This is a genomic window from Nitratireductor sp. WH36-1, from assembly GCF_058725515.1.
Window position 1 is genome coordinate 572,669 of record NZ_JBZXDP010000002.1, and the last position, 54,335, is coordinate 627,003.

General features: G+C 62.1%; 58 protein-coding genes, 2 pseudogenes and 1 riboswitch (1 of these 61 cut by a window edge). Of the genes and pseudogenes, 40 read left to right on the forward strand and 20 right to left on the reverse strand.

Translation table 11 applies throughout. The annotated features are described in order from the left end of the window. The 3 genes in view from ugpA to AC4PTT_RS21785 are tightly spaced (at most 16 nt apart) and all read left to right on the forward strand, a layout consistent with a single transcriptional unit that may run on beyond the window. On the forward strand, positions 1-765 hold the 3' portion of the coding sequence (gene ugpA / locus AC4PTT_RS21775; protein ID WP_206546477.1) for a sn-glycerol-3-phosphate ABC transporter permease UgpA. Its footprint begins 117 nt before the window's first position; 765 of the gene's 882 nt are visible here — the last part of the coding sequence; the start codon falls outside the window, past its left edge; it ends in the stop codon at positions 763-765. 12 nt (positions 766-777) lie between these two features. After that, positions 778-1,614, forward strand: a complete 837-nt coding sequence (gene ugpE / locus AC4PTT_RS21780; protein ID WP_113157070.1) for a sn-glycerol-3-phosphate ABC transporter permease UgpE — start codon at positions 778-780, stop codon at positions 1,612-1,614. Positions 1,615-1,630: 16 nt separating this feature from the next. After that, positions 1,631-2,704, forward strand: coding sequence for a sn-glycerol-3-phosphate import ATP-binding protein UgpC (locus AC4PTT_RS21785; protein ID WP_206548939.1), 1,074 nt, complete (start codon positions 1,631-1,633; stop codon positions 2,702-2,704). Positions 2,705-2,768: 64 nt separating this feature from the next. On the opposite strand, the gene AC4PTT_RS21790 is transcribed toward AC4PTT_RS21785, so the two are convergent. From AC4PTT_RS21790 to AC4PTT_RS21810, 5 genes are all read right to left on the reverse strand, one after another. Then, the gene (locus AC4PTT_RS21790) at positions 2,769-3,254 is read right to left on the reverse strand and encodes a hypothetical protein (protein ID WP_299935543.1); all 486 of its coding nucleotides are present in this window, start codon (positions 3,252-3,254) and stop codon (positions 2,769-2,771) included. Between the two features lie 69 nt (positions 3,255-3,323). Beyond that, positions 3,324-4,382 (reverse strand): D-TA family PLP-dependent enzyme, encoded by a 1,059-nt coding sequence (locus AC4PTT_RS21795; protein WP_492162720.1) that lies wholly within the window; start codon positions 4,380-4,382, stop codon positions 3,324-3,326. 4 nt (positions 4,383-4,386) lie between these two features. After that, complete coding sequence (locus AC4PTT_RS21800; RefSeq protein WP_113157066.1) at positions 4,387-5,298, reverse strand: MurR/RpiR family transcriptional regulator; 912 nt, start codon at positions 5,296-5,298, stop codon at positions 4,387-4,389. 2 nt (positions 5,299-5,300) lie between these two features. Further along, positions 5,301-6,371: an ABC transporter ATP-binding protein gene (locus AC4PTT_RS21805; RefSeq protein ID WP_492162721.1), complete on the reverse strand. Its 1,071-nt coding sequence runs from the start codon at positions 6,369-6,371 to the stop codon at positions 5,301-5,303. Between the two features lie 11 nt (positions 6,372-6,382). Further along, positions 6,383-7,141, reverse strand: a complete 759-nt coding sequence (locus AC4PTT_RS21810) for an SDR family NAD(P)-dependent oxidoreductase (protein ID WP_206995813.1) — start codon at positions 7,139-7,141, stop codon at positions 6,383-6,385. Positions 7,142-7,431: 290 nt separating this feature from the next. Between AC4PTT_RS21810 and AC4PTT_RS21815 the strand changes: the two genes are divergently transcribed. The 6 genes from AC4PTT_RS21815 (at position 7,432) to AC4PTT_RS21840 (ending at position 12,914) form a co-directional block, all read left to right on the forward strand. Beyond that, positions 7,432-8,664 (forward strand): ABC transporter substrate-binding protein, encoded by a 1,233-nt coding sequence (locus AC4PTT_RS21815; RefSeq protein ID WP_492162722.1) that lies wholly within the window; start codon positions 7,432-7,434, stop codon positions 8,662-8,664. Positions 8,665-8,759: 95 nt separating this feature from the next. Continuing rightward, positions 8,760-9,635, forward strand: coding sequence for a carbohydrate ABC transporter permease (locus AC4PTT_RS21820; protein ID WP_113157062.1), 876 nt, complete (start codon positions 8,760-8,762; stop codon positions 9,633-9,635). Next, positions 9,632-10,456, forward strand: a complete 825-nt coding sequence (locus tag AC4PTT_RS21825; protein ID WP_206995810.1) for a carbohydrate ABC transporter permease — start codon at positions 9,632-9,634, stop codon at positions 10,454-10,456. Before AC4PTT_RS21820 ends, AC4PTT_RS21825 begins: the two co-directional genes overlap by 4 nt. 21 nt (positions 10,457-10,477) lie before the next feature. Further along, a complete protein-coding gene (locus tag AC4PTT_RS21830) occupies positions 10,478-10,843 on the forward strand; it encodes a RidA family protein (protein ID WP_206546473.1) in 366 nt (121 codons plus the stop codon). 25 nt (positions 10,844-10,868) lie between these two features. Continuing rightward, positions 10,869-12,335, forward strand: coding sequence for a M81 family metallopeptidase (locus tag AC4PTT_RS21835; protein WP_492162723.1), 1,467 nt, complete (start codon positions 10,869-10,871; stop codon positions 12,333-12,335). Between the two features lie 114 nt (positions 12,336-12,449). Further along, positions 12,450-12,914, forward strand: coding sequence for a pseudoazurin (locus AC4PTT_RS21840; protein ID WP_113157058.1), 465 nt, complete (start codon positions 12,450-12,452; stop codon positions 12,912-12,914). Positions 12,915-12,953: 39 nt separating this feature from the next. On the opposite strand, the gene AC4PTT_RS21845 is transcribed toward AC4PTT_RS21840, so the two are convergent. Genes AC4PTT_RS21845 through AC4PTT_RS21855 form a run of 3 tightly spaced genes read right to left on the reverse strand, consistent with a single transcriptional unit; the run spans position 12,954 to position 14,365 of the window. Further along, positions 12,954-13,418 carry an RrF2 family transcriptional regulator gene (locus AC4PTT_RS21845; protein ID WP_206546470.1) on the reverse strand — a complete coding sequence of 155 codons (465 nt, stop codon included), beginning with the start codon at positions 13,416-13,418 and terminating at the stop codon, positions 12,954-12,956. Between the two features lie 4 nt (positions 13,419-13,422). Then, entirely contained in the window at positions 13,423-13,905 is a 483-nt protein-coding gene (locus tag AC4PTT_RS21850) for a DUF4149 domain-containing protein (protein WP_492162724.1), read from the reverse strand. Further along, positions 13,898-14,365, reverse strand: a complete 468-nt coding sequence (locus AC4PTT_RS21855) for a group III truncated hemoglobin (RefSeq protein ID WP_206548946.1) — start codon at positions 14,363-14,365, stop codon at positions 13,898-13,900. Before AC4PTT_RS21855 ends, AC4PTT_RS21850 begins: the two co-directional genes overlap by 8 nt. A gap of 204 nt (positions 14,366-14,569) precedes the next feature. Between AC4PTT_RS21855 and AC4PTT_RS21860 the strand changes: the two genes are divergently transcribed. The 10 genes from AC4PTT_RS21860 to AC4PTT_RS21905 all read left to right on the forward strand — a co-directional run bounded on the left by AC4PTT_RS21860 (position 14,570) and on the right by AC4PTT_RS21905 (position 25,214). Continuing rightward, a complete protein-coding gene (locus AC4PTT_RS21860; protein ID WP_492162725.1) occupies positions 14,570-15,001 on the forward strand; it encodes a ParB N-terminal domain-containing protein in 432 nt (143 codons plus the stop codon). Next, on the forward strand, positions 14,998-16,440 hold the full coding sequence (locus AC4PTT_RS21865) for a Y4yA family PLP-dependent enzyme (protein WP_492162726.1): 1,443 nt from the start codon (positions 14,998-15,000) through the stop codon (positions 16,438-16,440). Before AC4PTT_RS21860 ends, AC4PTT_RS21865 begins: the two co-directional genes overlap by 4 nt. Continuing rightward, positions 16,373-17,383 carry a cysteine synthase family protein gene (locus AC4PTT_RS21870; RefSeq protein ID WP_113157054.1) on the forward strand — a complete coding sequence of 337 codons (1,011 nt, stop codon included), beginning with the start codon at positions 16,373-16,375 and terminating at the stop codon, positions 17,381-17,383. The genes AC4PTT_RS21865 and AC4PTT_RS21870 overlap by 68 nt, the downstream gene beginning before the upstream one ends. Continuing rightward, positions 17,380-18,519, forward strand: a complete 1,140-nt coding sequence (locus AC4PTT_RS21875; RefSeq protein WP_492162727.1) for an NAD/NADP octopine/nopaline dehydrogenase family protein — start codon at positions 17,380-17,382, stop codon at positions 18,517-18,519. The genes AC4PTT_RS21870 and AC4PTT_RS21875 overlap by 4 nt, the downstream gene beginning before the upstream one ends. Further along, entirely contained in the window at positions 18,519-20,408 is a 1,890-nt protein-coding gene (locus AC4PTT_RS21880; protein WP_492162728.1) for an IucA/IucC family protein, read from the forward strand. Before AC4PTT_RS21875 ends, AC4PTT_RS21880 begins: the two co-directional genes overlap by 1 nt. Continuing rightward, positions 20,405-21,625 (forward strand): MFS transporter, encoded by a 1,221-nt coding sequence (locus AC4PTT_RS21885; protein WP_492162729.1) that lies wholly within the window; start codon positions 20,405-20,407, stop codon positions 21,623-21,625. The genes AC4PTT_RS21880 and AC4PTT_RS21885 overlap by 4 nt, the downstream gene beginning before the upstream one ends. Then, positions 21,618-22,793 carry an ABC transporter substrate-binding protein gene (locus AC4PTT_RS21890; protein WP_492162730.1) on the forward strand — a complete coding sequence of 392 codons (1,176 nt, stop codon included), beginning with the start codon at positions 21,618-21,620 and terminating at the stop codon, positions 22,791-22,793. Before AC4PTT_RS21885 ends, AC4PTT_RS21890 begins: the two co-directional genes overlap by 8 nt. Beyond that, positions 22,790-23,857, forward strand: a complete 1,068-nt coding sequence (locus AC4PTT_RS21895; protein ID WP_206546462.1) for a FecCD family ABC transporter permease — start codon at positions 22,790-22,792, stop codon at positions 23,855-23,857. Before AC4PTT_RS21890 ends, AC4PTT_RS21895 begins: the two co-directional genes overlap by 4 nt. After that, positions 23,851-24,603 (forward strand): ABC transporter ATP-binding protein, encoded by a 753-nt coding sequence (locus AC4PTT_RS21900; protein WP_113157050.1) that lies wholly within the window; start codon positions 23,851-23,853, stop codon positions 24,601-24,603. Before AC4PTT_RS21895 ends, AC4PTT_RS21900 begins: the two co-directional genes overlap by 7 nt. Before the next feature lie 143 nt (positions 24,604-24,746). After that, positions 24,747-25,214 (forward strand): VOC family protein, encoded by a 468-nt coding sequence (locus tag AC4PTT_RS21905; protein WP_492162731.1) that lies wholly within the window; start codon positions 24,747-24,749, stop codon positions 25,212-25,214. Positions 25,215-25,287: 73 nt separating this feature from the next. Here AC4PTT_RS21905 and AC4PTT_RS21910 read toward each other — a convergent pair whose 3' ends face one another. Continuing rightward, the gene (locus tag AC4PTT_RS21910; RefSeq protein ID WP_492162732.1) at positions 25,288-25,680 is read right to left on the reverse strand and encodes a VOC family protein; all 393 of its coding nucleotides are present in this window, start codon (positions 25,678-25,680) and stop codon (positions 25,288-25,290) included. Positions 25,681-25,970: 290 nt separating this feature from the next. Here AC4PTT_RS21910 and AC4PTT_RS21915 point away from each other — a divergent pair, with 290 nt between their 5' ends. Next, the gene (locus AC4PTT_RS21915; RefSeq protein WP_492162733.1) at positions 25,971-27,662 is read left to right on the forward strand and encodes an ATP-binding cassette domain-containing protein; all 1,692 of its coding nucleotides are present in this window, start codon (positions 25,971-25,973) and stop codon (positions 27,660-27,662) included. 92 nt (positions 27,663-27,754) lie between these two features. On the opposite strand, the gene AC4PTT_RS21920 is transcribed toward AC4PTT_RS21915, so the two are convergent. After that, positions 27,755-27,970 (reverse strand): hypothetical protein, encoded by a 216-nt coding sequence (locus AC4PTT_RS21920; protein ID WP_492162734.1) that lies wholly within the window; start codon positions 27,968-27,970, stop codon positions 27,755-27,757. 232 nt (positions 27,971-28,202) lie between these two features. On the opposite strand from AC4PTT_RS21920, the gene AC4PTT_RS21925 reads away from it, so the two are divergent. Continuing rightward, positions 28,203-28,442, forward strand: a complete 240-nt coding sequence (locus AC4PTT_RS21925) for a YMGG-like glycine zipper-containing protein (RefSeq protein ID WP_113157161.1) — start codon at positions 28,203-28,205, stop codon at positions 28,440-28,442. A gap of 822 nt (positions 28,443-29,264) precedes the next feature. Here AC4PTT_RS21925 and AC4PTT_RS21930 read toward each other — a convergent pair. Next, a pseudogene (locus AC4PTT_RS21930) lies at positions 29,265-29,819 on the reverse strand (TetR/AcrR family transcriptional regulator); the annotation flags it as partial. A gap of 280 nt (positions 29,820-30,099) precedes the next feature. On the opposite strand from AC4PTT_RS21930, the gene AC4PTT_RS21935 reads away from it, so the two are divergent. Further along, complete coding sequence (locus tag AC4PTT_RS21935) at positions 30,100-30,489, forward strand: VOC family protein (protein WP_492162735.1); 390 nt, start codon at positions 30,100-30,102, stop codon at positions 30,487-30,489. 7 nt (positions 30,490-30,496) lie between these two features. Further along, entirely contained in the window at positions 30,497-30,820 is a 324-nt protein-coding gene (locus AC4PTT_RS21940; protein ID WP_283801065.1) for a DUF1801 domain-containing protein, read from the forward strand. On the opposite strand, the gene AC4PTT_RS21945 is transcribed toward AC4PTT_RS21940, so the two are convergent. Continuing rightward, entirely contained in the window at positions 30,794-31,126 is a 333-nt protein-coding gene (locus AC4PTT_RS21945; RefSeq protein WP_492162924.1) for a helix-turn-helix domain-containing protein, read from the reverse strand. The genes AC4PTT_RS21940 and AC4PTT_RS21945 overlap by 27 nt on opposite strands. On the opposite strand from AC4PTT_RS21945, the gene AC4PTT_RS21950 reads away from it, so the two are divergent. Next, positions 31,049-31,240, forward strand: a complete 192-nt coding sequence (locus AC4PTT_RS21950; protein ID WP_492162927.1) for a hypothetical protein — start codon at positions 31,049-31,051, stop codon at positions 31,238-31,240. The two genes, AC4PTT_RS21945 and AC4PTT_RS21950, sit on opposite strands and share 78 nt — an antisense overlap. 349 nt (positions 31,241-31,589) lie before the next feature. Here the strand turns inward: AC4PTT_RS21950 and AC4PTT_RS21955 are convergent. From AC4PTT_RS21955 to AC4PTT_RS21965, 3 genes and pseudogenes are all read right to left on the reverse strand, one after another. After that, positions 31,590-31,724 (reverse strand): annotated as a pseudogene (locus AC4PTT_RS21955) (helix-turn-helix domain-containing protein); the annotation flags it as partial. A gap of 111 nt (positions 31,725-31,835) precedes the next feature. Beyond that, positions 31,836-32,195, reverse strand: coding sequence for a DUF5368 domain-containing protein (locus tag AC4PTT_RS21960; RefSeq protein ID WP_206553087.1), 360 nt, complete (start codon positions 32,193-32,195; stop codon positions 31,836-31,838). A gap of 12 nt (positions 32,196-32,207) precedes the next feature. Continuing rightward, positions 32,208-33,500, reverse strand: a complete 1,293-nt coding sequence (locus AC4PTT_RS21965) for an NAD(P)/FAD-dependent oxidoreductase (RefSeq protein WP_206553088.1) — start codon at positions 33,498-33,500, stop codon at positions 32,208-32,210. Positions 33,501-33,744: 244 nt separating this feature from the next. Here AC4PTT_RS21965 and AC4PTT_RS21970 point away from each other — a divergent pair, with 244 nt between their 5' ends. From AC4PTT_RS21970 to AC4PTT_RS21980, 3 genes are all read left to right on the forward strand, one after another. After that, positions 33,745-34,194 carry a pyridoxamine 5'-phosphate oxidase family protein gene (locus AC4PTT_RS21970; protein WP_113157042.1) on the forward strand — a complete coding sequence of 150 codons (450 nt, stop codon included), beginning with the start codon at positions 33,745-33,747 and terminating at the stop codon, positions 34,192-34,194. A gap of 96 nt (positions 34,195-34,290) precedes the next feature. Beyond that, positions 34,291-35,127: a universal stress protein gene (locus tag AC4PTT_RS21975; RefSeq protein WP_297559075.1), complete on the forward strand. Its 837-nt coding sequence runs from the start codon at positions 34,291-34,293 to the stop codon at positions 35,125-35,127. Between the two features lie 71 nt (positions 35,128-35,198). Beyond that, complete coding sequence (locus AC4PTT_RS21980; RefSeq protein WP_113157040.1) at positions 35,199-35,504, forward strand: XRE family transcriptional regulator; 306 nt, start codon at positions 35,199-35,201, stop codon at positions 35,502-35,504. Positions 35,505-35,513: 9 nt separating this feature from the next. On the opposite strand, the gene AC4PTT_RS21985 is transcribed toward AC4PTT_RS21980, so the two are convergent. Next, positions 35,514-36,422: a LysR substrate-binding domain-containing protein gene (locus tag AC4PTT_RS21985; RefSeq protein ID WP_113157039.1), complete on the reverse strand. Its 909-nt coding sequence runs from the start codon at positions 36,420-36,422 to the stop codon at positions 35,514-35,516. A gap of 138 nt (positions 36,423-36,560) precedes the next feature. On the opposite strand from AC4PTT_RS21985, the gene AC4PTT_RS21990 reads away from it, so the two are divergent. The 11 genes from AC4PTT_RS21990 (at position 36,561) to purU (ending at position 47,478) form a co-directional block, all read left to right on the forward strand. After that, a complete protein-coding gene (locus AC4PTT_RS21990) occupies positions 36,561-37,538 on the forward strand; it encodes a Bug family tripartite tricarboxylate transporter substrate binding protein (protein ID WP_113157038.1) in 978 nt (325 codons plus the stop codon). 28 nt (positions 37,539-37,566) lie between these two features. Further along, positions 37,567-38,079, forward strand: a complete 513-nt coding sequence (locus AC4PTT_RS21995; RefSeq protein WP_206546451.1) for a tripartite tricarboxylate transporter TctB family protein — start codon at positions 37,567-37,569, stop codon at positions 38,077-38,079. Between the two features lie 25 nt (positions 38,080-38,104). Then, a complete protein-coding gene (locus AC4PTT_RS22000) occupies positions 38,105-39,598 on the forward strand; it encodes a tripartite tricarboxylate transporter permease (RefSeq protein ID WP_113157037.1) in 1,494 nt (497 codons plus the stop codon). A 16-nt stretch (positions 39,599-39,614) separates the two neighbouring features. Further along, entirely contained in the window at positions 39,615-40,781 is a 1,167-nt protein-coding gene (argE, locus tag AC4PTT_RS22005; RefSeq protein WP_492162736.1) for an acetylornithine deacetylase, read from the forward strand. Positions 40,782-41,154: 373 nt separating this feature from the next. Further along, positions 41,155-41,279, forward strand: a riboswitch (TPP riboswitch). A gap of 113 nt (positions 41,280-41,392) precedes the next feature. Continuing rightward, complete coding sequence (gene thiC / locus AC4PTT_RS22010; RefSeq protein ID WP_492162737.1) at positions 41,393-43,210, forward strand: phosphomethylpyrimidine synthase ThiC; 1,818 nt, start codon at positions 41,393-41,395, stop codon at positions 43,208-43,210. A gap of 3 nt (positions 43,211-43,213) precedes the next feature. Continuing rightward, entirely contained in the window at positions 43,214-44,188 is a 975-nt protein-coding gene (gene thiO, locus AC4PTT_RS22015) for a glycine oxidase ThiO (protein ID WP_492162738.1), read from the forward strand. Beyond that, a complete protein-coding gene (gene thiS, locus AC4PTT_RS22020; RefSeq protein WP_206546446.1) occupies positions 44,172-44,369 on the forward strand; it encodes a sulfur carrier protein ThiS in 198 nt (65 codons plus the stop codon). The genes thiO and thiS overlap by 17 nt, the downstream gene beginning before the upstream one ends. Position 44,370: 1 nt before the next feature. After that, the gene (locus AC4PTT_RS22025; RefSeq protein ID WP_206553091.1) at positions 44,371-45,144 is read left to right on the forward strand and encodes a thiazole synthase; all 774 of its coding nucleotides are present in this window, start codon (positions 44,371-44,373) and stop codon (positions 45,142-45,144) included. Beyond that, positions 45,141-45,746, forward strand: coding sequence for a thiamine phosphate synthase (locus AC4PTT_RS22030; RefSeq protein WP_492162739.1), 606 nt, complete (start codon positions 45,141-45,143; stop codon positions 45,744-45,746). The genes AC4PTT_RS22025 and AC4PTT_RS22030 overlap by 4 nt, the downstream gene beginning before the upstream one ends. Then, positions 45,737-46,486 (forward strand): hydroxymethylpyrimidine/phosphomethylpyrimidine kinase, encoded by a 750-nt coding sequence (locus AC4PTT_RS22035; RefSeq protein WP_492162740.1) that lies wholly within the window; start codon positions 45,737-45,739, stop codon positions 46,484-46,486. Before AC4PTT_RS22030 ends, AC4PTT_RS22035 begins: the two co-directional genes overlap by 10 nt. A gap of 137 nt (positions 46,487-46,623) precedes the next feature. Then, positions 46,624-47,478, forward strand: coding sequence for a formyltetrahydrofolate deformylase (purU, locus tag AC4PTT_RS22040; RefSeq protein ID WP_206553094.1), 855 nt, complete (start codon positions 46,624-46,626; stop codon positions 47,476-47,478). Positions 47,479-48,172: 694 nt separating this feature from the next. Here the strand turns inward: purU and AC4PTT_RS22045 are convergent. The 4 genes from AC4PTT_RS22045 to AC4PTT_RS22060 are packed head-to-tail and all read right to left on the reverse strand — an operon-like array spanning position 48,173 to position 51,835. Next, positions 48,173-49,681, reverse strand: coding sequence for a tripartite tricarboxylate transporter permease (locus AC4PTT_RS22045; RefSeq protein WP_206546442.1), 1,509 nt, complete (start codon positions 49,679-49,681; stop codon positions 48,173-48,175). 4 nt (positions 49,682-49,685) lie between these two features. Beyond that, positions 49,686-50,117, reverse strand: a complete 432-nt coding sequence (locus tag AC4PTT_RS22050) for a tripartite tricarboxylate transporter TctB family protein (RefSeq protein ID WP_162742448.1) — start codon at positions 50,115-50,117, stop codon at positions 49,686-49,688. Continuing rightward, a complete protein-coding gene (locus tag AC4PTT_RS22055; RefSeq protein WP_206553095.1) occupies positions 50,114-51,082 on the reverse strand; it encodes a Bug family tripartite tricarboxylate transporter substrate binding protein in 969 nt (322 codons plus the stop codon). Before AC4PTT_RS22055 ends, AC4PTT_RS22050 begins: the two co-directional genes overlap by 4 nt. 60 nt (positions 51,083-51,142) lie before the next feature. Further along, complete coding sequence (locus AC4PTT_RS22060; RefSeq protein ID WP_206546440.1) at positions 51,143-51,835, reverse strand: GntR family transcriptional regulator; 693 nt, start codon at positions 51,833-51,835, stop codon at positions 51,143-51,145. 150 nt (positions 51,836-51,985) lie between these two features. Here AC4PTT_RS22060 and AC4PTT_RS22065 point away from each other — a divergent pair, with 150 nt between their 5' ends. Further along, positions 51,986-52,951, forward strand: a complete 966-nt coding sequence (locus AC4PTT_RS22065) for a hydroxymethylglutaryl-CoA lyase (RefSeq protein ID WP_206995914.1) — start codon at positions 51,986-51,988, stop codon at positions 52,949-52,951. A gap of 13 nt (positions 52,952-52,964) precedes the next feature. Continuing rightward, on the forward strand, positions 52,965-54,155 hold the full coding sequence (locus AC4PTT_RS22070; RefSeq protein WP_492162741.1) for a CaiB/BaiF CoA transferase family protein: 1,191 nt from the start codon (positions 52,965-52,967) through the stop codon (positions 54,153-54,155). The last annotated feature ends 180 nt before the right edge of the window (positions 54,156-54,335 follow it).

Consider the following 54,335-nt stretch of genomic DNA (forward strand, 5'->3'; position numbering starts at 1 on the left):
CTGCTTCTGCCTGATCCGTTTGGTCTGGGCGCGCAGTTCGTCTGGTTCTCGAACTTCGAATATCTCTTCAGCGACCCGTATTATCTCAAGTCGTTCATCACGACGGCGGTCTTCACCTTCTTCGTGACGGTGGTTTCCATGTCGGTCGCGCTGCTTTTCGCCGTTATGGCCGATCAGGTCATTAAAGGCGCGGGGACCTACAAGACGCTGTTGATCTGGCCCTATGCCGTCGCGCCTGCCGTTGCCGGCGTGATGTGGCTGTTCATGTTCCAGCCCTCCATCGGCGTCATCGCGTTCTACATGAAGGCCATGGGCATCGACTGGAACCCGGTTCTCAATGGCGGTCAGGCCATGTCGCTTGTCATCCTCGCTGCCGCGTGGAAGCAGATCAGCTACAATTTCCTGTTTTTCCTGGCCGGTCTGCAGGCCATTCCGAAGAGCCTGATCGAGGCTGCCGCCATCGACGGCGCGGGCAAGTGGCACCGCTTCCGCACGATCATCTTCCCGCTTCTGTCGCCCACCACCTTCTTCCTGCTGGTGGTCAACATCGTCTATGCCTTCTTCGAGACGTTCGGCATCATTCACACGATGACGGCAGGCGGCCCCGGTCAGTCGACCACCATTCTCGTCTACAAGGTCTATTCCGACGGTTTCGTCGGGCAGGACCTCGGCTCCTCCGCCGCCCAGTCCGTCATCCTGATGGTTGTCGTGGGCATTCTGACCGTCATCCAGTTCCGCTTCATCGAGCGGCGCGTGCATTACTGAGGAGGGCGGATCATGGTCGAAAAACGGGGTTTTGGAACCATTCTGATGCATGCGGTGCTGATCATCGGCATCGCCATCGTCTGCTTCCCGATCTATCTCACCTTCGTCGGCTCGACGCTGACGCATTTTGATATCATCCGCCCGCCCATGCCATTGCTGCCCGGGCCGCATCTCATCGACAATTACAGCGAGGCGCTGGCTTCGGGCGTGACCGCGCCTGTCGGGCGCATGCTGTTCAACTCGTTCATCATGGCCATGGGCATTGCGATCGGCAAAATCGCGATCTCCATCCTGTCGGCCTATGCAATCGTCTATTTCCGCTTCCCCTTCCGCATGCTCGCCTTCTGGGCGATCTTCATGACGCTCATGCTGCCGGTGGAAGTGCGTATCGTGCCGACCTATGAGGTCGTGGCCTCGCTTGGCCTGCTCAATTCCTATACCGGCCTGATCCTGCCGCTCATCGCCTCGGCAACCGCCACCTTCCTCTTCCGCCAGTTCTTCATGACCGTGCCGGACGAGCTGGTGGAGGCTGCGCGCGTCGATGGCGCGGGGCCGCTGCGCTTCTTCAAGGACATCCTGCTGCCGCTCTCGGTGACCAACATCGCAGCGCTGTTCGTGATCCTCTTCATCTACGGTTGGAACCAGTTCCTCTGGCCATTGCTCATCACCACAAAGCCGGAGATGAACACCATCGTGATGGGTCTGAAGCAGATGATGCCGACCGCCGATGACTACGGCAACTGGCCCGTGACCATGGCAGCCGCCATGCTGGCCGTTCTGCCGCCGGTGGCTGTGGTGATCTTCATGCAGCGCCTGTTCGTCAAAGGCCTCGTCGAGACAGAAAAATAGAAGGACCGAAATCGGCATGGCGACGATTTCCATTCGCGATATCCGCAAATCCTACGCAAAGACCGAGGTCATTCACGGCGTAAGCCTCGATGTGGCCGATGGCGAGTTCATCGTCATTGTCGGCCCCTCCGGTTGCGGCAAGTCCACGCTTCTGCGCATGGTCGCAGGCCTTGAGCGCATCACCAGCGGCACGATGGAAATCGACGGCCGGCTGGTCAACGATCTGGAACCGCGCGAGCGCGACATCGCCATGGTGTTCCAGAACTATGCGCTCTATCCGCATATGAGCGTGTTCGACAACATGGCCTATGGCCTGAAGATTGCCGGCAAGACGAAGGACGAGATCCGCCAGCGGGTCGACAAGGCCGCCACCATGCTGCAGCTCGAGCCCTATCTCGACCGCAAGCCGCGCGCCCTTTCGGGCGGTCAGCGCCAGCGTGTCGCCATGGGCCGTGCGCTCGTGCGCAATCCTGCCGTCTTCCTGTTCGACGAGCCGCTTTCCAACCTCGATGCCAAGCTGCGTGTGCAGATGCGTCTCGAGATCAAGCAGATGCAGCGCTCGGTGGGCACCACCGCGCTCTACGTGACGCATGATCAGGTGGAAGCCATGACCCTGGCTGATCGGCTGGTGGTCATGAATGGCGGCATTGCCGAGCAGATCGACACGCCGATGAATGTCTATGAACGTCCGGCCACGCGCTTTGTCGCCGGCTTCATCGGTTCGCCGGCCATGAACATTCTGCAGGGCAGCGTCTCGGGCTCGGATTTTGAGCTGGAAGGCGGCGGCAAGCTGGCGCTCGACGCCCAGCCCGCAGAAGCTGGCCGGCCGGTTCTCTTCGGCGTGCGCCCGGAGCATCTGCAGCTTGTTTCGGCGGATGAGGCCACGCTCAACCTGTCGGTCACCGCAGTGGAAACGCTTGGTGCGGACACGCTTGCTCACGGCAAACTGTCCGGCGCAAATGGCGCGGGCGGCGAACTGATCGCCCGGCTGTCCGGCAGCGCGCAGGTCGCCCCCGGCGACACGCTGCCGCTTGCCATCCAGAAGGGCATGACGCATCTCTTCGATGCCGAGACCGGCAAGCGCCTCTGACAAAAAGCGCCGCCGGGCGAGAGGCCCGACGGCGCTTGAAAAAATTAGCGCAAGTTTCTGAAAATCAGGCGCAAAGCGGGTTCGGCATATAGCCGACAAAGCCGGTGATCTTCCAGCGCCCGTCGATCTTCGAGCAGAAATAGAGCGTCTGCCAGTTCAGCCGGTCGACGGTGCCGTCGGCCTTGGCAACCATGCCGTTGAACTTCTTGTGCAGCACCGCGCGGTCGCCATTGATGTCGATGTCGCGCATATTGGTAACACGGAACAGGGCTTCGCGCAGCGGCTCGGCAAACGCAGTGGCCGCCGTCTCCTTGCCCTGACGCAGCCACTCGTCGCGATAGGTCTCGACGTTGGGAAACTGAAGCCGCCAGGAATCCGCATCGCTCAGAAAATGCGCGTGCATGCCAAAGAAGCGGTCTTCGGCAAAATCCCCTTCCACCATCGACCAGTCCTGCGAGAGGAACGCGTCGATATCGCGCCGCACCAGCATCTCCCATAAGTAATGACGGTCGGCGTCGCCTTCGGGAAAGGGATTCTTGTCGTAGTTCATCAGCTCCTCCGTCTTGATGATGGGGTTTGGGGCAGGGTCTAGAGCGTCCCCACTTTTCCTGGAATTGCTCTAGGTCAGGCGGCCACGCGCGGCGACCGGAACGGTCTCGGTGACGATGTCGCCATCGGCAAGGTTCACCTCGTCATAGAGGTTGGACACCGGGCAGACATGGTTGGGAATGATGCGCACTTTCTCGCCGATTTGAGGTTTTTTGGCAGAGCCTGAAAGATCGATGACGCCGTGCTCCTCGCTGAGCCCGGTAATCACCGCATCGGGATATTCCACGATGTGACCATGGCCGGGCACGGGCGCGAGGTCGGCGGCGAGCGCCTTGGAGCCGGCATCGATGACCGCGCGGTTTTCCGTCGGGCGGCTCACCACCGTCGCAAGCACCGTGAACGCGCAGTCTTCCAGCGTGCCATGGCCGAAAGCCACCTGCATCCGGTCTGAATAGATATAGGTTCCGGGCCTGTGCTCGGTCGCGCTCTTCACGCTTCCCGCCTCGTAGAAATCGGGCGAGCCGCCACTGGAAACCGTGTTCGCCCTGAGGCCGTTTTTCTCAAGTGCGGCGATGGCCTCGCTCAGCCATTCTTCCACCTCGGCGAGTTTCCCGCGCGGCGGATAGGTCATCAAGCCTTCGAAGCGCAGGCCAGGTGCTGCGTCGATCTCTTTCGCGAGCGTCACGACCTCTTCCATCGTCTGCACGCCGCAGCGCCCCGCGCCCGTATCGCACTCGATGAGAACCGGAAGGGGATGATCGGGATCGGTGAAATGCGCGGCATAGCCTGCCACCGTCACCGCACTGTCGGCGGTGATCGAGAGGGTGATGCGCCGGTGCAGCGCCAGAAGCCGGTCGAGCTTGCCCGCGCCCAGAATGTTGTAGGGAATGAAGATGTCGGTAATCCCGGCATCGGCCATCACTTCGGCCTCACCGATTTTCTGGCAGGTAATGCCCACTGCGCCGAGGTCGCATTGAAGCTTTGCGAACAACGGCAGTTTGTGCGTCTTGATGTGCGGGCGCAGCTTCAGAGCATGTTCGTCGGCATAGGCCTGGGCACGAACAAGGTTGGCTTTCGCCCTGGCGCGGTCGATGACCACCGCCGGCGTTTCCAGGTCGAGAATGCGCACGGCATCAGTCTCCAATGGGCAGTTCGGGATCGCGGATATTCTGGCTGGCAAGGCTATGGCGCACGCGGCGCAGCGGTTCAAGCACCTTCTTGCCGAGCGTCAGGGCCGTGGCCATGGCGATGATGTCGACGCTCGCCAGCAGCGCATACCGCATGGAGGAAGGTTTGTAGAGATTGCCGTCTTCCTTGAAGGTCAGCGGCAGAAGCGCGTCGCCGGCCTCGGCCAGCGGCGTGTTGGGCGTCGTCACCACGTAGGCCCGCGCGCCATACTGGCGGGCGATGGTCACCGCATCCATGACGGAGGGCGCCTGGCCCGAAACGGAAAACCCGATCACCACCGCTTTCGGCTCCAGAACGGAAGCGCTCATGCGCTGCAACTGCGGATCGGTGTGGGCGGTGACGTGCAGGCCAAGGCGAAAGAGCCGGTTCTGCAATTCCACGGCGGCAAAGGACGAGCTGCCGCCAGTGCCATAGATCAGGATCTGGCTTGCCCGGCTGATGCTGCGGGCCATCGGCTCCAGGTCGATATCGGCCAGCGCCATCGACATGAGGTCGAGCGCGGCATGTGCGCCGGTCGCCACCTTGGCTACCACTTGACCGGAAAGCGGCAGCTCCTCCACCGGTGCGCTCGGCTCACGCAGATAGGCCCCGCCAATGGCGAGCGCCTGCGCAAGGTGAAAACGCATGTCGCGCGTGCCGGGGAAACCGAGCGCCCGCGCCAGCCGCGTGATGGTCGGTTCGCTCACGCCCGCCCGTTCGGCGATCTGCGCAATCGGCGCGTGCGCCGCGAAATGCGGATCGGCCAGAATGCTCTCGACCAGACGAATTTCCGCGCCGCGCCCCCGCTCCAGCCGGTCCTGCAGCCGGGCGATGATATCGACCGTACGTTCCGTGTCGTTGGGCGCGCGTTCGTCCATTTTCAGGCTGCCTTCAGTCGCTGGCCATTGTCGTGGTCGAACAGATGCACGTGCTCGACGGGCACCGCAAGCCGCAATTCCTCACCGGGCCGCGGCAGATCGCGGTCGCGCAGGACGACGCGCACATCCTCGCCCGCAATCGTTCCGAACACATGGATTTCCGGCCCTGTCGGCTCCACCACCGCCACTTTGAGCGCCAGCGGTCCCTGCGGGTCACGCACATAGGATTCAGGCCGGATGCCGATCGTGACCGGGCGTCCGTCGCCCGCGCCGGCGGCGATGGGCAGTTTGCTGCCATCGCCCAGAACGGCAACCGGCGCGCCATCGGCGCTTTCCATCCGCGCCTGAAGGAAGCTCATGGCAGGCGAGCCGATGAAGCCGGCGACAAAGGTGTTTGCGGGGTTGTCATAGAGCTCCAGCGGCGTGCCCACCTGCTCGATATTGCCGCCATTCATGACAACGATCCGGTCGGCCATTGTCATGGCTTCGATCTGGTCGTGGGTCACATAGACGATGGTGGTGCCGAGCTTCTGATGCAGCGCCTTGATCTCGGTGCGCATCTGGATGCGCAGCTTGGCGTCGAGATTGGATAAGGGCTCGTCGAACAGGAACACTTTCGGATCGCGCACGATGGCGCGGCCCATGGCGACGCGCTGGCGCTGACCGCCGGAAAGCTGTCCCGGCTTGCGATCCAGATAGTCGCCAAGATTGAGAATTTCAGCCGCCTTCTTGATGCGGCGCTCCGTTTCGTCCTTGGGCTCGCCGCGCACGCGCGGACCGAAGCTGATATTGTCGCGCACGCTCATATGCGGAAAGAGTGCATAGGACTGGAACACCATAGAGGTGTCCCGCTTCTGTGGCGGGATATCGTTGGCGCGCGCCCCGCCGATCATGAGGTCGCCGGCGCTGATCGCTTCCAGCCCCGCAATCATGCGCAGAAGCGTGGACTTGCCGCAGCCGGACGGCCCGACCAGAACGACAAACTCGCCATCGTCGATGGCCAGAGACAGTTTCTCGATGACTGTCAGAGAGCCGTAGCGTTTGCAGATATCCGTCAGTTTCAACTCAGCCATGAAGGGGCTCCTTAGCCGGCGATCTGTTCGAGAAAGGGCAGGTTCCCGGCGGAAATGCCTGCATCCACGGGAAGCACCGTGCCGGTGATGCCGCTTGAAAGCGGGGAGGCGAGGAAAGCGGCGGCGCGCGCCACCTCCGCAGGCTCCACCATGCGGCGCAGCGGATAAAGCGCTCCGACCTTGCCGAGAATCTCCGGGTCGCGCTCGATGCGATGATCCCACGCCATGGTGCGAACGGAACCAGGCGTGATCGCATTGGCGCGGATCCCGTGCCGGCCTTCTTCCGTGGCGACCGCGCGCATCCAGGCGATCAGCCCCGCCTTGGCAGCCGCATAGGCGGGGTTGCCGTAATGGGAAAGCGCGTTGATCGAGGAGATGAAAACAAAGGCCGCCCCGCCTTCGCGCTGGCGCAGGGCGGGCAGAAACGCCTGCGAAAGACGCGCCGCGCTGCGCAGATTGAGGTTCAGCTCATGGGTCAGCGCTTCGGGCGTGACATCATCCAGCGTTTCGGCGCGTGTCCACCCGGCATTGGAGATGATGGCGGAAGGGACCCCGTTTTCGCAGATCCGTTTTGCAGCCGCCTCGACCGCTTTATCGTCCAGCAGGTCGAAACGCTGCGCCTCGGCAACGCCGTCGAACGATAAGTCAGCCTCATCCAGATCGCACGCGACGACTGAAGCCCCGAAACCCGACAGAACCTCCACCATGGCCCGGCCAATGCCACCGGCCGCGCCTGTTACGACGATTCTCTGGCCACCAAGATCGATCATTGCACTCCCATTCATTCGCTCGTTTCGTCCGCCGCTTTTGTGCTCGTGTTTTTCGTTTCACAGGCAGACGGGGCGTCGGCAGTTACACCAGCCGACATCTAAAGCTTGCCGAAAAATCGTAATTTAGCAACACGATTGTGCGATTTTCCTTGCCAGAAGCGAATTTCTGTAAAAAAATTACATAAAAGATTGCCGCTCACGCCGAGAAGGCAGCCGGGAAAACAGGTCAGGCCGCCGCCTCCCGAACGGGAGATGGAACAGGAACCCAAGAGAGGAACAGGGAGACAGACATGAAAAGGACTGCACTCAGGACAGCCGTTGCCGGCGCTGCTTTGTTAGCCGCGATGGGATGGGCGCATGCAGAGACCGTGCGCGTGACCGTTGCGGAATACAGCTCGAAAACCGGCCCGTATTTCGAGGAAGCCGCAAAAGCCTTTGAGGAAGCCAATCCGGGCTCCGAAATCCAGGTCGAAGTGGTGCCGTGGGATGTGCTTCTGCAAAAGCTGACCACCGATATTTCCGGCGGCGCCAATGCCGATCTCTCGATCATCGGCACGCGCTGGCTGATCGACTTTGTGGATCAGGGCATTGCCGCGCCGCTCGATGATTACATGACACAGGACTTCAAAGATCGCTTCTTCCCGGTCTTCCTTGAGCCTTCGGTGATGCAGGAAAAGACCTATGGGCTGCCGGTCGCCGCATCGGCCCGCGCCATGTATTACAACAAGGACCTGTTCGAGCAGGCCGGCATTACCGAAGTTCCCGACACGTGGGATGAGCTTGCCGAGGCAGCCAAGAAGATCGGCGCGCTGGGCGATGATATTGCCGGCTTCGGACTTCAGGGCAAGGAAATCGAGACGGACGTCTATTTCTACTATGCGTTCTGGGCCTATGGCGGCGAGCTGGTGGAAGAAGACGGCACGTCCGGCCTCGACAGCGACGCCGGCTACAAGGCGGCGGAAATGTACAAGTCGCTGATCGATTCCGGCGCAACGCAGCCGGGCGTCACCTCCTACAATCGTGAGGACGTGCAGAACCTGTTCAAGCAGGGCAAGGTCGGCATGATGATCACCGCGCCGTTCCTTTCCAACCAGATCAAGGAAGAAGCGCCGGATCTCAAATATGGCGTGGCGGCCATTCCGGCCGGTCCCGAGGGTGACCGTGGCACCTATGGCGTGACCGATTCCATCATCATGTTCGAGAATTCCGAGAACAAGGATCTGGCCTGGAAGTTCCTCGACCAGCTGTTCACCACCGAATGGCGCGCCAAGTTCACCTCCGGCGAGGGCTTCCTGCCGGTCAATCCGGAAGTCGCGGCGCAGCCGGCCTTTGCCGACAATGCCGATCTGAAGGAGTTCACCGCGCTTCTGCCGGACGCCCGCTTTGCACCGGTCATCGCCGGCTGGGAGGAGATCGCGGCAACCACGTCGGATGCGGTCCAGACCATCTATCTGGGCAATGGCGAGGCCAAGGCCACGCTTGATGCCGCTGCCGGCGAGATCAACAGCATTCTCGGCAACTGATCACGGCCTGACCGAACCGGCATGCGCGGCCCAGCGCCGCGCATGCCGACTTCCAAGTTTCATCCGGCGATGAGCCGGCAAAACGTGACGGGACCATGATCCGCTCGCCTCTGACCAATCCCTATCTGCTGATCCTGCCGGGGTTCCTGCTCGCCGCGTTCATCATCCTGTGGCCGCTCTACCAGCTCGGCACGATTTCGCTCAATGACGTCAATCGTTTCGGCCAGTTGCGCGGTTTCAACGGTGTCGAAAATTACGTGGCGGTCTTCACCGATCCTGATTTTCTGGGCGCGCTGTGGCGCACCTTCATCTGGACCGGCGCCATCGTCATCGGCACGCTCGTCGTTTCCGTGCCCGTCGCCATGATCCTCAATGAGGATTTTTATGGCCGCGCGATTGCGCGCGTCATCATCATGCTGCCCTGGGCCGTGTCGCTGACCATGACCGCCATTGTCTGGCGCTGGGCGCTGAACGGCGAAAGCGGCATGCTCAATTCCGGCCTTCATGGCCTCGGTCTCATCGACCAGAACATCCAGTGGCTCGCCCGCGCCTCCACCGCCTTTCCGGTGCAGATCATGATCGGCATTCTGGTCACAGTGCCCTTCACCACGACGATCTTTCTGGGCGGCCTCTCCTCCATTCCCGACGATCTTTATGAGGCGGCGAAGCTTGAGGGCGCGTCGCGCTGGCAGACATTCCGCGAGATCACCCTGCCGCTGATGAAGCCGTTCCTGAACATCTCCATCGTGCTGAACATGATCTATGTGTTCAACTCGTTCCCGATCATCTGGGCTACCACGCAGGGCGGCCCCGCGAACTCCACCGACATTCTCGTCACCTATCTCTACAAGCTGGGCTTCCGCTTCGGGAAACTCGGCGAGGCCTCGGCCCTTTCGGTGATGATGTTCGTGCTGCTGCTTGCCTTCACCGTTCTCTATGTCTCGCTGGCCATGCGGAGGGAACGCACATGAGCCCGAAGCTGAAAAAATCCCTCCTCTACTGGGCGCTGCTCTCGCCGCTCATCGTGCTGATCCTGTTCCCGTTCGCCGTGATGTTCATCACCGCGATCAAGCCGGCAAATGAAGTGCTTTCGCCCACCTGGTGGCCGCGCGAGCCGGCATGGCGCAACTTTATCGACATGTGGGCCGTCACCAATTTCGGCAATGCGCTGTGGAACTCGGTCTATGTGTCGGTTCTGTCGACCGTGCTGGCGCTCGCCGTCTCCATTCCCGCAGCCTATGCGATGAGCCGTTTCCGTTTCGCGGGACAGGGCTTCTTCCGCCAGTTCCTTCTGGTCACGCAGATGCTGTCGCCCATCGTGCTGGTGATCGGCCTGTTCCGGCTGGTCGTGTGGCTCGGCCTGCTCGACAATGTGAATTCCATCGTCTTCGTCTATGGCGCGTTCAATGTCGCCTTCACGGTGTGGATGCTGCAGAGCTATTTCTCCACCATCCCGAAGGATCTGGAGGAAGCCGCCTGGATCGAGGGCGCGAGCCCGGCAAAGGCGCTGGTGATGGTGTTCCTGCCGCTTGCCCTTCCGGCCATGACGGTTACCGCCATCTTCTCCTTCATCAATGCGTGGAACGAGTTCGTGATCGCACTCACCATGCTGCGACGGCAGGAGAGCTACACGCTGCCGATCCAGATCTTCTCGCTGGTTGCCGGCCGCTACACGGTCGAATGGCACCATGTCATGGCGGCCACGTTCGTCGCCACAATTCCCGTCGCCATCATCTTTGCCTGGTTGCAGCGCTATCTCGTGCGCGGCCTCGCCATCGGCGCGGTGAAATAGGTCTCAAAACGGAGTTTATCGATGACCAAGCAGTGCTTTGGCACATCCCATGTGCCGCTTTCCCCCGCCGTTCGTGCCGGCGACTTCGTCTACATCTCAGGCCAGGTGCCGGTGGGTGAAGATGGCGTTGTCGTTCAGGGCGGCATCACCGAGCAGACCCAGCAGGTGATGGCCAACGTCAAGGCCGCGCTGGCGCTTGCCGGCTGCACGCTGGACGATGTGGTCAAGACCACCGTCTGGCTGGAAGATGCGCGCGATTTCGGCCCCTTCAACGCCGTCTATGGAAAGCACTTCCCCAAGGATCCGCCGGCGCGCACCACCGTTGAATCGCGGCTGATGCTCGACATCAAGATCGAGGTCGAGGCCGTCGCCTACAAGCCGCTCTGATCCAGACAAACCGGAATCTCATCGCATGCGTGTCTTCACGGCGTCGCTCGCCACCGAAACCAACACCTTTTCGCCCATCCCCACGGATCGCAGGGATTTCGAGATGGCTTTCTACGCCGGACCCGGCGACCATCCCGAAACCCCGACGCTCTGCTCCGCGCCGATTCCGGTTCTGCGGCGGCGGGTGAAGGAGGAGGGGTTCACCCTGATCGAGGGCACCGCCACCTGGGCGGAGCCGGGCGGTTATGTCCGTCTCGATGTCTATGAGGCGCTGCGCGATGAGATTCTCGATCAGCTGCGGGCCGCCATGCCGGTGGACTGCGTGGTGCTCGGCCTGCACGGCGCGATGGTGGCGCGCGGGCTCGACGACTGCGAGGGCGATCTGCTTGCCCGTGTGCGCGAGATCGTCGGCCCCAATGTGATCGTTGCCGCCGAACTCGATCCGCACAGCCATCTGACGGCGAAGCGCGTTGCGGCGGCGGACATTCTCGCCGCCTTTCTGGAGTTTCCGCATACGGATTTTCTCGAGCGCGCCGAGCATGTGGTGGATCTGGCGCTGCGCGCCACGCGCGGCGAAATCCGCCCCGTGATCTCCACCTTCGACTGCCGCATGATCGACGTCTTTCCCACGAGCCGCGAGCCCATGCGCTCCTTCGTGGACCGCATGAAGGCGCTGCAGGGCAGGGGGGACGTTCTTTCGGCCTCGCTGATCCACGGCTTCATGGGCGGCGACGTGCCCGAGCTTGGCACCCAGGTCATGGTCGTCACCGATAATGCGCCGGAGGCCGGTGACGCACTGGCCGAAGAACTGGGGCTGGAGGTGCGCGGCATGCGTGGCGTGACCGCGATGAACAGCCTCTCCATCGAAGACGCCATCGCGAAAGCCGGCGCCGGCGGCAGGAGCGGAAAACCCGTCGTGATCGCGGATATGTGGGACAATCCCGGTGGCGGAACCGCAGGCGACAACACCGCGCTTTTGCATGCGCTTGTTGAAAGCGGCATCACGCGCGCGGGTGTTGCGACCATCTGGGATCCGCAGGCCGTCGGCTTTGCCCATGGCGCAGGCGAGGGCACCATTCTCGACATGCGCATCGGCGGCAAGGCGAATGCGGCCAGTGGCACGCCGTTTGACGGCACATTCGAAATCCGCAGGCTGGCGGAAGAAGGGTGGCAGACCTTCGGCACCAGCCGCGTCACGCTTGGCCCGGCGGCTGTGGTGCGGCTTGTCGGCACCGAGATAGACATCGTGCTCAACACCAACCGCACCCAGACCTTCGAGCCGGATATCTTTTCTAATCTCGGGGTCGATCCGCTGGAAAAGCAGGTGCTTCTCATCAAGTCGACCAACCACTTCCATGCGGGTTTTGCGCCCATCGCGGAAGAGATCATCTACGCGGCGGTGGAAGGGTGCTATCCGAACAATCCGAAGACGGCGGGATACACCAAACTCGCCCGCCCAATCTGGCCGATAGACGAGAACGCATTCCAGTAGAAAACCTGCGCTCAAATGCGGCCTGTTTGACCAATCGCAAAGTGTGCCTCCATGTCGACGGCTAGAAGGAGCCGTCGATATCAAGCGTTCGAAGCCGAACCCAGGAGACCATTCATGAAAGCGATCAAAACTGCCGCCGTGGCACTAGTTGCCGGCCTTGCCCTTGGCATCGTCGCAACGCCCGGCTTCGCCGCCGAGTTTGAGATCAGGATGCTCAACAAGGGCGAGAAGGGCGTGATGGTTTTCGAGCCGGATTTCGTTCGCGCGCAGCCCGGCGACACGATCAATTTCGTCTCGGTCGATCCCGGCCACAATGCCGAGACCATCAAGGGCATGGTTCCTGAAGGCGCCGAAACATTCCGCAGCAAGGTCAGCAAGGATTTCTCGGTGACGCTGACGGAAGAAGGCATTTACGGCGTCAAATGCACCCCGCATTACGGCATGGGGATGGTCGCCCTGGTGGTGGTCGGCGAGCCGGGAAACGCCGACGCTGCGGCGAAGGTCAAGCACCCCGGCAAGGCGAAGAAGCACTTTGCCGAACTGTTTGAAGCGCTGCCGGAAAAACTCGCCGCCAACTGATCCGGGCAGGGCTATGCCGGGCGGGTTTCCTGCCCGGCTTTAATTCAGGGCCGGGGCCGCGGGAGGCTCCAGCGCAAGGCCCAGAAGCCCGGCAAGCGCGGAACGCTCGGCCACGAGATCGGCAAGCGAATAGCGGTCGAACACCGCCAGATATGCATCCAGCGCCTCGGCCACGACGCCCCTCAGGCGGCAGGCCGGGTTCAGTGCGCAGCGCGTCGCGCCACCGCCCATGCAGGCGACCAGCGCGAAACTTTCCTCCATCTCCCGCACGACCGCACCAAGGGTGATTTCCTCCGGCGCACGCGCCAGCGCGATGCCACCGGAGCGGCCGCGCTCCGTGGTCACCACACCCATCTGCGAAAGCCGACGCGCGACTTTCAACAGATGGTTGCGCGACAGATCATAGGCATTCGCCACCTCGCTTACCGTGCAACCGGCATCGCCCCGCAGCGCCAGATAAATCAGCATCCTGAGCGCATAATCCGTCTGCTGCGTCATACGCATGGCGTCACCCCTGCGCTGCGCCGGAAACCCTGTGGGAGCGCACCAGACCGAACAGGGCGCAAAGCGATGCGCCAAGCAGGATGAGCGCTTTAAGGCCCTCGCCGGAAGCGTAGATGAAGTGGTGCATGGAGGCCGGCAGCGGCGAACCGGCGATAACGGCCGCCATGCGCGCGTCAAGCACGGGCAGAAGCCAGAACGATTGCACGGCGAGGATCACCACCAGAAGCGCCGTCGCCAGAAGAAGCACGCGTCGCCGATAGACGAACACCGTCGCCATCATCAGCAGGACGGCCAGCGCCCATTCAACGCGCGAAAAGGCTGCGAAGGTGACATTGCCGATCTCCAGCGCGACGGGCAGCGACATCGAGCCCGCCTGAAATTTCACCGGTGTGGCCAGAAAGGAAACGCCGCACACCATGCCCAGCCAGATGAGGGCGATGAAGCCATAGGCGGCGAGCGCCACGGGGCTGGTTTCGTTCTCACGCATTGCCCGCACTCCTCGCACGCGCCGCATCCGGTCCGAGCGCCGCAGGCAGGCGGAAGAACATGGCCAGCCGCAGGCTCCTTGCAATGCGCTCGGCCCGCTCGACGAAGACTGCCGCGGTGCCCGGCGCGCACAGATCCGCAACCGTCTGCCGGAAGATGCCGAGCCAGATGTCGAAGTCGGATTCCTCGACGGTGGTGAGCTTCACATGCGCCGGCACGGGTCGGCCGTGATAGCTGCCATCCTTCAGGATCACGGCGCACCAGAAGTCCGTCATCTTTTCCAGGTGCGGTTCCCAGTCGTCCTTGATCTCTCCGGCGAAAATCGGGCCGAGACGCGCATCGCTGCGAACACGGCGATAGAATTCCCGCACCAGACGGCCGATGAAAGCGCGGTCCACCGCCGGGTCTTTCAGGGCCTCGTCCGGCTGCGGCCTTGGGCGCGCCGACAATGCATCGCTCATGGCATGCTCCTAAAGTGATATATTTGATGCCACTTTTATCATGAAGGCGCGTCCACTCAACAGACGCGATGTCGCAGCGCCGATCTGCCTGGCAGGCGAGGGGGCGGCGGTCTCAGCCATGGGTTGTGCAGCGCCTCTCATTTAATCTTGACAAAGATACTCATATTAATGATGATTGGGAACGAAAACAGCGGATCACTCGTGATGCAGTATCGTCTCCTTTCGCCAGAAAGCCTGATACCGACCGAAGACGTCGACCCCGACCGGGTTGCCGGGCTTCAGGACGCTATTTTGCGCCATGGCTTCTGGACCGTGCCCATCGCGGTCGAGAGGAACGCCCTGTTCGTGATGGATGGCCATCATCGTCTCGCCGTCGCCCAGCGCCTGCGTCTTGCCGTCGTTCCGGTCGTGTTGCGCGACTATTGCGATGTGAAGGTGGAGAGCTGGCGGCCGGGCATGACGATAACGCCCGCGCGCATCGTCGCGATGGCGCGCAGCGGCCGCAAATTCCCGAGCAAGACCACGCGGCATGTACTCGTGGAGGATCTGCCCGACTGCGCGCTGCCGCTTGGCCATTTGCGTCACCCGGGCATCGCACCGCGTTTCTTCGGGTCAGCGCCCGAGGCGCGCCCGTGACCTTTCATGGCCACAAGCCCAATGCCGGGCTCTCCCCCGTCTTAAGCCCGGAAATCGCAAGATTTCTGGCCGAAGAAAGCACGCTTCCGATGGAGTGGATCGACCGGCACGGCTCCCCGCTCAACCTGATCTGGCCCGGACAGCTGGCGAAGAATCTTGCCGCGATGAAGGCGGTTCTCGCAGAGCATCGCGTCGCCCATGCGGTCTATTATGGCGCCAAGGTCAACAAATCACCGGGCCTGATGGCCACGGCATTGAAAGCCGGTGCCGGGATTGATGTGTCGAGCCTCTATGAGCTTAAGGATGCCCTGTATCTCGGAGCCGATGGGGGAAAGCTCGTGGCAACGGGACCGGCGAAATCCCGGGCGTTTCACGAGGCCCTGATCGATTGTCAGGCCCTGATTTCGGTGGATTCACCGGAAGAACTCGACGATCTGATCGCCCGCCTTCCAGACTGGGAGTGCGTGCAGCCGGTGCTTTTGCGCCTGCAGCCTGCCGGTCATGAAAAGAGCCGTTTCGGAATGCCCGCACCGCGCCTGCGCGCCTGCCTTGCGCGCATTGCCGCCGAAAAGAGACTGCGCTTCGATGGGCTGCACTTTCATATAAGTGGTTATGCCTGGGAAGAGCGCGCAGAAGCATTGCGTGAAGCCGCACCGCTGATCGCCGAAGCCCGCGCCATGGGGCTCGCCCCGCGCATGATCGACATTGGCGGCGGATTGCCGGCGCAATATGTCGATCCGCACGCCTATCGCGCGCATTTGCAGGCGCAGAGGCCTGACGATTATCGAACCGGAAGAGTGCCATCCGCGTTCTATCCCTATGGGGGCGCGCTTTCCGCCGCCGACTGGCTGCGCCATCTGCTCGACGCTCCCATGGGTGATGGCCACAGCGTTGCGGATTATCTGAAGCGCGAAGCGCTGACGCTTGGGCTGGAGCCGGGGCGCGCGCTCGCCGATCAGACGGCGCTGACGCTCTTTCGGATTCTGCGGGTCAAGGCGCTCACCGCCGATGACCATGTCATCTTCGTCGAAGGCAGCAGTTTCAGCGCCTGCGAGACGTGGTTTTCGTCCGAATTTCTGGTCGATCCGATCCTTTTGCCGACGGGTCGCTCCGCACGCTTACTCAGGCCCGTTCGTGCCTACATCGCAGGCCACAGCTGCCTGGATGAAGACGTGCTGTGCAACCGATGGCTCACCTTTCCGGTTGCACCACGCGCCGGAGACATTCTGGTCTGCGCCAACACCGGCGGCTACCAGATGGACCTCCTCGAAAACGAATTTCATCGCCACCCGATGCCGGGCCGCCTTCGCGTGGTTCAGGACTCAAATGGGCAGCCAGCTCTTGTTCCTGACACACTGACGAGAGGCGCACATGCTTTGCAGCACCATTGGCCAGTTGATCGGTTATACGCCGGTCATGACGATCCCTGTGCCGAATAGCGACGCTACGCTGGCACTCAAAATCGAGAAGAACAATCCAGGCGGTTCGATGAAAGACCGCATGGCGCGCAGCATGGTCATTGCCGCACTTGAAGACGGAAGGCTTTCCCCCGGCGGGACGATTGTTGAATCCTCTTCCGGCAATACCGGCATAGGCCTGGCGCTTGCCGCACAGGAGTTCGGTCTGCGCTTTATCGCCGTGGTTGACCACCACGCCGCACCCGACAAGATCCGCACCATGCGGGCGCTCGGCGCGGAGATCCGCTTTGTCGAAGGCGATTTTCGCGAAGACGAGGTTGCGGTGGTGGAGCGGCAGCGGCTTGCCGCACAGCTTGGCGCGCAGCTACCCGGCGCGCTCTTCATGAACCAGTCCGACAACCCGGCGAACCCGGATGGCTATGCCGGCTTTGTCGATGAACTGCTCGTTCAGTTTCCCAGAGGGATCGACGCCTTTGTGGGTTGTGTCGGTACCGGCGGCTCCATGACCGGCATCGCCCGGCGTCTGAAGCGGCACAACCCGCGCATTCGCACGATCGCGGTGGAGCCGGCGGGCTCCATCGTCTTCGGCAAGCCGGGGCATGCCTATTATCAGTCGGGTACGGGAACCCCGGCCGGCGACGAAGTGGGCAAAGTGCTCGATTACACCTGCATCGATGAAGGCGTGCAGGTTACCGACACGCAGGCGTTTGAAACCGCGCGCCATGTCGCCCGCCATCATGGTCTTCTGGTCGGGGGCTCCACGGGCGGAACCATCTACAAGGCGCTGGAATTCATCGCGTCGGGCCATCTTTCGGGCACGGTTGTCACCGTGGTGGCCGATGGCGGCGAGAAATATCTTGGCTCCATCTTCGATGATGACTGGATGCTCAAACGCAACCTGCTCGACCCCGCGATTGGCGAGCAGCTCGAGTTCTGGCTCTCCGGCATGGCGTGCGCGGCATGAAGGTCACGATCTGCGGCGCGGGCCGCACCGGACATCTCAACGCAGTGCTTTTCAGGCAGCAGCCGAATGTCAGCGTTTCCGTCTTCACCCGGAACGCCGAACTGGCCGATCTTTGGGCCTCTGGCGAGAGCCATTGGGAGGCGCACACCGCTGACGGCGGTGTGCTCTCGGCGCGGCCAGACTATGTGGGCGCGGATGCCGAACGGGCGCTCTCGCAGACGGATCTCGTCGTGGTGACCCAGCCCGCACAGGCGCGCGCCGGGCTTCTTGAACAGCTTGCGCCACACCTCCCGCAGGAGAGGCGCGTCTTTCTCGGCGCGATTCCCGGCTTTTGCGGGTTCGACTGGCTGGCCGCCGAGATTCTGGCTGGACACGACAATGTCGTGATCTGGGGCATGAAGGATGTGCCCCACACGGCGTTCGACCTGACGCCCGGAAAGCGCGTGCGCATGGGCGGCGCAAAGGCGCAGCTTTATGCAGCGCTTCACCGCCGCGAGGATGACGCCCACGGTGCGGAACTGGCTGGCATGCTTGCCACGCTGTTTGCGGCCCCGGTGACGATGCTGCGCGACTATCTGGAAATCACGCTCACCCCCGGCAATGCACTCATGCACCCGGCCGTGCTCTATGGCCTGATCGGCCCGGACGGGCCATGGCAGGGCAGAGCGTTCGACGCACCCGTCTGCTGGTGGAGCGATTGCCCGCAAAAGGGCGCGGATCTGCTTGTGGCGTGTGATGCGGAAAATCAGGCAATCCGCCATGCGGCAGAGGCGAAGCTCGGCATCGATCTCAGCAGCGTGAAGCCGCTCCGGCAGGAGCTGATCGAAGCCTATGGCGACCAGATCGGCGATGCGCGAAGCCTCTATTCGCTTCTGCGCACCAACCGCGCCTATGCCGGCATCGAAGCCCCCATGACGCCTGATCCGCAGGGGCGGGGGCTGGTGATCGATCGCGAAAGCCGCGCCTTTCACGAAGACATCGGTATCGGGCAGGCGCTGTTGGTGGAGATGGCGAAACGGCTCGGCGTGGCGGTTCCCAACATCGCGAAAACCTATCGCTGGGCCTGTGATTATCACGGCGGATTGGCTGAAACCGCGCCAGCCTATGTGCCCCGCAACTGGCCGGAGGCTGCGTGATGGATGACATTCGCCTTTACACCGCCGCCAGTCTCGATGAAGCGCCTTTGCGGGAAAACGCAGTGCAGAACGCACTGCGAAGGCTCATCCGCTGCCTGTTCGCCGAAGGCCTGCTCGATCCGGCGGCCCTGCAATGGGCCGGGGACAGAAATGAGGCGGAACTTCCGCTCTGGCCATCGCGCCGGGTTCTCCATTTCGCTGATCTGCGTCGTGCGCCCGCCGGCACACTGCGCAATTTCGGACCGATGGAGCTTGTGGATGCGGCAGGCGTTCGCACCCGCATCGAGCATCCCGTCACGCTGGTTCGGGCGATTGCCCCGAGCCTTGCCATGTCGCCCGCGGCCAATGGCATCACACATCTCCTGCGCGACATCGAAAACAGCATGGCAAACGACATTCTGGCGCGTCGCTACCGCGCGGATTGGAGCGCGGGGCTGCGACGCCGGATCGACGATGCGAAGGCCCCCGGCCTCCTTGCCTATCTGCAGGAGACCCTGCCGCCCCATCTGGCGGCGATGTTCCTCGATCAATGGGGTGCGCTTGAAGGACACCCCTTCTATCCAACGTGGAAGGCGCGCCCGGGCCTCTCGGCAGAAGACGTGGAAGCGTTTTCGCCCGAGTTCGGCGCGCGGGTGCCGGCGCGCATCGCCGCGCTTCGCAGAGACTGGGCCTATGTCGAGAGAATGCCCTATGTGGGCGATTATTCCGACTGGTTCGCGCAGAATTTCCCCGATTGCTGGCGGGACTGGTCGCACCGGTTGGAGGCGTGCGGCCAGGTGGTAACGGAGTGGATACCGCTGCCGATCCATGCCTGGCATCTGACGCATTTCGTGCGCCACGAATTTGCAGACGAGATCGCCCGTGGCGTGCTCGACCCGGAAGGCCCCGACTTGGTGACGCTGCCTTCCATGTCGTTCCGCACCATGCTGCCGGAGACGCAAACCCCGCGCCCCTTCATCAAATTGCCGGTCGCGATCTGGATGACCAGCGAGCAGCGCACCCTGCAGGCCAAGTCCATCCATATGGGGCCGCGCCTGAGCACGATGATCCGCGATATCCTGATGCGCGAAGGGGAGGCGCTAACCGACAGGCTCGACATTTTCACCGAGGAGCTGGGCGCGATCCTCCGCGATCCCGAAACGGGCGATGAGCATCCCGGCCGCTTTCTCTCGGTCGTTTATCGCAACACCGATGCGCTGAAGCTTGCCGACGGTCAGATCGCGGTCGCCGTTGCCGCCCTTCTTGCCGAAAGCCCGCTCGATGGCCGGCCTCTCATCTGCGAGCTGATCGCCCGGGGAGACGAGGGCGGCGAGGGCGATGCGGCGGTGGAAGCCTTCTTCCGCTCCTATGCACGCACCATCATCGAGCCCGTGCTCACCATGTATCTGCTCTATGGCATCGCCTTCGAGGCGCATCAGCAGAACAGCACCATCCTGTTCGATGCGGCGGGCAGACCACGAAAACTGCTGATCCGCGATTTCGGTGATGGCCGCAGCTTCGCACCGCTTTTCGAGGAACGCGGCTTCCGGCTGAAACCCTTTGTGCGGGAGGGCATTCTGCCCACCACATTCGACGAGGATATCGGCCCGGTGCGGTCCTTCCTCATCGATGCCTGCTTCGTCTGCCATCTGCACGAGATCGCGCTCACTCTCAGTGACCACTATGCGCCGGGCGACACTGGCCTGTGGCGCATTCTCAGAGAAGAAACGGAAAGCGTTTTCGATGCTTTGCGCCCGCGCATGCTGAGCGACGCCTTCTGGCAGCGGGAGCGGACGGCGTTTCTCGAAGAGCCCTGGCCGACGCGATCCGTCCTGCGCATGCATCTGGAGCGATACCGCGACTACCGCGCCGAGCACACGCTGCCCAACCCGTTGGCGGAGGCGCAATGACGCTCACGGCAACGGTCATTCGCGGCTTCGGGCCGGTCTTTGTTCTGCTCTTTGCGCTGCAATTCGTTTCCATGGGCGCGATGGAGATGAGCGGGCCATTCTGGCCGCTTCACATCGAGGCGCTGAGCGCTTCTGAAAACGCCTTCGCCCTTGCCGGCATCGGCGTCTACGTGCTCCCCATGCTCGGCATGTCGCTGACCAGCGCTTTCTGGGGGCGGATGGGTGACCGCTACGGCAACCGGTTGATGATGGTGCGCGCGCTTGCGGGGCTGGCCGTCACGCAATTGCTGGTGGCCTTCGCAACCGATGTGTGGACCATCATGGCCCTGCGTTTTCTGCAGGGGGGATGCGCGGGCTATATCGCCCCGGCGCAGGCATATGGGGTTCAGGTCACCGGGGGCAGGGACCGCACAAGCCTGTTCGCCTGGCTCCAGGTGGCCACCAATGTAGGCTCGCTTGGCGGCGCGTTTCTGGGCGGGCTGATCCTCGATGCCTACCCCTTTGCCGTGATCAACCTCACCGCCGGCGCGGTCTGCGCCCTCTGCGCCCTTGTCGCCTGGCTAAGCCTGCCGACACCGCAGGGCGAAGCGCCCGCCGTGGGCGCGGGCAGGGTGCAGGCGCGGCCGGCCGAAGCGCCTGTCACCGCGCTCTTTGTTTTGATGAGCACGCTCATTGCCAGCCGCATGGTGCTTCAGGTTCCGTTTGCGCTTTACATGACGCAGGTTTTCGGCGCGGCCCACTGGGTTGCCGGTTTCAGCTACGGCCTGCTCGCGCTCGGCTTCGTGCTTGCCGCGCCGCTGTGGGCGCGGTTCCTCGAAGAGCGGCCCAACGCCTTTGTGCTGGGCTGGAGCGTGCTGATCTCGACCGCGTGCCTGCTCGTCACGCATCTCGCCGGGGCCACCAGCTCCGTTGCGACGTTCACCATGCTCTATTTCCTCTGGGGTGTGCTTCTGGGCGGCACCACGCCCGTTCTGCTCTCGCTTGTCTCGGCAGCCACGCCGGGCGACCGGCAGGGGCGGGCGCTTGGCCTCGCGCAAAGCTGGCAGCAGGGCGCATCCGTGATCGGCATCACCGCCGGCGTCATCGCAACGCGGCTCCTGGGACTGGAAGCCGCGTTCCCACTCGTCTCATCCCTCTACGCCCTCTCCACCTGCATCGCGCTCGGCACATGGCTGAGGGAGCGACACACAAACAAACAGGAGATTTCAAATGACTGAAAGACGAACCCTGCTTGGCTCCATCGCCATGGCAGTTCTGCTGACCCTGACCGTGCCATCAGGGTTGGCTCTTGCCAATGACAAGCCGGCGGCTCAGGCGCAGGCACCGCTTGTCGTGACCGATATTGCAGGCCGCGAGGTCACCGTTCAGGCGCCCGTTCAGCGGATCTTGCTGGGCGAGGGCAGACAGCTTTACCTCATTGCATCGCTCGCCCCGGAAAACCCGCTTTCGCGCATCGTCGCCTGGCGCAACGACTTGATCGAGGCGGACCCCGCCACCTATGCGCAGTATCTGATGGCGTTTCCCGAGCTTGCGGACCTCACCACGTTCAAGGGGCAGGAAGACAGTCTGATCGACATCGAGTCGGCCATCATCCAGAAGCCCGATGTGGTTCTGCTCAACCTCGAGGCCATGCGCGCCAATGAGGACGCCGAATATGTCGAGAAGCTCGCCGCGCTCGATATTCCGGTCCTCTATGTGGACTTCCGGCACATGCCGCTCGAAAACACCGATCCGACGATCCGCCTTCTCGGCAAGATCATGGGCCGTGAGGACAGGGCCGAGGAAATCGTCGCCTTTCGGCGCAAGGCAATGGCCGAGGTGACCGATGTCATCGCCGCGCAGAAGCCTGAACGACCGAACGTGTTCATCGAGCGCATCGGCGGTTATTCGGAGGAATGCTGCCTCACATTCGGGCCGGAGAATTTTGGCAAATATGTCGAGCTCGCCGGCGGCCACAATATCGGCAGCGATTTCCTGCCCGCCACCTTCGGCCAGCTCAACCCGGAACAGGTGATCGTCTCCAATCCGGAGCATGTGGTCGTTACCAGCGCGGACTGGGAAGCCTATGTTCCAGGCGGACGCTGGATACCGGTCGGTCCGGGCGAAGACACCGAAAACGCGCGCGAAAAGCTGGACTGGTACACGACGCGCAATGCCTATGCCGGCACCGAGGCGCAGGAAAAGCAGAATTTCCACGGCATCTGGCACCAGTTCTACAACAGCCCCTATGATTTCGTGGCCGTGCAGCAGATGGCGAAATGGTTCCATCCCGAGCTCTTTGCCGATCTGGACCCGGACGAGACATTTGCGGACTATCACCGCCGCTTCCTGCCCGTGGACTATCTGCCGGGCTACGCCGTGAGCCTGTCCGACAATCCGTCATGACCGGCATTCGCAGTGAAACAGCGCCCCTTTCGGGGCGCACCTCCTATCAGGCGCTGACCCTGCGGCGGAAGCTCGTTCTTGCCGCTCTCTCCATCGCTCTCGTTCTGGCGCTGATCGGCGACATCGCCACCGGCCCGGCAAGCTATGGCCTGTGGGATGTGGCGCGCACGCTGATCGCGCCGGCCGAGGCCGATGCGCAGATGCGGGTCATCGTCTGGTCCATCCGCACGCCCGCCGCCTTAATGGCCATTGTCGTGGGCATGGCGCTCGCCATTGGCGGGGCGCAGATGCAGACCATTTTGAACAACCCGCTGGCGAGCCCCTTCACGCTGGGCATTTCAGCCGGCGCGAGCTTCGGCGCGGCGCTGGCCATCGCCTTCGGTGTCGCCCTCATTCCGGCAGCGGGCGAATATGTGGTCGCGGTCAACGCTTTCGTGGTCGCCATGGCGACGGCCTGTCTCATCCACATGGCGAGCATCAGGCGCGGGGCGTCCATCCAGACCATCGTTCTGTTCGGCATCGCGCTTGTCTTCAGCTTCAACACCGCGCTCGCCATCACCCAGTATTTCGCCAATCAGGAGGCGGTTGCTGCCATCGTGTTCTGGACCATGGGGAGCCTCGCCAAGGCCACATGGCCGAAATTCTTCATGACCGCGTTTGCCGTGGCCATCACGCTGCCGATCTTCCTGCGCCGCCGCTGGCAGCTTTCCGCGCTGCGGCTGGGCGAGGCGAGGGCGGCCAGCTTCGGCATACCGGTGCGCCGCCTGCGGCTTGAAACGCTGATCCTCGTATCGCTCCTTTCGGCCATTCCGGTGGCCTTTGTGGGCACGATCGGCTTCGTCGGGCTCGTTGGCCCGCATATCGCGCGCATGATGGTGGGCGAGGACCAGCGTTTTCTCCTGCCGGCAAGCGCGCTGACCGGCGCGCTGATCATGTCGCTGAGTTCGATCCTGGCAAAGGTCGCCGTGCCCGGCGTCGTGCTGCCTATCGGCATCGTGACGGCAGCCGTCGGCCTGCCGGTCTTCCTCTATCTGATCCTCAAGAACGGGAGAGAGATATGGTAGTTTTGAGCACGGATCGCCTGGGTGTTCGCTTCGGGTCGCGCGATGTGCTGCGCGACATCACGCTGCCGCCCTGCGACGGCGGCAAGGTGGTTGCCATTGTCGGCCCCAACGCGGCGGGCAAGTCGACCCTCTTCCGCCGCATCGCCGCCCTTCTGCCGGGGCCGGGCTCCTTCAGCATCAGAAATGTGCGCGATCCCGCCCGGGCCATCGCCTACATGCCGCAGGACCAGAGCGGCAGTGCGGTTCTGACCGTCTTCGAGGCCGTTCTTCTGGCCCGCAAGCAGGTGAGCGGCTGGCGGCTGCGAAACGGTGACCTGATGGCGGTCGACCAGACGCTTCAAACGCTTGGCATCGACCATCTCGCCGACGAGGTGTTGTCGGAACTGAGTGGCGGGCAGCGCCAGCTTGTCGGGCTTGCCCAGTGCCTCGTGCGCGATCCGCAGGTGTTGCTTCTGGACGAGCCGACCAGCGCGCTCGACATGAACCGCCAGCTGGAAGCCCTGAGCTGTGTGCGCGGGCTGGCGCGCGAAAAGGACATGCTCGTCCTGATCGCGCTGCACGACCTCAACCTGGCGCTGAAATTCGCCGACGAGGTGGCGATCCTGTCAAACGGAACGCTTCATGCTTTTGGGCCGGCGGCCAATGTGCTGACCCCCGACAACCTCGCCACCAGCTTCCGCGTGCGCGCCCGCGTCGAGCCCTGCTCACGGGGCGAACCGCATCTCATCGTGGATGAGGCGATCTGAGGGAGCCATTCGACGTTCAGTCTTGCGCGACCCGCCCGGAAATGCTTCGAACCGGCTGCAATCTATAACTGTTGTGGCTGAGTGCATCATGGCTTGCCTGATCGGCGCCTGCGCACATCTCGGCCGATATCGGGAGCGGCAACATGCAGGACCCATTCAGGCGCGCCACGCTGGGGGCGGGCGTCTTCTACCGCGATCCGACCGCCGCGCTGGACTGGCTCGAACGGGCATTCGGTTTTGAGCGTCATACCGTGGTGCGGGACAGGGACGGTGAACTCGTTCACTCCGAAATGCGCATCGGGGATGCCTACATCATTGTCGATTCCGAATGGTCTTCCCATGTCGCCAGCCCGGCCTCGGTGGGTGCGAAGAACACGCAGGCTCTCTACATCAAGCTCAAGGGCGGGCTCGACGATCATTGCGAGCACGCCCGACAGGCCGGCGCAGAGATTTTGCAGGAGCCGGAAGACCAGATCTACGGCGACCGCACCTATCGCGCACGCGATCCCGAGGGACATGTCTGGACATTCATCCAGCCTGTCCGATCCGTTTCCCGCGAGGAGGTTCAGAACCTGACAGGCTGGTCCATTGAGGGCTGGCACGAAGGTTAGGTGTCTGCCTGCGCCAGGAAAGCAATTTCAGGAAAGCGGGCTTATCAGGGAGCCCGGAGTTGCAGTCCCTTCATCAAGCGGATGCGACGAATTCAACCTTGATGCGGTCGGGATCCTCGACGAATAGCGCGTAGTAGTCGTCACTGCCGGTCGCAAACGGGTACTTATCATCATAGAGATTTGGTATGTTGTTGTCGAAGCAATGCTGCCTGATCGTATCGACCTCTTTGCGGGTTTTTACCTGGAAGGCCAGATGGTTAAGACCAACGCCGCATCGATGGTAGACATTTGACTTGTACTTATTTGCAGCCTGCACGAATGTCAGGTAGGCATCTTCACCGTGGATGAGCGTAAAACCGTCCCGCCAGTCTACCGAGAGCTTCCAGCCGATTTTGGCCAGAATGTTCGTCCAAAATGTCCGCGATGCTTCGATCCTCGACACGTAAATTTCGACGTGATGCAGCATTCCCACCTCTTCTGAATGGCTTGAAAAGTCTTATTAAAAAGTCGGTTGACCGTTACGAGCGCTGAAGGCGTGTCGAACGAGGCGTAGCCTGGTTGGCCTTGCGGTGCTGCTGTGGTGTTCAGAGTTAGCGTCTTGGTTGGAGCCGCCGTTTTCAGAAGATGGGCAAGCAGGCGCATGGCGTCCTTCCTTAACTCCAGTGTTGCGTAAAATCTGTCGTTGAGAGTTCGTATCTTGATTTTGAGCTGTATAAGCTTAATGTCAATATAATTTAGTAAATATTGTTATTTAATATGAATATAATTAGAAATACTCTAAAAATAATTAGTATTATAAATAGCAATAATTCAATTTATGATTTTATTGTTGGGGTTATTTTTGAGTTTTTTATTATTCTAACATCTGTGTCCGGGCCATTGTTCCTGAAATATGCGGTTGACGTTTTGACGGAAGGCGGCAGTAAAGCAGTTTTGGCAACTGCTCTAACGCTCGCCTTTGTTGCTTCGTGGTCCTTCACCTGTGTCATCAGCGTGGGAAAGATCACCTATACAGGTCGCATCTGCGACAATCTTACGAGCTATCTGCTCACCAAGGCCCTAAGCCGGAGACTGCGTCCCATGGCGGCCGGTCAGGATGACAGGGCTTCCTCGCTTCAGGGAACCTTTGAGCGGCTGCCTTACAGCTTGCGAACCCTGGTCGAAGGGCTGCTGTTTCGGGTTTTTCCTCTTGTGACCGAGATCATTGTGACAACCGTGATCGTCGCTGTCGTCGTCGGTGTGGCCTACAGTGTTATAATGTTGGGCCTGCTGGTCGCCTACGGTTTGTTCTCTTACCGCACGTCTGGAGCCTATGAGGATGAATCCGCCAAGACCAATGCCGCAGCCTACCGGCTTTCAATGGCGCTTTCTGATCTTCTCGGAAACATGCTCCGGGCAGTCGTGAATGGCCAGACTGCATCTGAGGTCGCTCGCGTCACCAGTGCTGCCGATAATCGCCTTAGCGCCAATGTCAGCATGTCCAGAAAACTGTTGCACTCGGCCGTTCGCCAATACGGCCTCATCGGTCTGGGGATTGTGGTCATCCTTTCCGTTGCGATTTTTGACGTGGCGGGTGGTAGCATCACCGTTGGCGACTTCGTTCTCCTGCAGGCCTATGTCCTGAGTTTTGCGCTTCCCGTTAGCAGCTATGGTTTCGTCCTGCGCCAAGCTGGCGTATCGTCGGCTAATGTCAGTGATGCCTTTCACCTGGCAGGTATCGGGGAGACCCCAAAAGCTGGCCTCTATGAGCTGCGCCTGTCGCCCGCTCCCTTGGCCGTCCAAGTTGATGATCTCTCGTTTTCCTATGGTGAAAACTCGATTCTGGCGGAGCTTTCCTTTGCCGTTGAGGCGGGGCAGGCAGTCGCAATCGTCGGCCCGAACGGTTCTGGAAAGTCGACCCTCGCCAAGATTCTGGCAGGATTGGAAGTTGCGCAATCGGGCACAATATCAATTGCTCCCGAGAACGTGCTTTATGTTCCGCAGCACCTCACATTCTTCCCGCGATCCGTCGCGGAAACAGGCTCTTATCCGCCGAGCAGGATTGCCGGCGCCGATCTTGAAACCGTCCTGAACGAACTTCGTTTCATCGAAGATGACAGCGTTGATCTTCAGTCTTCGGTTGGCGACAAAGGTGGCAGCCTGTCTGGCGGTCAACGTCAGAAGCTTGAAATTGCGCGCCTGACCGCGCTTGAGGCACCCGTGATCGTTATGGACGAAATCACATCTGCCCTCGATACCATCAGTGAGCAGAAAGCCGTCGAAATCCTCCGCAGGTCGAGATTCGGAAAATCGACGATGATCTTTATTTCCCATTCCGAAAGTGTCGCGACCGCCGCCGATGCCGTGATTTTCATGCGGAATGGCAGAATGGTCGCGAGCGGCTCTCACAGAACGTTGCTGGAAAGCGTGCCTGAATACTGCTCGTTTTGGAACTACAGCGCGGGGTAGGCCGTGCCTCAAATCAATGATCATCTGGCCCGGAAACCTTGCCTCCTAAAAAAACGCTGGGCCGGGGTTCTGAGCTCTTATCATCTTCTAGCCTATCGGGTTGCAGTCACCAGCACGGCTTCGCCGGGGCGAAGAACACGCAGGCTCTCTACATCAAGCTGGCGGACGGGCTTGACGACCATCGCGAGCACGCCCGACAGGCAGGCGCGGAGATCCTGCAGGAGCCGGAAGACCAGATCCACGGCGACCGCACCTACCGCACACGCGATCCCGTGGGACATGTCTGGACATTCATCCAGCCAGTCCAATCCGTCTTCCGCGAGACGGCTGGGAGGCCGTCAGTCTGTCATGAGCCGGAGAACTCCACGCTAGCATGGTTCCTTACGCGAATTTGCTCACCGTAAATCAACGCGCTGGCGCCTGCCTGCATCCTCTTGAAATCGATGGTGAGACGGAGCCGCTTGTTTGAAGATTGCAACAAGTGTAGCCTTTTAGGGTGCCAATGGGTGGATTTTTGTGAGGTACACGATGGTTCGGAATATGCTTGTCGTTGCAGCAGCCGCCTTTGCCATAGCTGGCTGCACCACCACAGAGCGGGACGTTGGCGTGGGAGCCACAGCAGGTGCTGTTGTCGGCGGATTGGCCGACGGTGGTCGAGGAGCGCTTATTGGCGCCGGCGCAGGGGCGCTGGGCGGGCTTCTCGTTCGAAACCTTCGCAACGGATATTGCGAATATCGCGGTCGCGACGGTCGGATCTACAGGGCCCGGTGCCGTAAGTAGTTCCCGATCCGAATGTGCAGGATTTTCAAGTGGCGGAATTAGACGTCCGACAGGATTTTCTGCCGGACGCGCCGCAATCCCTGAGGCATTGACAATCGTTCGTGCCCAGGGAGTTGAATTGCTCGGCCAGGTGACGCTTTCGCGGGGCCTTAGACAGTTCTGGATTGACGCACTTCATTTTCGTGCTCTTCTGTGGCGACGTTCGGCGTTGCCGTTTTCTCACCGCAGGCTGATCCCTGCTGGCTTCGCACCATTTTTCTGTCCTTAGTCCTCTGGCTTTTACTTTGACAGCCTGATCGTCTCCTTCTGGAGAAGGACAGGTGGCGGCTCCATCTCTGTCATCCCATTAGCACTGGTGGCTGCCCGAAAGCTGGCGTTCCGAGCGTAGACGGCAACCGGAGAACCCCATTCCTTGTCGTAATAGTCGAGGAACTCCGGCGCCGCACCTGACCAGCTCCAGCGTGGTTCACCATCGGCTCATGTGAAGAGCTTTGGCATCGTTCAGGCTTTCAAGAAGTCAAGCGCGGGTGTTGTCTTCTTGACGTCGACTTCGGTGATCTCGGCAATGACGACATTGTGCTCTACGAACGGATCGGTATTGATGCGCCTCTCGATCTCTTCGCGGCTTTCTCCTGTCGCCAGAATCGCGCCGCCGCCTTCCGGTGTCAGGGAGCCCACACATTGAAAGATCCCGTCGCCGAAACCCTGAGCGATCCAATCGTTGTGGGCCGGCATGAAATCCGAGGCGGCTGATTTGTTTTCGGAGAAGCGGAGATAGATGATGAACACTGTTGTCTCGTCTTTCGTTGAGGTTTGAACGGGAAGTCGGTCAAGCCACGCCTCCAGCGCGGAGACTTCCGCCCTGAGGAATGCCTCATCCTTGAGGGCGGAGACCATCACTGCGATGCCTTGCGAGCGGGCGAGAACATGCAACGCCAGAGCACCGGCATCATCCTTATGCCCGAGCGCCCTGAACTGATCCGCAAGCCAGTCGCGAAACAGGCCGAAAATCTCTGCGGCGCGCGATTCTGCGATGTGATCCAGCTTGGCCAACTCGGTCGTTAGCGTCCCGACCGGGCATCCGAATGCCATGATCTTGGTCCGATTGGTGATGAGGATGCGGATGAAAGACCGTATTCGGTCTTTCGGTGCGGCATCCGTTTCCCAGGACTCGAGCAGTGTCTGTGTTGCTGCCAGGCGACGGTCAATGACCGCGTCGAGAATATCGTCCTTGGATTTGAAGTGGTGGTAGAAATTGCCGCGGGAGATGCCGACCGCTCCCGCAATGTCCGCAAAGGATGTCGCCTCGAAACCTGCTTCGTAGAACAGCGCATCGGCCTTTTCTTCGATACGTTTGCGAGTGGCTGATCGAGACATGGAGGCCCCTGAAGAGTCGCTATAGCCAAGATTAGGACAAGCGTCCTAATCTGTCAAACGTGAACTCCGAAAGCGGCCGTCGTGCATCGCGCAGCATTCGGTAGCATGGGCTCAGAGCGGTCGCCGGGGCCGTACACCAGCAATCCGAATGGCTGCTGTCACAATGGCGGGTTGGAGCCCGGAGTGCGTGATGCTGCGCAGCCGCTGAATGTCGGCTTTCTTCAAGACCGCCATCCCATCGTGGCCTATCGTTGTGGTCGCATTGTTGGAGACACCTCACATGATCTTTCGCTACACGATTCTCTACGTGGATGACGTCTCGTCGTCGCTCGACTTCTTCGAAAAGGCTTTTGGGTTCGAACGCGGCTTCCTTCACGAAAGCGGCGATTACGGCGAGCTGCTAACAGGGGAAACCAAACTGGCTTTCTCCTCAAGAACCCTCATGCGTCAGTTGGACAAGGACCCGGCGCTGCCGAGACCGGACGCCCCGACGTTCGAGATCGCATTCGAGACGGTGGATGTGGCTGGCACCCTGCAAAGGGCGCTCGACGCGGGGGCCACGCTCATTCAGGACGCGCGCGATGAACCATGGGGGCAGACAACGTCATACGTGGCGGACCCGAATGGGTATCTGATCGAAATCTGCACAGCAGTACAGTTGCCGGGTTGAGGCTATGATGGAGGAGTCAGAGAAAGCCAAAATTGTCGCTCAGTTGAAAGCTGTTGTCGCAACGGTCGAGCCGGAGGCGGCCTTTGTCGCGAAATATGGGGGAACCATGGTCGAGAGCGTTCCCGGGCAGCCCAAATCGCAGTTCTGCGGGATTTTCGCCTACAAGGACCACGTTTCCCTAGAGTTCACCAACGGCGCGCAGCTGGCTGATCCGGAAAAGGTGCTAGAAGGCGGCGGAAAGCACCGGCGTCACATCAAGCTCGCCAGCCTCGCCGACATCGTGGACAAGCGATGCGGGGATTTCCTACGTCAGGCCCGCGATCTCCAATGACCAGTTGCCAAGCCCGGGTTGCGCTAGATCGGCAATCGCAGCAGGGTTCCGGCGGAGTTGGACGGGCGTCCAGCCGAACCACCGCACGAACTCTCGCGTCATGTGGGCCTGGTCGCTATAGCCGTAGTGCGCCGCGATCTCGGCAAGCGGAACGCGACATGGTAGGGCCTGAACCGCCCGCCGGGCCCGACCCAGCTGACGCCAGAAGGCCGGGGTTGGAAGCGACAGGTGCCTGAACCGACGTTGCAGGGTTCTTTCCGATACGCCCTGTTGCCGGGCCAGGCGATGAACGCTGTTGCCCGGCAAGCAAAGGGCATCGATGATTTCCGAAATCTCTTGGTCATGCCGCGTGAGGGCTTCGATCTCTGTATCAAGGTTCGACACGTCACGGTCCGCGATCTCGAATTCGGCAAGGTCTAGCGTGGTGCCAGGCCGCAGCCGATATCCAGTCAGGCAGGTTCCTGCGTCGAGCCTGACCAACCTTGGCGCGAAGTCCCAGTCAGTGACTTGAAGAACCTCGCTTCCCGCCCTGCCGCAGGACAAGACAACCAGATCGACACAACCATCTGGAAGAACCACCGAGACTTCTTTGGCCCCGACTGCGTAGGTCCAGCGATGAACGCGGGGAGGGTTGGCTTGGGTCAATGCGGGCATGACAGTCAAAGTAAACGAATAGCTGCCGTTGATCCAGAGCGAAGCAACGGCTGGTTCGTCCGCATGACAGTCATTGGGGGCTGCTGGCAGGTGGCTTTGTCACGAATGCCCGCTATTTGACCTCGCGGAAAATCGTTGAACGATGCCGGTCGAGTTTCGCGGCGATGTGGTCAACGCAAATGCCGGCCATCCGCCAGCGGGCAATCTTGCGGCGTTCATCCACGCCAATCTGTGAGTAGGTGCGTTTCATGGGGTGTTCCTTGCGAGAGATACGTCGTTGTTATCTCTCGCAAGTCGCACTTCAAGATAGGACTCACCCTGCTATATCAAATGATCGCATAACATACATTATGGAACCAATCTAACCATCCGAGCGCTCCGGCGGTGCGATGAGTGAGCCGGCGGTGTAGACGAGGATCGAAAGTCCCACCGCGCCCAGCGCCGCGATGCCGAGGAAGATGATGACGTCAATCGGCCCGCCGAGATCCGACAGGCTGGATTTCGTCACCCACAGCACCAGCGCCACCGCCGCCACCGCGCCGAACGGCATGGAAAGCTGCGCCCACAGGAACTTCTTCATGGAAACCGAGCGGTCGCGGATCAGCACATAGATATAGGCCAGCGTGATCACCACGGCCGCCACAACCAGAAACCAGAACAGACCGCGTCCGAACATTTCTTCGAACACCGCGATCATCGTGCCAAATGTAAGGTCTTTCATGATCCTGTCCTCTCAGGCTTCGCCGCGTAGCATCGCGTTGTAGGTCGGCTTGAGCGCCAGCTCCTTCATCAGCCAGCTGATCCATAATTCTTCCAGCGGCGCGATGATGCCCGGGAAGGATGGAACGAGATTGTTTTGATAGTCGAACTCGACCAGCATCGCCCGGCCCACGCGGGTAATCATCGGGCATGAGGTGTAGCCATTGTAGCTTGCCGTGCCTTCGTTCCCCGCAATGGCCGCGACCAGATGATCCTCGACCACCGGCACCTGCCATTTCACGCTGGCTGCGGTCTTTCCCTTGGGCACGCCAGCCACATCGCCCAGCGCGAAAACATCGGGATAGCGCAGGTGGCGCAGCGTCTGCATGTCCACCTCGACCCAGCCCTGATCGGTCCATTTGTCCGCCCAGGAAAGGCCCGACTGGCGCACCACATCGGGCGCGCGCTGCGGCGGGATCACGTGGAGATAGTCGTAACCAAGCTCCTTCTCGCCCTCCGGCGTGTCGAAGGTGGCGATCCGGCGGCCGGCGTCCACACGCTTCAGCACATGCGAGAGCGCCGGCGCGATGCCGCGATCCTGAAACAGCATGCGCACCTTCTCGGCCACGATGGGCACACCGAATAGCGCCTGCGAATTGTTGGCGTAGATGATCTCCGTCTTGCCGGCATTGCCGTTGGTTCTGGCAATGTCGTCGATGAGGAAGGTGTGCTTGAGCGGCGCGCCCGCGCATTTCATTTCGGTGGCGGGCCGTGTGAACACGCCGACACCGCCCTCCTCGGTGAATTTCGAGGCCGCAGCCCAAGTCCGCGCGGCATAGTCCGGTCCCGCATAAAGCGCGCCGATGCCGTTTTCGCCGACCATGTCGAGCGAGAACCCCTCGATGGCGTCGTGATCCAGAACCAGGCCCGGTGCCACAACGAGGAAATCATAGCGGACCGTCTGGCCGCCGCTGGTCGTGACCGTGCGGGCTTCCGGGTCGATTTCCGTGGCGGCCTCGGCAATCCAGTCGATGCCGTCCGGCAGCCAGTGCGCCGTCGAGGAGACGACGTAATCTGCCGGTTTCAGCCCGGCTGCAACGAGGGAGAGCCCCGGCTGATAAAGATGCCGCTCGCTTGGATCGACGATGGTGATCTTCGCGCCATCGAGCCTGCGCACCAGGCGGTTGGCGAGCGATGTGCCAGCGGCCCCTGCCCCGATGATCACGATGGAAGCGGATGTTTTCACGGTCTGGGCCGGCGCGGTGTGGGCGGATGCGCCAAGAAGGGCGCCGGCGGCGGAAAGAGTGATGAACTGGCGTCTGTTCAAGGTCAGAGCCTCCCTGCTTGTCGTGGCCTGCGGGATACTTCATCCGGAGCCACATTCATTGCGATGGATAAGACAATAGACGGCTATTTTCCTTGATTAAGATCAAGCGGGGTGATGCAATACTGTCGACGCGCAGATCTCGCATCCTGTCGACAGGAATGGAATGCCCTTGATCTGCATCAACGACTTTCAGTCGGTTTCGGCTGAAGGTCAGAGGTAATGGCAGCAGCAGGAAACAGGCTCGATGATCATTCGCTCCCTGACAGAAGAAGAATGCGTCGCGGTGCTGGATCGCAACCGGCTCGGCCGGCTTGCCTGCGCCCGGGATGGCGAGCCCTATCTGGCGACGATCCACTATGTGCATGCGCAGGGCAGCCTTTATGCCTTCTCGCTTCCCGGTCGCAAGATCGATTTCATGCGCGCCAATCCGCGTGTTTCGATGCTGATTGAGGAGAAGGACGAGAAGGGCTGGCGCAGCGTGGTCGTCAATGGCCGTTTCGAGGAACTGCCAAACGAGATCGGCCACAAGAAGCAGCGTGAGCAGGCGTGGCAATTGCTGAGCCAGCACGAAAACTGGTGGCTGCCTGGCGGTCTGAAGCCGGTTCTTCCCGTCACGACGAAACAGCCGCACCTGTTCTTCCGCATTGCGGTCGAGGAAATGTCGGGCCGGCTGGCCGACCGTGAGGCGGAATAGAGCCATGGCGCAGCCTTCCGCCTTGATCCAGAACAAGGCGGATGGGCCGGACAGGGACCATACTTGATTGCATTCAACGGTTTTGGGAGAGCGACGATGTCTTACAAGACAATACTCTGTGTGATCTCTGCCAGTCAGGGCGACAATGACCTGAAGCAGGCGCTGACGCTTTGCGAGCAGAACGAGTCTCATCTGGCCGTTCAGGTGCTCGGCATCGCCGCTCCACCGCCGGTTGGCACCTATGCCGCCACCGTTTCGGAAACCTGGGCCGTCGAGCGCCAGGCAGATATCGAGCGCCTCAGCCAGCGGGTGAAAGAGGTCAATGATATCATCGCCAAGGCGCAGGTTTCGGCGGATGTCGACAGTGTTTTCGTGGAGCGGACCGTGGTGGACGATGTGGTCGGCCGCCGGGCGCGCTATGCGGATCTCGCCGTCATTGGAGCGGATCTCAGAAACAACGAGGATCTGCGCGGCCCGGTGCTGAACGGCCTGTTCTTCCATGCCCAGATTCCCGCCATGATCTTCCCGGACGACAGGCCCATGGCGCTCGTCGCGAGCAACATCATGATTGCCTGGGATTGCCGTCTGGAGGCGTCGCGGGCCGTGCATGAGGCAAGGCCCCTGCTCGCGGCTGCCGGCAATGTCCATGTGGTGATGATCGACCCCGAGGCCGGCGAGCGTGCGGATGGCGAAGAACCGGGCGCGGATCTCGCGACTTATCTGGCCCGCCTGGGTGCGAAAGTGACCGTGGAGCGCGTCACCAGCTCCGGCCGCAGCGTCGCCGAAACGCTTCAGCGTCGCGCGCAGGACATGCAGGCCGATCTTGTGGTCATGGGCGCTTACGGGCATTCGCGGCTGCGCGAACGCATTTTCGGCGGCGTCACGCGGTCGATGATCGAAGAACCGGCAGTGCCGGTCTTCATGGCGCGCTGAGCGCGGGGCACGCTGAATGGGGGCACGCTGAACGAGAGGCGCGCCAAACCGACGAAAGGGAAACGTCTGCAATGTCGATCACACCCGAACAGTGCCGCGCGGCGCGGGCCATGACCCGCGTTTCCAGAGAGGTGCTGGCCAATGCCGCGAATGTGCCGATCTTCGTGATCGAGCAATATGAGCAGATGCTGTCGGAACCGGATGATGCGCAGCTTGAAAGCATCGAGACGGCGCTTGAGACGCTTGGCGCGGAATTCATCGATGAAGACAGATATGGCGGCGCAGGTGTGCGCCTTCGGTTCGATGCGACCCTTTCCAGAAGCATGTCCGACTGGGAAAGCGAAGGCGGCCGCGCCGCCGACAATGACGTGCCCTGAGGGCCTGCCTTAGGAGAGAACGCCCTGCTCGCGCAGCATGCCGATCTCGGCGCGGATCGTGTCGATGAAGGCGTTTTCGATCCGGCTCAGCGGGCGGTCTTCGTGATGGAAGATCGCCATTTCCCATGGGATGGAGGGCTTTAGCGGCCGCTCGATCACATCGTCGCCCGAAGGCAGAAGACTGCTGAACGGATCGACGATAGCAATGCCGACGCCACGCCGCACGAGGCCGTGCACCGCGCGCAGGGTGCGCGCCTCCGCCGCGATCTGGCGCTGCGCGCCGGCGGTCTGCATCATGTAGTCGACGCGGGTGCGCAGCGGGCTGCCGATGGCCAGCTCCACAAACACTTCGCGCCGCAAATCTTCAATCTGCACCACATCCCTGCCCGCCAGCCTGTGCCCCTTCGGGATCAGGCAGCGCGCCTCGCAGGCCCCCAGGTTAATGAGGCTCGCGCCATAGGGGCTCGCATCCAGCGTGATGCCGACACCCAGATCGCAGCTTCCCTCGTTGAACATGCGCAGAAGCTCTTCAAGACCCGTATCGACGATCTTCACCGCCACGTCCGGGTGCGTCTGTTTGAAGCGCGCCACCACATCCAGCAGGAACGTGTCCACATAGATCGGCTGCGCAGCCACCACGATGCGCCCCACCTGCCGGTTGGCGATGGCGCGCGCTTCGCGCTCCAGCTCCTGAAACGCGGTCAGTGAACGCGAGACATTTGTGTGGAACAGGATCGCCTCATGGGTCGGCATGAGCTGGTTGCGTTTGCGCACGAACAGGGGGAAGCCAATCGTCTCTTCCAGCTGCCCCAGAAGGCGGCTCACCATGGGCTGGCTGATCTTCAGCGCCGCAGCCGCGCGCGTCGCGGAACCATGGCTCATGAAGGCGTCGAACGCCTCGAGCTGTTTCAGGTTCATCTGCGCATCCTCAATAGTCACTATTAATAATAGTAATACTAACAGGCATAATTTGCGAAATAAAGCATACTGTGCAAAAAAAAGCGTGCGCTCGGTCTATCCGGGCGAATGGCTTCACTCTCCCAGGGAGGACCCTGCATGAAATCTGTACTGAAAAACATTGTGGCTGCTGCCGCTCTCGTTCTCGCAGCCGGCACGGCGCACGCGGGCGATTATCCGGAAAAGGCCGTGACCATCGTTGCGCCTTATGGCGCAGGCGGCGCTTCGGACATGGCGGCGCGCGCGCTGGCCGAGACCGCTCGTGACTATCTCGGCGACCAGCCGGTTGTCGTGGTCAACAAGCCGGGCAATGGCGGCATGATCGGTGCTCGTTTCGTTTCCGAGATCGAGCCGGACGGTTACACGCTTCTTCTCGCCCGCGTCGGCATGGCGCTCTACCCGGCGGTTCAGGAAAGCTCCCCGGTCGGCTGGGATGGCTACACCTTCCTCGGTTCGCTCGAAGCAACCCCGATGATCCTCGCCGTGGCGGAAAACTCCCCCTACAAGTCGGCTGAAGAGCTCATCGCGGCGATGAAGGCCGAGCCGGGCGCCCTCACCTATGGCGCATCCGGCGCGACCGCCATTGACGGCTTCACCGTTCAGGCGCTGCTGGCCGACAATGAACTCGACCCGCTGACGGCAGCGACCCTCGTGCCCTACAAGGGCGGCGGCGCTCTCGCGACCGCGCTTCTGGGCGGCCATGTGGATTTCCTCGCCATCGCGGCCGGTTCGCTGATGCCGCATATCGAGTCCGGCAAGATGCGCGCTCTGATGGTCTACGCACCGTCGCGCATGGACACGCTGCCTGACGTCCCGACCGCAGCCGAGCTCGGCTTCGACAAGGCTGGCCAGATCACCGGCTGGAGCGCACTCTACGGCCCGAAGGATCTGCCGGAAGAGGTCGTGACCCGCTGGCAGGAAACCCTCAACAAGGTTGGCGAGGACGAGACCTGGCTTGAGCTGGCCAAGCGCCGCGGCTCCATCTCCACGGCTGGCAAGGAAGACATGCCTGCCTATGCCAAGTCGCAGTACGAGCTGTTCAACGGGCTCGCCCGCGAGTTCGGCTACATTCAGTAAGCCAACTTAAGAACCAGGAGGACGCGGCATGCTGAACAAGGGAATGCTCCGGGGCTTTTTGATCGCCCTCTTCTTCGGCGTGGTGCTTTTCGCACTGATCCCGATCCACGTGCCGCGTCCTTCCTTCATTCCAGGCTTCGCGCCCCCGCCCGACATGTGGCCGCGCACCGTCTCCATTCTGGGCCTCGCGCTCGGCATTCTGGCGATGGTGCTTGTGGCTCTCAGCGGCGGGCGTGCAGCTCCGGAAGAGGCGGAATATTCGCCTGCCTCGCCTGCGGAATGGCGCAACCGGCTGATCCGGCTCGCGCTGGCGCTCGCCGCATTTGCAGGCTTCGTCTTTCTTGCGCCGCGCCTCGGTTTTCTGCCGTCATCGATGCTGCTGGCGCTCGCTGCCTTCATTCTCGCCGGAGCTTCGTCGCGCTGGGTCGCAGTGCTTGCGCTGGCCGTCCTGCTGCCGCTCGGCCTGCAGCTCTTCTTCGGTAATGTAACGCACACGCCCTTCCCTCAGGGGAGCTGGGGCATCTTCCCCACCTTCAACTGAGAACGCCACCAGGACCGCTCAACACATGTGGAACGATCTTCTTTTCGCATTCGAATCCGTCGCCACGCTGGCCAATGTGCTGGCCATGGGCGCGGGCATCCTGGCCGGTGTAATCATCGGCGCCATTCCGGGCATGACCGGCACCATGGCGGTGACGCTCGCCCTGCCCTTCACCTTCTATCTGTCGCCCGTCACCAGCATTCTTTTGCTCGTTGCGCTCTACAAGGGCAGCACCTATGGCGCGTCGATCTCGGCGATCCTCATCAAGACGCCGGGCACGGCGTCCGCCGCCTGTACGGTGCTTGATGGCTGGCCGCTCGCCCAGAAGGGCAAGGCCGGCAAGGCGCTCAACATGGCGCTCATCTCGTCCTGTATCGGCGATTTCCTGTCCAACATTTCGCTGATCTTCCTCGCGGCCCCGCTGGCGCTTCTGGCGCTGCGCGTTGGTCCGCCGGAATATTTCATGCTGATGGCCTTCGCGCTGACCATGGTCGCCTCCATTTCCGGCGGCTCGCTGCTGCTCGGCGTCGTGTCGGCCTGTTTCGGTCTGCTTCTGGCAACCGTCGGCGAGGACATGTACGGCTCGTTCCGCTTCGCCATGACCGAGGACATGAAGGGTGGCCTTTCCGTGGCACCCGTTCTGATCGGTCTGTTCGCCCTGCCCGAGCTTCTGCGTCTCATCGTTTTCCGCGAGGAAAACCATGGCCAGGCCATGAAACTTGGCGACAACCGGCTGACGCTGGCGGAATTCCGTGGCTCCGTGAAATCCATCATCCGCGGCAGCTTCATCGGTGTGATTCTGGGCGCCATTCCGGGCATCGGGCCGTCGGCCGCCGCCTTCTTTTCCTATGGTGAGGCGCGTCGCTCCTCCCCCAACAGCGAGAATTTCGGCAAGGGCGAGCTGGAGGGCATCGCGGCTTCTGAATCGGCCAACAATGGCTGCTGCGGCGCGACCATGATCCCGCTTCTGGCGCTCGGCGTTCCCGGCGACGTGATCACCGGCGTCATGCTCGGCGCGTTCATGATCCAGGGCCTCACGCCCGGCCCGCTTCTGTTCCAGAACAATCTGAACGAGGTCTACATGCTGTTCATCGGCATGATGTTCTCCTCGGTTCTGCTGTTCGGTGCGGGCAAGCTGACGGTGCGCTTCTTCTCGCACATCGCGTCGATCCCGCAGGTGCTTCTGACGCCTGTGGTCCTGATGCTGTGCGTCTATGGCATCTATTCGATTTCCAGCAACATGTTCGACGTCACCGTCCTGCTCATCATGGGCGTGGTCGGCTTCATCATGCTGCTTTTGAACATCCCCCCGGCGCCGTTCCTGATCGCCTTCATTCTGGGGCCGATGTTCGAGGACAATCTGCGCCGCGCGCTGGCCATTTCGCGCGGTGACCCGTCCGTCTTCTTCCAGTCCGCCATTTCCTGGATTTTCGCAGGTCTGATCGTGTTCTTCGTCGGCCTGACGATCCGCCGGGAGTGGCAAAAATACCGAGAGAACCGTGCTGCACAGAATGCCTGAGGCCGAAAAGTCCACCATGTCACTGCTTGAGAATGCCAAGAGCCGCCTGAAGGATCTGGTCGCCTTCGATACGACGAGCCGCTACTCGAACCGGCCGCTCATCGACCACATGGCGGCGTTCCTGCGGGAATACGGCATCGAGCCGGTCATTTTGCTGGACGAGACGGGCGAGAAGGCAAACCTGATCGCCCGCATCGGCCCTGCCGACGTTCCCGGCGTCGTGCTGTCCGGCCACACCGATGTGGTGCCGGCGCTGGAAAAGGGCTGGACCTCCGGTCCGTTCGACCTGACCGAGCGCGACGGAAAGCTCTATGGCCGCGGAAGCTGCGACATGAAGGGCTTTGCCGCCTGTGTCATGGCGATGGTGCCGCAGCTGGCAGCCGCGAAGCTGGAAAGGCCGGTCTGGCTCTGCTTCTCGCATGACGAGGAAGTGGGCTGCCTCGGTGCGCCGGCCATCGCCGAATGGCTGGCCGCGCTCGACGTGCCGCCCATGCTGGCGATCATCGGCGAGCCGACCGATATGACGCTGGTGACCGGCCAGAAGGGCAAGATCGCCATGCGCTGCCATGTGCATGGCACGTCCGGCCACTCCTCCTTCGCGCCCGATCATGTCAACGCCATCGACTATGCGGCGCGCATCGTTTCGATGATCGCCGAACGCGGCGAGCAGATCGGCGAGGAAGGCCCCTTCGACCGCGACTTCACGGTGCCGCATTCGACCATGCTGGCGACCATGATTTCCGGCGGCGTCGCCACCAATGTGACGCCGGATCTGTGCAGCTTCACCTTCGAGATTCGCAGCCTGCCGACCCATGATGCGCGGGCCGAACTGGAATCTCTGAAAAAGCGCGCAAACGAAGAAATTTTGCCGAAAATGCAGGCGAAATGCGCCGAAACCGGCATCGAATGGGAAGAAATTTTCGCCTATCCGGCGATGGGCGACAGCACGTCGACCGACGGCTTCGCCTTCTTCCGCGACATCATGCCGGAGTGGTCGGGCAAGGTGTCCTACGGTTCGGAAGGCGGTGTGTTCGAGACCATCGGCGGCATCCCGTCGGTAATCGTCGGCCCCGGCTCGATCCGCCAGGCGCACAAGCCCGACGAGTTCGTTGCCATCGAGCAGCTGGACCTTTGCCTCGATTTCCTGGGCAAGGTCGCCCGGAAGGTCACCGAACCGGCCTGACCTAGGGTTAGGACCCATTAATATGACCGCAATGGCGTTCGATAGACCAAGAGATGCCAGGAAAAGCCCGCAGAGCGGGGTCTTCCCCCGGTCAAGGGGTTTGACGCGGCAGGTCGCCGGTCTATCGAGCGTCCTTCGGATCAGCCTGATTTGCACGGGCTACTTTGTCGCAAAGCCTTGAAAGACGTGAAGTCTTCCTGCGGCCTTGCTTCGCGTATCCGCACAAATCAGGCCGACCATTGCGGCCATATTAATGGGGCCTGACCCTAAGCATTCCGGCCCGGCCGCTCAGCGCGGCCGGCCCTCCCTGACGCGGAGTTCTGCACAACCGCGTCAGCCTGCTTGACAAGCAGCACCGCCTTCGCCCACCCTAAAGCCTCACCTGGGGGGTCCCGCCAAGGGGCTGAGATTCTGCTGGCATGGTTTTCCATGCAGCGCAGTGACCCGATGAACCTGATCCAGTTCATACTGGCGTAGGGATGGTGCATGCTTGGCGGGTCACAGGCTTATCGCGGCCGAAAACCGTTTCCGTACAGGAACGTCACAGCTCTTCCTCCTCTCGGCACGAACTGGGTCTCCATTGCTGAACGAGCAGAGGAGGCTCTGAACCCATGGACGCATTTGCCCCGACCGTAACCACCGGCCCGTTGCCGGCGTCGCGCAAGGTCTACAAACCCGGAACGCTTCACCCCGAGATTCGCGTGCCCATGCGCGAAATCGCCGTGCATCCAAGCGCCGGCGAACCGCCGGTGACCGTTTACGATTCCTCCGGCCCATACTCTGATCCCGACATGCTGATCGAGATCGACAGGGGCCTGCCGCGCATCCGCGAAGCCTGGGTAAAGGCGCGCGGCGACGTGGAAGCCTATGAGGGACGCCACGTCAAACCGGAAGACAATGGTTTTGCCACCGGCGACCGGCTGACGCCGGAATTTCCCATTCGCCATCAGCCGCTGAAAGCGAAGGACGGCAAGGCCGTCACGCAGCTCGCCTATGCGCGCGCCGGCATCATCACGCCGGAGATGGAATTCATCGCCATCCGCGAAAACCTCGGACGCGCGCAGGCCAAGGCCGCGCTTGCCCGCGACGGCGAGAGCTTTGGCGCATCGATCCCCGATTTCGTGACGCCGGAATTCGTGCGTGACGAGGTGGCGCGCGGCCGGGCCGTGATCCCCTCCAACATCAACCACCCGGAAGCCGAGCCGATGATCATCGGCCGCAACTTCCTCGTGAAGATCAACGCCAATATCGGCAATTCCGCCGTCACCTCTTCCATGGCAGAGGAAGTGGAAAAGATGGTGTGGGCGACGCGCTGGGGTGGCGATACGGTGATGGACCTGTCGACCGGCCGCAACATTCACAACATCCGCGAATGGATCATCCGCAATTCGCCCGTGCCGATCGGCACCGTGCCGATCTATCAGGCGCTGGAAAAGGTGAACGGCATTGCCGAAGACCTGACCTGGGAGGTGTTCCGCGACACGCTGATCGAACAGGCCGAACAGGGCGTCGACTATTTCACCATCCATGCGGGTGTGCGCCTGCACTACATTCCGCTGACGGTCGACCGTGTCACGGGTATCGTTTCGCGCGGCGGCTCGATCATGGCCAAGTGGTGCCTGGACCACCACAAGGAGAGCTTTCTCTACGAGAACTTTGCGGAAATCTGCGACATCTGCCGCGCCTATGACGTGTCGTTCTCGCTGGGCGACGGCCTGCGGCCCGGCTCCATCGCCGACGCCAATGACGCAGCCCAGTTTGCCGAGCTGGAAACGCTGGGCGAACTGACGAAGATCGCCTGGGAGAAGGACTGTCAGGTTATCATCGAAGGCCCCGGTCATGTGCCCATGCACAAGATCAAGGAAAACATGGACAAGCAGCTCGAGGTCTGTGGCGAGGCCCCGTTCTATACGCTTGGGCCGCTCACCACGGACATTGCGCCGGGCTATGACCACATCACGAGCGGCATCGGCGCGGCGATGATCGGCTGGTATGGCACGGCCATGCTCTGCTACGTCACGCCGAAAGAGCATCTGGGCCTGCCTGACCGCGATGACGTGAAGACAGGCGTCATCACCTACAAGATCGCAGCGCATGCGGCGGACCTCGCCAAGGGGCATCCGGCGGCGAAGATCCGCGATGATGCGCTTTCGCGGGCGCGCTTCGAGTTCCGCTGGGAGGATCAGTTCAACCTCTCGCTGGACCCGGAAACGGCGCGTAATTTCCATGATCAGACCCTGCCGAAGGAGGCGCACAAGGTGGCGCATTTCTGCTCCATGTGCGGCCCGAAATTCTGCTCCATGCGCATTTCCCACGATATCCGCGCCGAGGCGCAGAAGGAGGGGATGGCGAAGATGGCGGAGAAGTTCCGCGAGGGCGGCGATCTCTACATGCCGCTCGACCAGGTGGCGGCGGAGAACGGGGACTGACCCATGCATGTCCTCATTCGCGGGGCCGGCATTGCCGGCCTCACGCTGGCCCATGAGCTTGTCCGGGCGGGCGCGCAGGTGACTGTCTGCGACGTTCGCACCGGACCGGCGGGCAGCGCCTCATGGCTTGCCGGCGGGATGCTTGCGCCCTGGTGCGAGCGCGAGAGCGCGGAGGAGCCGGTTCTGACACTGGGACGCCTTGCTGCGGACTGGTGGGACACGGCGCTGCCCGGCCATGTGTTGCGCAATGGAACGCTGGTGGTCGCGCCTGCGCGCGATGCAGCAGAACTCAACCGCTTCGCCACCCGCACGGGCGGCCATGATTGGCTGGATGGCGGCGGCGTGGCCGCACTGGAGCCCGATCTCGCCGGACGGTTTCGGCGTGGGCTCTTCTTCCGGGACGAAGCGCATCTCGACCCGCGCCGGGCGATGACGGCGCTGATCGCCAGGTTGAAAGCGGCAGGTGTACGCTTCGCTTACGGTAATGATACGCCGGTTGAGGCGGACAGGATTGCCGATTGCACCGGCATGGCGGCCGCTGACGACGGGTTGCGCGGGGTGCGCGGCGAAATGCTTCTGCTGCGCACGAAAGAGATCAGCCTTTCACGCCCGGTGCGTCTGCTTCATCCGCGTATTCCGGTCTATATCGTGCCGCGCGAGGGGCATCACTTCATGGTCGGTGCGACGATGATCGAAAGCGATGATGACGGGCCGATCAGCGCCCGCTCGACAATGGAACTCCTGAACGCGGCCTACAGCCTGCACCCGGCCTTTGCGGAAGCGAAGATCGTGGAGACGGGCGCCGGTGTGCGCCCGGCCTATGCCGACAATCTGCCGCGGGTGAAGCAGACCCGGGAGGGAATCAGCGTGAACGGCTTTTATCGCCATGGCTTTCTGCTCTCACCCGCAATGGCGCAGGAGGCGGCGGCCCTGATCCTGAACGAACGCGTGGAGGCTCTGAATGAAGCTCACGGTTAATGGCGAGGAGCAGCGCGTGACGGCAACGACGCTTGCCGCCCTTCTCGATGAACTCGACTATGCGCCCGACTTTCTCGCCACGGCGCGTAATGGCGAACTGGTGCCGGCGGGAGAGCGCGTTCTCTGCACGCTCGATGAAGGCGACCGGATCGAAATCCTCTCGCCCATGCAGGGAGGCTGACATGCTGACGCTCTACGGCGAAACGCTGACATCGCGGCTTCTGCTGGGCACTGCGCAATACCCTTCCCCCGCCATCATGGCCGAGGCGGTGCGGGCTTCGGCCTGCGATATCGTGACCGTGTCGCTGCGACGCGAGACGGCGGGAAACCGCACTGGCGGGCAGTTCTGGGAGCTGATCCGGGAACTGGGCGTGCGGGTTCTGCCCAACACGGCCGGATGCCACTCGGTGAAGGAAGCGGTGACCACGGCGCAGATGGCACGCGAGCTTTTCGGCACGGACTGGATCAAGCTCGAAGTGATCGGCCACCATGACACGCTTCAGCCGGACGTGTTTGGCCTCGTGGAAGCCGCGCGCATCCTGAGTGCCGAGGGTTTCAGGGTGTTTCCCTACACGACCGACGATCTGGTGGTGGCCGAACGGCTTCTTGAGGCGGGATGCGAGGTTCTGATGCCCTGGTGCGCGCCCATCGGCTCGGCGCGCGGGCCTGTGAACGTGGACGGATTGCGGGCGATCCGGGCGCATTTCCCCGACATTCCGCTGATCGTGGATGCGGGACTTGGACGCCCCTCGCATGCGGCCATGGTGATGGAGCTTGGTTTCGACGCGGTTCTTCTGAACACGGCCGTTGCAAAGGCCGGCGATCCGGCAGCGATGGCGGCAGCCTTTGCCGGGGCGGTCGAGGCCGGCCACGTGGCTTTTCGCGCCGGGCCGCTGGAGCCGCGCGACATGGCCGTTCCCTCAACCCCGATTATTGGCAAGGCCGTTTTCGAATGAAGCTTGATCCCTTTTATCTCATCGTTGACAGCGCGGCGTGGATTGCCCGGCTTGTGCCTCTGGGCGTGAAGCTGGTGCAGTTGCGCATCAAGGAGATGGATGAGCAAAACCTCAAGGCCGAGATCGCCGAGGCAAAGCGCATCTGTGCCGGTCACGACTGCCAGCTGATCGTCAACGACCACTGGCGGCTTGCCATTGAGACGGGCTGCGACTTCATCCATCTGGGACAGGAAGATCTGGCGGAAGCCGATCTTGGCGCGATCCGCGCGGCGGGGATGAAACTTGGCATCAGCACCCATGATGGAGCGGAACTGCGCACGGCGCTTGCCGAAAAACCGGAATATGTGGCGCTCGGCCCGGTCTATCCAACGATCCTGAAGAAGATGAAATGGGCGCCACAGGGGCTCGACCGGCTGGCCGACTGGCGAAAGCGTGTCGGCGATGTGCCGCTGGTGGCGATTGGCGGGCTGAACCCGGAGCGGTTGCCCGGCGTGTTTGGAGCCGGTGCGGACAGCGCCGCCGTGGTGACGGACATAACGCTGAACCCCGATCCGGAAGCGCGCACCCGCGAATGGCTTGCGGCGACGGAGAAATGGCGATGAGTGCGGCGCATGTGCTGGTGGTCGCCGGCTCGGATTCCTCCGGCGGGGCCGGTATTGCGCGCGACATCGAGACGATTTCGGCGTTCGGCGTGAAGACATGCCTTGCCGTGACGGCAGTGACCGTGCAGACGCATGAGTCGGTGAGCCGCGTCGACCTCTGCGCCCCTGAGATGGTGGAAGCACAGATGCTTGCCGCCCTTTCGGCAAACCGGGTGACGGCGATCAAGATCGGCATGCTGGGAGCCGGTGAGACGGTGGAGCGCGTCGCGGCCATTCTGCGCGCAAATGCCGACATTCCGGTGGTGCTCGATCCGGTGATCGCTTCGTCTTCCGGGCGGGCGCTGCTTGCCGAAGATGCGATTGAAACCATGCGCGAAAAGCTGATGCCGCTTTGCAGCCTTGTGACGCCCAACCTGCCGGAACTGGCGCTTTTGACGCGAGAGGAAGAAGCGGAATGCGAGGCTAACCGGCATGCGCAGGCAGGCCGGATGCTTGCCGGGGGCGTGCGCGCGCTGCTGGTGAAGGGTGGACATGCGCGTGGTGTTCGCGCGGTTGACACGCTCTTTCGGGCGGACGGGCCGTCGCTTCGTTTTGATGGACCGCGCCTGCCCGGCGCAATGCGCGGCACCGGCTGCATGCTGGCGAGCGCCGTCGCTGCTGGCCTTGCCCGGGGCGATGCGCTGGAGGCAAGCGTGCGGACGGCCAAAACCCATCTTTCCGAACGCTGGCTGGCTGCCTGAGGCAGGCTGCGCCCGGCTGTCACTCAGCGTCAGCCTTGGTGAGACACTAAAACCATTTCAATCCTCGTTCGATGGCGTATAAAACGCCCCGCGCCTGCGGGCGCTTTTCCTTTCAGATCACAAGTTCAGGCAAAGCCATGACCGAGAAGACGTTTCACATCAATCTTACCTGCGAAGATCGCCCCGGCATCGTGGCGGCAGTGACGACGGAACTCGCCGGTCTGGGTGCGAACATCGCTGAATCCAACCAGTTCTGGGATCGCCAGAGCAACCGCTTCTTCATGCGCATTGCCGCGACCGCGCCCGAGGGCGTGGAACGCGACGGGCTGATGCGCGCGCTGGAGCCGGCCATTGCGCGCTTCGACATGAAGACCGCGATGAGCGACACGACGCGGCGGCCGAAGATCATCATCATGGTGTCGAAGTTCGATCACGCGCTGCTGCACCTGCTCTACCAGATCCGTGTCGGCTGGCTGGACGCCGAGGTGGTGGCCATCGTTTCGAACCATGAGGATTCACGCCACACGGCGGAGATGGAGGGCATCCCCTATCACTGCTGGAAGGTGAACAAGGAGAACAAGCAGGAGCAGGAAGCAAAGCTGCTTGAGCTATTCAAGGAGACGGGCGCGGATCTCGTCATCCTCGCGCGCTATATGCAGGTGCTTTCGAACGAGCTCTCGAACCGTCTCTACGGCAAAGTGATCAACATTCACCATTCGTTTCTGCCGAGCTTCAAGGGCGCGAAGCCCTATCATCAGGCGCATGAGCGCGGCGTGAAGCTGATCGGCGCGACGGCGCATTATGTGACGCCGGATCTCGATGAGGGGCCGATCATCGAGCAGGAAACCGAGCGTGTGACGCATGCCATGACGGCAGAGGATTTCGTTGCCACCGGCCGCGACATTGAAAGCCGGGTTCTGGCCCGCGCCGTGAAGCTGCACCTGGAAAACCGGGTGATGATGAACGGGCACAAGACGGTCGTCTTCGGGTGACACCTGTCAACAGTGTGTCGTGAAGGGCGCTCGGGTGTTTTGATCCCGTTCTCCGGTTTTCGTCATGCCCGGCCCTGAGCGGGGTATCCATGCCGTCGTCGGCGCAAATGATTGCGGTTCTGGCATGGATCCTCGGGTCAGGCCCGAGGATGACGAAGTGTGAAGGGCTGGGGTTGGTTCCGCCCGCCGTAGCACGGTTTTGCTTCTGCGCGCGGAAAGTGCGCGTGGAGAGCATGTAGGACGGTGAGGCCCGACATGCGCAGGATGTTGCCGGTCACGCTGAGGGTTGGGCGTCCCGCTTTGCTCTCCGGTTTTCGTCATGCCCGGCCCTGAGCCGGGTATCCATGCCGTTGTCGGTGCAGATGATTGCGGTTCTGGCATGGATCCTCGGGTCAGGCCCGAGGATGACGAAGTGTCGAGGTGGGCTGGAACTGGTTCAGCCCGCTGTCGCGCTGTTTTGCCTCTGCGCGCGGAAAGTGCGCGGGGAAAGTGCGTAGGAAGGCGGGGCCTGACATGCGCAGGTTGTTGCCGGTCACGCTGAAGGTTGGGCGTCCCGCTTTGCTCTCCGGTTTTCGTCATGCCCGGCCTTGAGCCGGGTATCCATGCCGTTGTCGGCGCAGATGATTGCGGTTCTGGCATGGATCCTCGGGGCAGGCCCGAGGATGACGAAGTGTGGAGGTGGGCTCGCGCTGGTTCAGCCCGCCGCAGCGCGGTTTCGCCTGCGGGCGCGGAAGGCGAGCAGGAAGGCGAGGCCCAGCATGGTTGCGGTGATGGCGTAGAGTGTCAGCGCGATGGGGCTTGAGACCAGAATCTGGAAGTCGCCATTCGAGATGGAGAGTGCGCGGCGCAGATTGTTTTCCATGTCCGCACCCAGAAGCAGCCCCAGAATGACCGGCACCAGCGAAATGCCCAGCATGCGCAGGATGTAGCCGATCACGCCGAACCCGACCATGACGAACAGGTCGAAGGTGGAATGGCTGATCGAGTAGACGCCCAGGAAGCTGACCATCACGACGAAGGGCATCAGCACCCATTGCGGCATGGAAAGCATGCGCGTGAACAGGCCGATCATCGGGATGTTCATGATGAGCAGCGCGACATTGGCCAGATAGAGCGCGGCGATGAGGCCCCAGACCAGTTCCGGCTGCCGGTCGAAGAGCAGCGGGCCGGGCTGGATGTTGAGCGAGATGAGCAGCGCCAGCATGACGGCGGTGGTGCCGCTGCCGGGAACGCCGAGCGTGAGCATCGGAATGAGCGCGCCGCCGGACGCGGCGTTGTTGCCGGCCTCGGGCGCAGCGATGCCGCGTGGATCGCCCTGCCCGAATTTGCCGTCCTTGGCGCTCCAGCGCTGTTCGGCGATGTAAGACATGAACGCGCCGAGTGATGCGCCGGCGCCCGGCAGGATGCCGCAGACAAAGCCGATGACCGAGCCGCGCAGATTGGCCCAGCCGCCGGACATCATGTCCTTGAAGCGCGGCAGCGCACGGCCAAGCGGGACCATTTTGGTTTCGCCCTGATGCACCCGCTCCAGATAGACCAGCACTTCGGAGATGGCGAAAAGGCCGACAATGGCAACGATGGGATCGAACCCGTCATAGAGATGGAACGAACCGGCGGTGTAGCGCGCGGTGCCCGTGGCCGGGTCGAGACCGACCGTCGCGATCATCAGGCCGATGAAGGCTGCGAGCAACGTCTTGAACGGATTGACCGAGGTGATACCGCCAATGGTGGCGAACGCCATGACATAGAGTGCGAAATAATCGGCGGGGCCGAAATAGATGGCGGCCTTGGCCAGAAGCGGCGCAAACAAGGTGAGGCCGATGGTGGCGAAGGTCGCGCCGATGAAGGAGGCGACGGCAGAGATGGCCAGCGCTTCCGACGCCTTGCCGGCGCGCGCCATGGGGTAGCCGTCGAGCGTTGTCATGATCGCCGGTTCATCGCCGGGGATGTTGAGCATGATCGACGAAATGCGCCCGCCATACATGCAGCCATAATAGATGCATGACAGCATGATGAGCGCCGAGGTGGGCTCCAGCCCGAGCGAGAAGGCGAGCGGGATGAGAATGGCAACGCCGTTTACCGGACCAAGGCCCGGCAGCGCGCCGATCAGCGTTCCCGCAAAGCAGCCGAACAGCGCCAAAGCCAGATTGGTCGGCGTGATGGCGACCGCAAAGCCTTGCGCAAGGGCGGAGAGCATATCCATGAAATCAGCTCACGAATTCTGGGAGAAGCGGCAGCGGCAGGCCGAGCAGCTTGTCGAAGGTGAGGAACAGGAACGCGCTCATGATTGCCGCCGAAGCGATGGATTTCGGCCAGGAACTGCGCAGAATGCGCCCGAAAAGCGCGACGGCGATGAAGGTGGCAAGCGGAAAACCGAGCACTTCCAGAAAGCCCGCATAGGCAAGCAGCAGCGAGACCGCCGCCACCTGCAGCAACAGCGGCTTGCCCGTGACCCAGGCCGGTTCCTCATCGGGCCGGATGATCATGACCAGACTGAGAATGGCCGCAGGCACGGACAGCATGACGGGGAAGGCCGCGGGGCCAAGAGGGTCGCCGAAGCTCGCCTCATAGTCTCCCGCGGTCACGCCGTACCAGATCGAAATGGCCAGAAGAAAAAGGCCGACGATCCTGTCTGTCACTTGATGACTCCGATCTCCTGGGAAATCTTGCGCATCTGCTCGGACTGGTCCTTCACATAGGCTTCGAATTCGTCGCCGCCGCGCCAGACCGGAACAAGGCCGTTGGCCTGCGCCGTCTCTTTCCAGTCATCAGTGTCATAGAGGTTCTGCAGACGGTCGACCCAGGCGCTGTAGCCTTCATCGGACACCTCGCCGCCCGTGTAGAAACCGCGCCAGTTGTAGCCAGTCACGTCGAGGCCCTGCTCCTTGGCGGTCGGGGCGTCGGGGAAGGCAGGAATGCGGTCGTCGGAAAGGGCTGCGAGAATGCGCACATCGCCCGATTCCACAAAACCTGCGATCTCGCCGAGATCGGTGGAGACCGCCTGCACCTGACCGCCGATCATCTGCGTGACGGCCGGGCTGCCGCCGTCGAACTGCACCCAGCGGATCTGCTTGTAGTCATCGCCGGAAAGGCCTGCGGCCTGCGCCAGCATGAGAAGGCGGATGTGGTCCCAGCCGCCCGCACCGGACGAACCGGCGACGGCAAGCGCGCTCGGGTCTTTCTTGAGCGCCGCAACCAGATCGTCGAGCGTCTTGAATTCGGAATCCTTCGGCACGAGAATGACGCCGACATCGGTGCCGAGCATGGCAACCCAGCGCATCACGGATGTGTCTGCCGGATATTTGCCCTGCGCGATCTGCGTGACGCCCACCGTGGAGGTGGCGACCATCAGATCCGCGTCATCGGCGCGCGAGGACATGACCTTGGCATAGGCAACTGCGCCCACGCCGCCCGGCATGTTGGTGACCTGCACCGGGGCGTCCACGCGTTTCTGGTCAAAGAGCATCTTGCCGATGGTGCGGCAGGTGAAGTCCCAGCCGCCGCCGGGGTCGGCGGGCGCAATGCATTCGGCTGCCGTCGCGCCGGCAACGGAGAGCGACGTCCAAACGACGGCCGCTCCAAAGAGCTTCGATAATTTCATCATCAAGTCCTCCCTTGTTGAAACCGAGATGCGAGATCCCGAAGCCGGTTTCCCTGACCGGCCTCAGCCTCCTTCCACGAACCCGCGCGCGCCAAAAAGGCGACGCGAATCCTCCAGCGCCTGCAGGATCTGCCCACGCACATCCTGCGCATGCCTGCGAATGGCGGCGGCGGCCTCCTCAGTCTTCCGCTGCCTTACAAGCGCTATGATTTCATTGTGTTCGCGATGGGCGATCGCGCGCGCCTCCGGCGAGCTGGCAACCAGCCAGCGGGCGCGGATCGTGCGGTTGACCGCATCCTGCACCGCGTCGCGCAAAAAGCGGTTTCCCGAAAGGGCCGCAAGCTGCACGTGAACGTCGAGCCCGGCCTCGAACCAGTCGTCCGGCGTGAAATCGCTTAAGCCCTCATCCACCGTGCGCAGAATGACATCCAGCTCTTCGGGCCTGGCGCGTTCACAGGCAAGGCGGATCGCCGCATCCTCAACGATCTCGCGGTATTCGAAGATCTCTTCGAGCTGCTGGAGATCGAATGGCGCAATGGCGTAGCCGCGTTCTGCCCTGACCACGAGCCCTTCGCGGATCAGTTCTGCCAGCGCCTGCCGGATGGGCGTGCGCGACACGCCATAGGCGGCCTCCAGCGAACGCTCCGAGACGACCTCGCCCGGCGCGAGCTTGAGCGACAGCACATCGCCGCGAATGCGCGACAGGACGCGCTCGCCAAGCGGCTGTTCGGACATGTCGCGCGCGGCCTCACCCATGGGTCGTCTGTCTTCCTCCCGGATGCGCAGCCGATGCCCGGGCCGCGCCATTGTTCTTCCGGTGGCCATTTTCTGAAGGGCCATTGACCGGACTTTGCGAGACGGTATACCAATCCGGTCTACCGATGCAATCAGGTGGGAGGAAAAATCGTGACAGCAGCAACCGGCCACCATGTGAAGGGCTTCCCCGAGACCGTCAGCGTCATTGAGGTGGGGCCGCGCGACGGATTGCAATCGGAACCGGAATTCGTGCCGACGGACAGGAAAATCGCCCTCGTCAACGGGTTGATCGATGCCGGCATCCGTCATCTGGAGGTGACCTCCTTCGTTTCGCCGCGCGCGGTGCCGCAACTGCGCGATGCAGCAGATGTTCTGGCCGGGATCGACCGCTCGAAGGGTGCGGTGCTGACTGCGCTGGTGCCCAACGCAAAGGGCGCGGTTCGTGCAGCCGAGGCCGGCATCGACGCGATGGTCGTTTTCATGTCGGCGTCGGAGAGCCACAATCTGAAGAATGTGAACCGCACCCGCGCCCAGTCTCTGGAAGGGTTTGCGGACATCGTGCGGATTGCCGGAGAAGCGAACATTCCCGTCTTCGGCGCGATTGCGACGTCGTTCGGCTGCCCGTTTGAGGGCAATGTGCCGGTGAGCGCCATCGTGGACATTGCACGGGCCTATCGGGACATGGGCATCACCACGCTTTCGCTGGGCGACACCACCGGCATGGCCACGCCGCCGCTGGTGCAGGAGCGCTGCCGCGCGCTTGGCGAGGCGGTGCCGGAAGCCGACATCGCGCTGCATTTTCACAATACGCGCGGTGTGGGGCTGGCCTGCGTCTATGCCGGGCTTCTGGAAGGCGTGACCCGCTATGAGGCAAGCATTGGCGGGCTCGGCGGCTGCCCCTTCGCGCCGAATGCGACGGGCAATATCTGCACCGAAGATCTGGTTTACATGCTGGATGAATGCGGCGTGGAAAGCGGCGTCGATCTCGACAGGCTGATCAGGGTTTCGCGGCAGGCGGAAGCGGTGATCGGGCGCACCCTGCCCGGCCAGGTTATGAAGGCGGGGCCACGGCTTCAAACCTACGGCATGGACAGTGTTGCGACGGCCAATGGCTGACGGGATGACCGACATGAAAGCGCCTCTCGACGGTATTCGCGTCATCGACCTGACCCGCGTTCTCTCCGGCCCCTTCTGCACCATGATGCTGGGCGACATGGGCGCGGAAATCATCAAGGTGGAGCCCGCAAAGGGCGATCCTATCCGCGAACAGGGCACGCTGCGGGATGGGTTTTCCGCCTATTATGCGAGCTTCAACCGCAACAAAAAGTCGGTCGTCATCGATCTTTACAGTGAAAGCGGCCGGCAGGTTCTGGAACGCCTGATCGCCGGCGCGGATGTGCTGGTCGACAATTTTCGTCCCGGCGTGATGGCCAGGATGGGTTTTGGCGAAGAGCGCCTGAAGGCGCTGAACCCGAAGCTGGTGACCGCCAATGTGAACGGCTACGGCTCGACCGGCCCTTATGTGGAGCGCCCGGCCTTCGACTTCATCGCACAGGCGATGAGCGGGCTGATGGGCGTGAACGGTGCGGAAGGCGGGGAACCCATGCGGGTTGCGCAGCCGATCACCGATCTGGTGGCCGGCCTCTACTGCGCTTTCGGCATCGTCAACGCACTGCGCGCCCGCGACCTGAATGGCGCGGGACAGCACGTGGAAACCGCCATGATGAATGGCGCAATCAGCATGATGGCCTATCTGGCGTCCGAATATTTCACCACTGGGGAACTGCCGGCCCGCACCGGAAACGACCACCCGCTGGTCGCCCCTTACGGGCTGTTCCGGGCGAGCGATGGCGAAATTGCGGTGGCTCCATCGAATGATGTGATCCTGAAGCGCTTTCTCGATGTGCTGGGGCTTGGCCATCTGCTTGAGGACGCGCGCTATGACACGAATGAAAAGCGTTTCGGCCGACGCGCCGAACTGAACGAGATGATCAACGGCGCGGTCGGCGGCGACACGCAGGAGGCCTGGATTGCGCGCCTGAACGCCGCCGGTGTGCCCTGCGGCAAGGTGCAGAACCTGGCCGAGGCGCTGAATGACCCGCAGACGCGCGCGCAGGAAATGGTGATCGAGGTGGATCAGCCGAACCATGGGTCGATCCGAATGCTGGGTTTCCCGGTGAAGCTGAGTGGAACGCCATGCAGATTACGCCACCCCGCCCCCGCACTGGGGGAAGACACCAGGGCGGTTTTGGAAACGAGTGGTTTCTCTGCGGACGAGATTGAGGCGCTGGCAAAAGAGGGCGCCATCGGTGGCGATTAGAGCGCTGTGCGTGGTTCGACAAGCTTCTGTAATCACGGTCAATAGGAATGCGTGTCCGGGCTTCCTGCTTCTGTTCGCGGGTCAGCGCACGGGCTGCCGCTCGATGGCGTCGGAAACGGGCATGACCATCTCAGGAACGTCGTGCGGCCGGTTTGTATCGTGGCCGCCGTCCAGCCTGTC

Excerpts from the sequence above, each read along its gene's own strand:
- ugpE (WP_113157070.1), top strand. The coding sequence starts at position 778 with ATGGTCGAAAAACGGGGTTTTGGAACCATTCTGATGCATGCGGTGCTG.
- AC4PTT_RS21785 (WP_206548939.1), top strand. The coding sequence starts at position 1,631 with ATGGCGACGATTTCCATTCGCGATATCCGCAAATCCTACGCAAAGACC.
- AC4PTT_RS21790 (WP_299935543.1), bottom strand. The coding sequence starts at position 3,254 with ATGAACTACGACAAGAATCCCTTTCCCGAAGGCGACGCCGACCGTCAT.
- AC4PTT_RS21800 (WP_113157066.1), bottom strand. The coding sequence starts at position 5,298 with ATGGACGAACGCGCGCCCAACGACACGGAACGTACGGTCGATATCATC.
- AC4PTT_RS21805 (WP_492162721.1), bottom strand. The coding sequence starts at position 6,371 with ATGGCTGAGTTGAAACTGACGGATATCTGCAAACGCTACGGCTCTCTG.
- AC4PTT_RS21810 (WP_206995813.1), bottom strand. The coding sequence starts at position 7,141 with ATGATCGATCTTGGTGGCCAGAGAATCGTCGTAACAGGCGCGGCCGGT.
- AC4PTT_RS21815 (WP_492162722.1), top strand. The coding sequence starts at position 7,432 with ATGAAAAGGACTGCACTCAGGACAGCCGTTGCCGGCGCTGCTTTGTTA.
- AC4PTT_RS21820 (WP_113157062.1), top strand. The coding sequence starts at position 8,760 with ATGATCCGCTCGCCTCTGACCAATCCCTATCTGCTGATCCTGCCGGGG.
- AC4PTT_RS21825 (WP_206995810.1), top strand. The coding sequence starts at position 9,632 with ATGAGCCCGAAGCTGAAAAAATCCCTCCTCTACTGGGCGCTGCTCTCG.
- AC4PTT_RS21830 (WP_206546473.1), top strand. The coding sequence starts at position 10,478 with ATGACCAAGCAGTGCTTTGGCACATCCCATGTGCCGCTTTCCCCCGCC.
- AC4PTT_RS21835 (WP_492162723.1), top strand. The coding sequence starts at position 10,869 with ATGCGTGTCTTCACGGCGTCGCTCGCCACCGAAACCAACACCTTTTCG.
- AC4PTT_RS21840 (WP_113157058.1), top strand. The coding sequence starts at position 12,450 with ATGAAAGCGATCAAAACTGCCGCCGTGGCACTAGTTGCCGGCCTTGCC.
- AC4PTT_RS21845 (WP_206546470.1), bottom strand. The coding sequence starts at position 13,418 with ATGCGTATGACGCAGCAGACGGATTATGCGCTCAGGATGCTGATTTAT.
- AC4PTT_RS21850 (WP_492162724.1), bottom strand. The coding sequence starts at position 13,905 with ATGCGTGAGAACGAAACCAGCCCCGTGGCGCTCGCCGCCTATGGCTTC.
- AC4PTT_RS21855 (WP_206548946.1), bottom strand. The coding sequence starts at position 14,365 with ATGAGCGATGCATTGTCGGCGCGCCCAAGGCCGCAGCCGGACGAGGCC.
- AC4PTT_RS21860 (WP_492162725.1), top strand. The coding sequence starts at position 14,570 with ATGCAGTATCGTCTCCTTTCGCCAGAAAGCCTGATACCGACCGAAGAC.
- AC4PTT_RS21870 (WP_113157054.1), top strand. The coding sequence starts at position 16,373 with ATGCTTTGCAGCACCATTGGCCAGTTGATCGGTTATACGCCGGTCATG.
- AC4PTT_RS21875 (WP_492162727.1), top strand. The coding sequence starts at position 17,380 with ATGAAGGTCACGATCTGCGGCGCGGGCCGCACCGGACATCTCAACGCA.
- AC4PTT_RS21880 (WP_492162728.1), top strand. The coding sequence starts at position 18,519 with ATGGATGACATTCGCCTTTACACCGCCGCCAGTCTCGATGAAGCGCCT.
- AC4PTT_RS21885 (WP_492162729.1), top strand. The coding sequence starts at position 20,405 with ATGACGCTCACGGCAACGGTCATTCGCGGCTTCGGGCCGGTCTTTGTT.
- AC4PTT_RS21890 (WP_492162730.1), top strand. The coding sequence starts at position 21,618 with ATGACTGAAAGACGAACCCTGCTTGGCTCCATCGCCATGGCAGTTCTG.
- AC4PTT_RS21895 (WP_206546462.1), top strand. The coding sequence starts at position 22,790 with ATGACCGGCATTCGCAGTGAAACAGCGCCCCTTTCGGGGCGCACCTCC.
- AC4PTT_RS21900 (WP_113157050.1), top strand. The coding sequence starts at position 23,851 with ATGGTAGTTTTGAGCACGGATCGCCTGGGTGTTCGCTTCGGGTCGCGC.
- AC4PTT_RS21905 (WP_492162731.1), top strand. The coding sequence starts at position 24,747 with ATGCAGGACCCATTCAGGCGCGCCACGCTGGGGGCGGGCGTCTTCTAC.
- AC4PTT_RS21910 (WP_492162732.1), bottom strand. The coding sequence starts at position 25,680 with ATGCTGCATCACGTCGAAATTTACGTGTCGAGGATCGAAGCATCGCGG.
- AC4PTT_RS21915 (WP_492162733.1), top strand. The coding sequence starts at position 25,971 with ATGAATATAATTAGAAATACTCTAAAAATAATTAGTATTATAAATAGC.
- AC4PTT_RS21925 (WP_113157161.1), top strand. The coding sequence starts at position 28,203 with ATGCTTGTCGTTGCAGCAGCCGCCTTTGCCATAGCTGGCTGCACCACC.
- AC4PTT_RS21935 (WP_492162735.1), top strand. The coding sequence starts at position 30,100 with ATGATCTTTCGCTACACGATTCTCTACGTGGATGACGTCTCGTCGTCG.
- AC4PTT_RS21940 (WP_283801065.1), top strand. The coding sequence starts at position 30,497 with ATGGAGGAGTCAGAGAAAGCCAAAATTGTCGCTCAGTTGAAAGCTGTT.
- AC4PTT_RS21960 (WP_206553087.1), bottom strand. The coding sequence starts at position 32,195 with ATGAAAGACCTTACATTTGGCACGATGATCGCGGTGTTCGAAGAAATG.
- AC4PTT_RS21970 (WP_113157042.1), top strand. The coding sequence starts at position 33,745 with ATGATCATTCGCTCCCTGACAGAAGAAGAATGCGTCGCGGTGCTGGAT.
- AC4PTT_RS21975 (WP_297559075.1), top strand. The coding sequence starts at position 34,291 with ATGTCTTACAAGACAATACTCTGTGTGATCTCTGCCAGTCAGGGCGAC.
- AC4PTT_RS21980 (WP_113157040.1), top strand. The coding sequence starts at position 35,199 with ATGTCGATCACACCCGAACAGTGCCGCGCGGCGCGGGCCATGACCCGC.
- AC4PTT_RS21985 (WP_113157039.1), bottom strand. The coding sequence starts at position 36,422 with ATGAACCTGAAACAGCTCGAGGCGTTCGACGCCTTCATGAGCCATGGT.
- AC4PTT_RS21990 (WP_113157038.1), top strand. The coding sequence starts at position 36,561 with ATGAAATCTGTACTGAAAAACATTGTGGCTGCTGCCGCTCTCGTTCTC.
- AC4PTT_RS21995 (WP_206546451.1), top strand. The coding sequence starts at position 37,567 with ATGCTGAACAAGGGAATGCTCCGGGGCTTTTTGATCGCCCTCTTCTTC.
- AC4PTT_RS22000 (WP_113157037.1), top strand. The coding sequence starts at position 38,105 with ATGTGGAACGATCTTCTTTTCGCATTCGAATCCGTCGCCACGCTGGCC.
- argE (WP_492162736.1), top strand. The coding sequence starts at position 39,615 with ATGTCACTGCTTGAGAATGCCAAGAGCCGCCTGAAGGATCTGGTCGCC.
- thiC (WP_492162737.1), top strand. The coding sequence starts at position 41,393 with ATGGACGCATTTGCCCCGACCGTAACCACCGGCCCGTTGCCGGCGTCG.
- thiO (WP_492162738.1), top strand. The coding sequence starts at position 43,214 with ATGCATGTCCTCATTCGCGGGGCCGGCATTGCCGGCCTCACGCTGGCC.
- thiS (WP_206546446.1), top strand. The coding sequence starts at position 44,172 with ATGAAGCTCACGGTTAATGGCGAGGAGCAGCGCGTGACGGCAACGACG.
- AC4PTT_RS22025 (WP_206553091.1), top strand. The coding sequence starts at position 44,371 with ATGCTGACGCTCTACGGCGAAACGCTGACATCGCGGCTTCTGCTGGGC.
- AC4PTT_RS22030 (WP_492162739.1), top strand. The coding sequence starts at position 45,141 with ATGAAGCTTGATCCCTTTTATCTCATCGTTGACAGCGCGGCGTGGATT.
- AC4PTT_RS22035 (WP_492162740.1), top strand. The coding sequence starts at position 45,737 with ATGGCGATGAGTGCGGCGCATGTGCTGGTGGTCGCCGGCTCGGATTCC.
- purU (WP_206553094.1), top strand. The coding sequence starts at position 46,624 with ATGACCGAGAAGACGTTTCACATCAATCTTACCTGCGAAGATCGCCCC.
- AC4PTT_RS22045 (WP_206546442.1), bottom strand. The coding sequence starts at position 49,681 with ATGGATATGCTCTCCGCCCTTGCGCAAGGCTTTGCGGTCGCCATCACG.
- AC4PTT_RS22055 (WP_206553095.1), bottom strand. The coding sequence starts at position 51,082 with ATGATGAAATTATCGAAGCTCTTTGGAGCGGCCGTCGTTTGGACGTCG.
- AC4PTT_RS22060 (WP_206546440.1), bottom strand. The coding sequence starts at position 51,835 with ATGGGTGAGGCCGCGCGCGACATGTCCGAACAGCCGCTTGGCGAGCGC.
- AC4PTT_RS22070 (WP_492162741.1), top strand. The coding sequence starts at position 52,965 with ATGAAAGCGCCTCTCGACGGTATTCGCGTCATCGACCTGACCCGCGTT.